Source organism: Chitinophaga sp. S165 (assembly GCF_003182155.1).
Classification (GTDB): Bacteria; Bacteroidota; Bacteroidia; order Chitinophagales; family Chitinophagaceae; genus Chitinophaga.
Genome location: NZ_QGTG01000001.1, coordinates 1420182 through 1477852 on the forward strand (window position 1 = coordinate 1420182; position 57671 = coordinate 1477852).

General features: G+C 45.5%; 51 protein-coding genes (1 of these 51 only partly in view). 20 read left to right on the forward strand and 31 right to left on the reverse strand.

Annotation, left to right across the window (positions count from 1 at the left end):
- Nucleotides 1-243 precede the first annotated feature (243 nt).
- Together C7475_RS05145 and C7475_RS05150 are read left to right on the forward strand one after the other, a co-directional pair.
- Nucleotides 244-807, forward strand: a complete 564-nt coding sequence (locus C7475_RS05145; RefSeq protein ID WP_146217474.1) for a hypothetical protein — start codon at nt 244-246, stop codon at nt 805-807.
- 60 nt (nt 808-867) lie between these two features.
- On the forward strand, nt 868-1074 hold the full coding sequence (locus tag C7475_RS05150; RefSeq protein ID WP_110051810.1) for a hypothetical protein: 207 nt from the start codon (nt 868-870) through the stop codon (nt 1072-1074).
- Between the two features lie 178 nt (nt 1075-1252).
- Here the strand turns inward: C7475_RS05150 and C7475_RS05155 are convergent, their stop codons facing one another.
- A complete protein-coding gene (locus tag C7475_RS05155; RefSeq protein WP_110051812.1) occupies nt 1253-1876 on the reverse strand; it encodes a DUF4142 domain-containing protein in 624 nt (207 codons plus the stop codon).
- A 263-nt stretch (nt 1877-2139) separates the two neighbouring features.
- Here C7475_RS05155 and C7475_RS05160 point away from each other — a divergent pair, with 263 nt between their 5' ends.
- Nucleotides 2140-3033 carry a DUF3626 domain-containing protein gene (locus C7475_RS05160; protein WP_110051815.1) on the forward strand — a complete coding sequence of 298 codons (894 nt, stop codon included), beginning with the start codon at nt 2140-2142 and terminating at the stop codon, nt 3031-3033.
- Nucleotides 3034-3081: 48 nt separating this feature from the next.
- On the opposite strand, the gene C7475_RS05165 is transcribed toward C7475_RS05160, so the two are convergent.
- The 21 genes from C7475_RS05165 to C7475_RS05265 all read right to left on the reverse strand — a co-directional run bounded on the left by C7475_RS05165 (nt 3082) and on the right by C7475_RS05265 (nt 26206).
- On the reverse strand, nt 3082-3921 hold the full coding sequence (locus tag C7475_RS05165) for an AraC family transcriptional regulator (RefSeq protein ID WP_110051817.1): 840 nt from the start codon (nt 3919-3921) through the stop codon (nt 3082-3084).
- A 93-nt stretch (nt 3922-4014) separates the two neighbouring features.
- Entirely contained in the window at nt 4015-4956 is a 942-nt protein-coding gene (locus tag C7475_RS05170; RefSeq protein WP_110051819.1) for an NADP-dependent oxidoreductase, read from the reverse strand.
- Between the two features lie 37 nt (nt 4957-4993).
- Nucleotides 4994-6133 (reverse strand): L-dopachrome tautomerase-related protein, encoded by a 1140-nt coding sequence (locus C7475_RS05175; RefSeq protein ID WP_110051821.1) that lies wholly within the window; start codon nt 6131-6133, stop codon nt 4994-4996.
- Between the two features lie 238 nt (nt 6134-6371).
- Entirely contained in the window at nt 6372-7022 is a 651-nt protein-coding gene (locus C7475_RS05180) for a YdcF family protein (RefSeq protein WP_110051823.1), read from the reverse strand.
- Nucleotides 7023-7061: 39 nt separating this feature from the next.
- Nucleotides 7062-7583, reverse strand: a complete 522-nt coding sequence (locus C7475_RS05185) for a hypothetical protein (protein ID WP_110051825.1) — start codon at nt 7581-7583, stop codon at nt 7062-7064.
- An 18-nt stretch (nt 7584-7601) separates the two neighbouring features.
- On the reverse strand, nt 7602-8777 hold the full coding sequence (locus C7475_RS05190) for a Hint domain-containing protein (protein ID WP_110051828.1): 1176 nt from the start codon (nt 8775-8777) through the stop codon (nt 7602-7604).
- Nucleotides 8778-9581 carry a hypothetical protein gene (locus C7475_RS05195; RefSeq protein ID WP_110051830.1) on the reverse strand — a complete coding sequence of 268 codons (804 nt, stop codon included), beginning with the start codon at nt 9579-9581 and terminating at the stop codon, nt 8778-8780.
- Between the two features lie 3 nt (nt 9582-9584).
- Complete coding sequence (locus tag C7475_RS05200; protein ID WP_110051832.1) at nt 9585-11384, reverse strand: type VI secretion system Vgr family protein; 1800 nt, start codon at nt 11382-11384, stop codon at nt 9585-9587.
- Between the two features lie 7 nt (nt 11385-11391).
- Nucleotides 11392-12039 (reverse strand): hypothetical protein, encoded by a 648-nt coding sequence (locus tag C7475_RS05205; RefSeq protein ID WP_146217475.1) that lies wholly within the window; start codon nt 12037-12039, stop codon nt 11392-11394.
- A 73-nt stretch (nt 12040-12112) separates the two neighbouring features.
- On the reverse strand, nt 12113-13264 hold the full coding sequence (locus C7475_RS05210) for a hypothetical protein (RefSeq protein ID WP_110051837.1): 1152 nt from the start codon (nt 13262-13264) through the stop codon (nt 12113-12115).
- 18 nt (nt 13265-13282) lie between these two features.
- Nucleotides 13283-14176, reverse strand: coding sequence for a TssN family type VI secretion system protein (locus C7475_RS05215; RefSeq protein ID WP_110051840.1), 894 nt, complete (start codon nt 14174-14176; stop codon nt 13283-13285).
- 29 nt (nt 14177-14205) lie between these two features.
- On the reverse strand, nt 14206-15147 hold the full coding sequence (locus tag C7475_RS05220; protein WP_110051843.1) for a type VI secretion system baseplate subunit TssG: 942 nt from the start codon (nt 15145-15147) through the stop codon (nt 14206-14208).
- On the reverse strand, nt 15144-17015 hold the full coding sequence (locus C7475_RS05225; protein ID WP_110051846.1) for a type VI secretion system baseplate subunit TssF: 1872 nt from the start codon (nt 17013-17015) through the stop codon (nt 15144-15146). The genes C7475_RS05220 and C7475_RS05225 overlap by 4 nt, the downstream gene beginning before the upstream one ends.
- A gap of 23 nt (nt 17016-17038) precedes the next feature.
- Nucleotides 17039-17473, reverse strand: coding sequence for a GPW/gp25 family protein (locus C7475_RS05230; protein WP_110051848.1), 435 nt, complete (start codon nt 17471-17473; stop codon nt 17039-17041).
- Nucleotides 17474-17561: 88 nt separating this feature from the next.
- Nucleotides 17562-17954, reverse strand: coding sequence for a type VI secretion system tube protein TssD (gene tssD, locus C7475_RS05235; protein WP_110051851.1), 393 nt, complete (start codon nt 17952-17954; stop codon nt 17562-17564).
- Between the two features lie 40 nt (nt 17955-17994).
- The gene (locus C7475_RS05240; protein ID WP_110051853.1) at nt 17995-19374 is read right to left on the reverse strand and encodes a DUF5458 family protein; all 1380 of its coding nucleotides are present in this window, start codon (nt 19372-19374) and stop codon (nt 17995-17997) included.
- A gap of 36 nt (nt 19375-19410) precedes the next feature.
- Nucleotides 19411-19857 (reverse strand): hypothetical protein, encoded by a 447-nt coding sequence (locus C7475_RS05245; protein WP_110051855.1) that lies wholly within the window; start codon nt 19855-19857, stop codon nt 19411-19413.
- 33 nt (nt 19858-19890) lie between these two features.
- Nucleotides 19891-22347: an ATP-dependent Clp protease ATP-binding subunit gene (locus C7475_RS05250; protein ID WP_110052819.1), complete on the reverse strand. Its 2457-nt coding sequence runs from the start codon at nt 22345-22347 to the stop codon at nt 19891-19893.
- Between the two features lie 12 nt (nt 22348-22359).
- Nucleotides 22360-24699, reverse strand: a complete 2340-nt coding sequence (gene tssR / locus C7475_RS05255) for a type VI secretion system protein TssR domain-containing protein (protein ID WP_110051857.1) — start codon at nt 24697-24699, stop codon at nt 22360-22362.
- A 7-nt stretch (nt 24700-24706) separates the two neighbouring features.
- Nucleotides 24707-25651, reverse strand: a complete 945-nt coding sequence (locus C7475_RS05260) for a PKD domain-containing protein (RefSeq protein WP_110051861.1) — start codon at nt 25649-25651, stop codon at nt 24707-24709.
- A 54-nt stretch (nt 25652-25705) separates the two neighbouring features.
- Nucleotides 25706-26206 (reverse strand): type VI secretion system transmembrane protein TssO, encoded by a 501-nt coding sequence (locus C7475_RS05265; protein WP_233259766.1) that lies wholly within the window; start codon nt 26204-26206, stop codon nt 25706-25708.
- Between the two features lie 416 nt (nt 26207-26622).
- Here C7475_RS05265 and C7475_RS05270 point away from each other — a divergent pair, with 416 nt between their 5' ends.
- The gene (locus tag C7475_RS05270; RefSeq protein WP_110051863.1) at nt 26623-27651 is read left to right on the forward strand and encodes a hypothetical protein; all 1029 of its coding nucleotides are present in this window, start codon (nt 26623-26625) and stop codon (nt 27649-27651) included.
- A gap of 515 nt (nt 27652-28166) precedes the next feature.
- Here C7475_RS05270 and C7475_RS05275 read toward each other — a convergent pair.
- Entirely contained in the window at nt 28167-30257 is a 2091-nt protein-coding gene (locus tag C7475_RS05275; RefSeq protein WP_110051866.1) for an LTA synthase family protein, read from the reverse strand.
- A gap of 125 nt (nt 30258-30382) precedes the next feature.
- On the opposite strand from C7475_RS05275, the gene C7475_RS05280 reads away from it, so the two are divergent.
- From C7475_RS05280 to C7475_RS05290, 3 genes are read left to right on the forward strand one after another with little or no spacing between them, the layout of a single operon-like run.
- Entirely contained in the window at nt 30383-31057 is a 675-nt protein-coding gene (locus tag C7475_RS05280) for a response regulator transcription factor (protein WP_110051868.1), read from the forward strand.
- Nucleotides 31054-32100 (forward strand): cell wall metabolism sensor histidine kinase WalK, encoded by a 1047-nt coding sequence (locus tag C7475_RS05285; RefSeq protein ID WP_110052821.1) that lies wholly within the window; start codon nt 31054-31056, stop codon nt 32098-32100. The genes C7475_RS05280 and C7475_RS05285 overlap by 4 nt, the downstream gene beginning before the upstream one ends.
- A gap of 51 nt (nt 32101-32151) precedes the next feature.
- Nucleotides 32152-34551, forward strand: a complete 2400-nt coding sequence (locus C7475_RS05290) for an outer membrane beta-barrel family protein (protein ID WP_110051871.1) — start codon at nt 32152-32154, stop codon at nt 34549-34551.
- Here the strand turns inward: C7475_RS05290 and C7475_RS05295 are convergent.
- Nucleotides 34548-35984, reverse strand: coding sequence for a PLP-dependent aminotransferase family protein (locus tag C7475_RS05295; RefSeq protein WP_158286426.1), 1437 nt, complete (start codon nt 35982-35984; stop codon nt 34548-34550). The genes C7475_RS05290 and C7475_RS05295 overlap by 4 nt on opposite strands.
- A 142-nt stretch (nt 35985-36126) precedes the next feature.
- Here C7475_RS05295 and C7475_RS05300 point away from each other — a divergent pair, with 142 nt between their 5' ends.
- From C7475_RS05300 to C7475_RS05310, 3 genes are all read left to right on the forward strand, one after another.
- Nucleotides 36127-36531, forward strand: coding sequence for an ester cyclase (locus tag C7475_RS05300; RefSeq protein ID WP_110052822.1), 405 nt, complete (start codon nt 36127-36129; stop codon nt 36529-36531).
- Between the two features lie 107 nt (nt 36532-36638).
- A complete protein-coding gene (locus tag C7475_RS05305; RefSeq protein WP_110051876.1) occupies nt 36639-37883 on the forward strand; it encodes an exonuclease SbcCD subunit D C-terminal domain-containing protein in 1245 nt (414 codons plus the stop codon).
- Between the two features lie 4 nt (nt 37884-37887).
- On the forward strand, nt 37888-41622 hold the full coding sequence (locus tag C7475_RS05310; RefSeq protein ID WP_110051879.1) for an AAA family ATPase: 3735 nt from the start codon (nt 37888-37890) through the stop codon (nt 41620-41622).
- On the opposite strand, the gene C7475_RS05315 is transcribed toward C7475_RS05310, so the two are convergent.
- Both C7475_RS05315 and C7475_RS05320 read right to left on the reverse strand, forming a co-directional pair.
- The gene (locus C7475_RS05315) at nt 41619-42542 is read right to left on the reverse strand and encodes a lysophospholipid acyltransferase family protein (protein WP_233259767.1); all 924 of its coding nucleotides are present in this window, start codon (nt 42540-42542) and stop codon (nt 41619-41621) included. The two genes, C7475_RS05310 and C7475_RS05315, sit on opposite strands and share 4 nt — an antisense overlap.
- Before the next feature lie 547 nt (nt 42543-43089).
- The gene (locus C7475_RS05320; RefSeq protein ID WP_110051881.1) at nt 43090-43509 is read right to left on the reverse strand and encodes a response regulator; all 420 of its coding nucleotides are present in this window, start codon (nt 43507-43509) and stop codon (nt 43090-43092) included.
- Between the two features lie 278 nt (nt 43510-43787).
- Between C7475_RS05320 and C7475_RS05325 the strand changes: the two genes are divergently transcribed.
- Nucleotides 43788-45056: an NAD(P)/FAD-dependent oxidoreductase gene (locus tag C7475_RS05325; RefSeq protein WP_110051884.1), complete on the forward strand. Its 1269-nt coding sequence runs from the start codon at nt 43788-43790 to the stop codon at nt 45054-45056.
- Nucleotides 45057-45069: 13 nt separating this feature from the next.
- Here C7475_RS05325 and C7475_RS05330 read toward each other — a convergent pair whose 3' ends face one another.
- Nucleotides 45070-46842, reverse strand: coding sequence for a hypothetical protein (locus C7475_RS05330; RefSeq protein ID WP_146217476.1), 1773 nt, complete (start codon nt 46840-46842; stop codon nt 45070-45072).
- A 32-nt stretch (nt 46843-46874) separates the two neighbouring features.
- The gene (locus C7475_RS05335) at nt 46875-47282 is read right to left on the reverse strand and encodes a hypothetical protein (RefSeq protein ID WP_110051889.1); all 408 of its coding nucleotides are present in this window, start codon (nt 47280-47282) and stop codon (nt 46875-46877) included.
- Nucleotides 47283-47390: 108 nt separating this feature from the next.
- Here C7475_RS05335 and C7475_RS05340 point away from each other — a divergent pair, with 108 nt between their 5' ends.
- Complete coding sequence (locus C7475_RS05340; protein WP_110051892.1) at nt 47391-47885, forward strand: DinB family protein; 495 nt, start codon at nt 47391-47393, stop codon at nt 47883-47885.
- On the opposite strand, the gene C7475_RS05345 is transcribed toward C7475_RS05340, so the two are convergent.
- Entirely contained in the window at nt 47860-48981 is a 1122-nt protein-coding gene (locus tag C7475_RS05345; protein WP_110051894.1) for a hypothetical protein, read from the reverse strand. The two genes, C7475_RS05340 and C7475_RS05345, sit on opposite strands and share 26 nt — an antisense overlap.
- Nucleotides 48982-49106: 125 nt before the next feature.
- Between C7475_RS05345 and C7475_RS05350 the strand changes: the two genes are divergently transcribed.
- Nucleotides 49107-50555, forward strand: coding sequence for a hypothetical protein (locus C7475_RS05350; protein ID WP_110051897.1), 1449 nt, complete (start codon nt 49107-49109; stop codon nt 50553-50555).
- A 165-nt stretch (nt 50556-50720) separates the two neighbouring features.
- Nucleotides 50721-51164 carry a hypothetical protein gene (locus C7475_RS05355; RefSeq protein ID WP_146217477.1) on the forward strand — a complete coding sequence of 148 codons (444 nt, stop codon included), beginning with the start codon at nt 50721-50723 and terminating at the stop codon, nt 51162-51164.
- A gap of 27 nt (nt 51165-51191) precedes the next feature.
- On the opposite strand, the gene C7475_RS05360 is transcribed toward C7475_RS05355, so the two are convergent.
- A complete protein-coding gene (locus C7475_RS05360) occupies nt 51192-51653 on the reverse strand; it encodes a hypothetical protein (RefSeq protein WP_110051901.1) in 462 nt (153 codons plus the stop codon).
- A gap of 216 nt (nt 51654-51869) precedes the next feature.
- On the opposite strand from C7475_RS05360, the gene C7475_RS05365 reads away from it, so the two are divergent.
- The 6 genes from C7475_RS05365 to C7475_RS05390 all read left to right on the forward strand — a co-directional run bounded on the left by C7475_RS05365 (nt 51870) and on the right by C7475_RS05390 (nt 56199).
- Nucleotides 51870-52619: an SDR family oxidoreductase gene (locus tag C7475_RS05365; RefSeq protein WP_110051904.1), complete on the forward strand. Its 750-nt coding sequence runs from the start codon at nt 51870-51872 to the stop codon at nt 52617-52619.
- Nucleotides 52620-52671: 52 nt separating this feature from the next.
- Complete coding sequence (locus C7475_RS05370) at nt 52672-53253, forward strand: TetR/AcrR family transcriptional regulator (protein WP_110051907.1); 582 nt, start codon at nt 52672-52674, stop codon at nt 53251-53253.
- Nucleotides 53254-53514: 261 nt separating this feature from the next.
- Nucleotides 53515-54069 carry a phage tail protein gene (locus tag C7475_RS05375; protein ID WP_110051909.1) on the forward strand — a complete coding sequence of 185 codons (555 nt, stop codon included), beginning with the start codon at nt 53515-53517 and terminating at the stop codon, nt 54067-54069.
- A 42-nt stretch (nt 54070-54111) separates the two neighbouring features.
- Nucleotides 54112-54663, forward strand: a complete 552-nt coding sequence (locus C7475_RS05380; RefSeq protein ID WP_110051912.1) for a phage tail protein — start codon at nt 54112-54114, stop codon at nt 54661-54663.
- Nucleotides 54664-54694: 31 nt separating this feature from the next.
- A complete protein-coding gene (locus C7475_RS05385; protein WP_110051915.1) occupies nt 54695-55276 on the forward strand; it encodes a phage tail protein in 582 nt (193 codons plus the stop codon).
- Nucleotides 55273-56199 (forward strand): methionyl-tRNA formyltransferase, encoded by a 927-nt coding sequence (locus C7475_RS05390; RefSeq protein ID WP_146217478.1) that lies wholly within the window; start codon nt 55273-55275, stop codon nt 56197-56199. The genes C7475_RS05385 and C7475_RS05390 overlap by 4 nt, the downstream gene beginning before the upstream one ends.
- A gap of 184 nt (nt 56200-56383) precedes the next feature.
- On the opposite strand, the gene C7475_RS05395 is transcribed toward C7475_RS05390, so the two are convergent.
- Nucleotides 56384-57671 carry the 3' portion of an asparagine synthase-related protein gene (locus tag C7475_RS05395; protein ID WP_110051922.1) on the reverse strand. 551 nt of this gene lie beyond the right edge of the window, so 1288 of the gene's 1839 nt are visible here — the last part of the coding sequence; its start codon lies off the right edge, out of view; its stop codon occupies nt 56384-56386.

A 57671-nucleotide genomic window follows, 5' to 3' on the forward strand; every position in this document is an offset into this window, starting at 1 on the left:
AAAATGACTCATCGAATCAGAAAGTTTATTACTTATTTTCTGGCACCATTGATTACAATGCTGCTAACAGCTATGAGGATGCCCGATTTCTGTGAAAAGTTGAAATCAATACATCCCAATTTAGGAATATGGCTCGACTATTTTGTTATTCTCGCTACCGTTTTTATATACTATTATTCATTTTGGTCGCCACTGAAATTATATGAGAGTCAGGCACGAAAAAAATGGGAATTCATCAATTTTATGGCTGCCAAAATAAATGAGGATTATGACGGGAAATTCGATTTGAATTTCAATATAATGTTAGCCGAAACCAGATTTTGTTATTACATAGAGCCTGTAAAAGAAAATTCTGCATTTTCATGGTTATCCCGCAATGGACGAAAATTTTCGCTGTACGGGAAAATACTAAAAGTTATCTGGGACCATGGCAGTTATTGCAAACCGCCCAATTTTAGAATGACCATTAACCAGGGCTTATCTGGCCTGGCCTTCCGGGAAGGAAACGAAACTAGCTGGGGAAACATTAAGGGTGGATTTTCACTTCAAGAGACAACCGAAGCAGATAGCACCGGACTAAATGATGAACAAAAAAAAGTCACTAAAGATATCGTCATTGCGGCTTCCTGTCCGTTAGTATTGACAGATAAAGATGTTAATGGAATTAAAAAAAGAGTAATAGGCGTATTGAATGTAGAAAGCAAATCAATTGCATCAGAAGAACTACTCTTAGACGCATCAAAAAAACATACGTTTTATGAGGAAGTGGTCTCTCTTTCCAGAATATATCTTAATTTACATTTATAGTATACACATCCACGTTATATAAAGAAACCAAATTCATTACCAGCCTTAAAAACAAAATTTATGACAAGACAAGAACTTATTGAATTGATAAAACAGAACATGGATGCCGAGGGAATTTATCACGTACCGGCTATCGTATCTGAACACGATCCCAATCCAGAACTCATTATGCCTAAAGGCCTGAACTGGGAACAGAAAAAGAAATGGGCTCTCGATACTTTTGACAGCGAACTTAAAAGGATAAGGAAAAAATATAAGCAATCATAAACGATCGCTTTTTCATACATAGTAAAATCAATTTAACAAGAAGGTTCTCAAAATTGAGAACCTTCCTGTTAAATTGATAAAAGCTTAGATGATACTTAGAATATCCAGGACCTACGGACCGGTACTTGCCAATAAATAACACAATAGGACAATAGGACCATATCACCTTAACAAAAACCTACTTCGGCAGCGCTGTGTTAATATCGATCTTCTTTTTCATTACCTTCTGAAGGTTCCTCGCAGAATCCAGGTGAGTATATAATAAAGCTAAACTACCGGCTGCGAAAGATTTCACCTCCGGATCTGTTGCAAATTTTGCTGCTCTTCCATAATCCCTGATGTCTTTGTTGTAATCATTCACCGTTATATCTACATAGGACCGGTCAAATTCAATTCCCTTCTTTTTCATCAGATCCTCTCTTCGCTTTTGTTCCTTATTCGATACATCAGTTGGCAGTATCACATTCTTTTTAGCTGCCAGCTCCTTTAGTTTTTCTTCACTTTCACCCAGATCCTTCACGATCATTGCACCCAGGTCTTTTACCTTTTGATTGTCTGATCTGTCAACAGCCATCTGGCCTAGTTGTTTTCCCAATATCCTGTCACTGGCCGCGTTCACAAGAAAATCAGCATCGTCTTTTGACAATGGAACAGCCATCGAGTCTCCGGGAGGAGCCTCCGTATCTATTCTTTTAGCATTTACTTCTTTTGCACTTTTGACGCTGTCAGGAGTGCTACTGTTACAGCAGAGAAGAAGGGAGAGAAGTATAAGACCCGAATACAATCTGAGAATTTTTTTCATGGTCTTTTTTATAAAAACGCTCAAACTTTATGCCACGGAAACTATTATAATACCGTCTACTATATACAATACATATATTCAAATCCAGATATCTAAAAGAATGGCTGTATATAACCGGATTAGGGGATTGTCACTCACTGAACGAAAAGCTACTTTTGAATACGACGCTTAACCATTAAGACAATGAACCATTAAATTGCCCATGCCCGTCCGTTCCCCCGCACATAACGGCATGGTCATCGGATCTGCTAAAAGAATATCATATGACATCCCAGGAAAAACAAGAAATCCTTGCGAGGCTGGCTGCTACCGAAGCTGCGTCGTTAATAGCGCGTGAGATCGGTCATAGTTCCACCAGCGATGAAGCATTGGCCTGCTTTCGTATTATGGAAACACTTAACATACCGGCACCACAGGTAACAACGGTATACAGAAGTATGGTTAATCATCTGCAGAATGCAGACCTCGCTATTAATTTCAGAATTAAAGATTTCTTCTCCAAACCGGTTGAAGGCACCAGGTTTCTCAATACCTGGGACAGAGACAAGGATTCCGACGATTACCTTGCTACCAGGAACAATGTAGAAGAAAGGCTGTTCAATTATTCGAATATTCGCCGTGGCTCTGGCGGCAATATAACGCCTCCAATTGGAACAACGACCAGGATGAGGCTCTTTGGCAGCAGAAACAATAATCCGTTCTTTAAACCCGGTATACGGCCCAAATATGGAGCGCTTAACTTCGCCAACTTGGCCGATGGCCCTGCACCGGGTTATGGGGAATCATTCTTTGTACTGAAAGACTATATAAAACATAATAGTACATTTTTCCCCGGAGACTCTTTTAAGGCCAATGAGGCGAATAATTCTGCCGATATGGTAGCTAATTATTTCGACATGCACAGAATTATATTGTACATGGAGGAAAGAATGTTACGGGCGCTTCACACCGCCGCAACCGGTGCAGCAGTAACAGGCCTGCCGCGTAAAGATTATATCGAGGCACAGCTGCATACAGATGTTGTATTCAGCAGGGATATAAAAAGGATCTGTATCTCTAACTTTGATATCTCAGTACTGGGCACTGATACGAACCATGTAAAGTCTTCACTTGAACATTTTTCAAATACACACAACATCCGGCTAATATATCATTAATATAATCAATGGTCTGCCGGATATTCAAACCAGCAGACCATTGATCTATTATGTCGTTTGTGTACTGCAACCATCTCCGGGATAATATTTCCTGATCGCCTTCGACATATGGCTGGCATCTGTAAAGCCCAGCTCATAGGCGATCTCTTTCGCACTCTGATCCGAATTCTCCAAACGGCTTTGTGCTACGTTCACCCTGGATTTAAGAATGTATTCCTTCAGGCTTTCCCCTGTCTTCTTCTTAAAATATTCGCTCACATAGGTTGTAGACAGGTGAAATTCACTGGCTATCGATTCGACCCTCAATTTGTCATTGTTGAACAGATTAAACTGGATATATTGCAGCATATCACTTACCTGCTTATCTCCCACCGGATGATCATTCCTGAAGGTCTGCTCAAAATTACGCCGCAGGATATTGAGCAGGGCAAACATATGTCCCCGGATAATAGAATCTGACTGCTCCCGCTTATTCGTATACTCATCATAAATACCTTTTATGAGGTGAACGAGCATGTTCTTGTCGGAACTACTATGTATGATATCCCCCGGCTGCCTGTTATAGCTGCTCAGTATATAGTGCAGGTTCTGGAACCATTCCGTATAGTCCATCATCTGCATGCTATCTTTTCTGAAGAACAAACCATTGAACCGGATAAAAATGAATGTGGTGGGTTCTGCGATCTCGAACGAGTGACAATCATAAGGCGGCAGTAAGTAAATATTGTCCTGCTGATAAGGGATCAGGCTATGATTGATACACTGCTTGCCCCTGCCGGACTCTATATAAACCAGCTCAAAAAAATTGTGCTTGTGCGGACGCAGCGTCCACTCCTGCAACTCTTCCCGGCTAATGAAAAATGGCTGAACCGAATTCTCTACCTGCATTGGCAATTCCTGATTATGTTAAAAACCTTCGGATACCAGATCCTGAATCAGCGATCAAATTAATACAAAAACGGCTATTACTGAACCTCTTTCTTAGGGAAGTGTCAATACAATACGTCCCCTGGTACTACCTGTCTCCTGCTGTTGGTGGGCAAGGTCCATCTGGGAAAAATCGAAATGGTTGACATATGGCCTGATAATCCCTCTTTCCAACAGGTCGGCCAGCGCTGCCATATCAGTCCCATTTGATTGTACCAGGAAGAAAAAGGCATTAACCCCGTTTTCTTTTGCTGCGTCAACAACCTCTGCCGGAACACCGGTCGGAATACTAATGATCTTACCTCCCGGTTTCACGACCTGGATAGATCGTCTCACCATATCTCCCCCCACTCCGTCAAATACCAGGTCAACATCTTTTACTACTTCTTCAAATAACTGGTTCTTGTAATCAACATGTTCGTCCGCACCCAGTTCCATCACAAAGTCCCTGTTACCGGCGGAAGATGTACCTATTACATGTGCTCCTATATGTTTTGCCAGCTGCACCACAAAATGACCTACACCTCCTGCCGCGGCATGTACCAGTACCCGCTGCCCCTTTTGCAATGCTGCCTGTTGAAATAAAGCCTGGTAGGCCGTCAATGCTGCCAATGTTGTTGCTGCCGCCTGTTGATGTGTCACGTTAGCCGGCTTTTTAGCCAGATGTGATGCAGGCGCCGCCACATACTCCGCATAAGCCTTGCCATGACCAGGAAAGTTAACCATTCCGAACACCTCATCTCCTACCGAAAACTCCTTCACATCACTACCTGTCGCCGTCACAACACCAGAGATATCCCAACCTAATATGATCGGCATTTCATTCTTAATACGCCCCGCAACGCCTTTTCCCGCTCTCGTCTTAACATCTACCGGATTAATGGCAATCGCATTCACCTTTACCAGCACTTCATTTTCCTTTATTGCCGGTTCTGGAAGCTCTGTGTATTGTAGTTTGTCTGTTCCTCCGAAATCGTTGATGATAATCGCTTTCATGTGTAATAAGTTTCAATTTATGAATGACTTAATATTTTCAGATCTTCAGTCTGTATATGTAATAAGGATATTTTGTCAGGTTCTGGTTATTGTTAAACCAGGGCATCTGCTGGATCTGAGAGGTGGATATGTACAAATAGCCATCATCCGAAATACTATAGCTATCCGGCCATACCAGCCTGTTAGTATCTGTTACCAGCGTCTGCATCTTTAGGTCTGGTGTTATTTTTACAATGCTGTAATGTTCGAGATCTCCCAGGTAAAGGTTACCGGCTTTATCGAACTCCATACCATCTGTAGTAATGAAATGCCCCAGATCCTGCACGCTGTCTGCAATTACCTTTTCAGCTGTTTTAAAATCCTGTAGCAAACGCGTACTGATACGGTACAACTTATCATCTGTCAGCGGTTTATAGTACAACCATGCCTTATCGGGTGATAATGCAATCCCATCGGAATTCACCTTTACCGCATGACCGTCAGCGCCTGCCAGTTCCTTTCCGTTCTGGGTAAAGTGATACGCAGTATCTGACAGCACAGAAGGTGTACCATGAAGCACCATACGGGAATCGCCAGTATTGATATTCACTACAACAATCCCGCCATTAGAGGAACTGGTCATATATGCATAACCAGTGGTATTGTCAATGCGGATATCATTGATATAACTATCCTCTCCTGCTACGGATTCAGGGAATCTGTAAATACGCTCGATCTTATTGGCAGCCAGTTTGATTTTCACCAGCTTGTTACTTTTACCGTAGACCTTTCCAAGACCGATACCAGCGGCATCCACTATCCATAGGAAACCTTTATCATCGGCTACAACCGCCTGCACACAGACGAACTTATTCTGCCCATCTTCTCCCTTTTTAAAGCTGTTCCATGTTTCATCAGGATAAGGAACAGGCTTGCCGTTTTTAACTTCTACAACAGAATATGAATGTTTGTCCAGCCAATAAGGATAATTGGCGAACACTCTTCCATCTGCTGTTACGGCTACCCCTGTAAGCTGGTAAGTGCTATCGGCAAATACCACCTCAAGCCCTGAAGAATCTACCCTGGAAACTTCGGCCGTTGTATCATTATTTGTAGCTTTCTCTTGCTTACTATTGTTCGCGCAGGCCGCGAAGAAAAGACCCGCAGCGATCATTATTGTAATAGTCTGTTTACGCATAATATCTTTTTTTAGAGTGGCAATGACTGATCATTCAACATACAACCGGCCATCTGGTTGTATTGACAGGTCAAAATTCCTATAAATTATTCCCGGGGAAGAGTATTTATGCGGGTAAGAAATGTAAATTTCAAGGATAGTGGTAGGTTGAGGCACTACCTAATAATCAATATACATGCAATCGCAGCATTCACGAAAGAATACCTCAAATCAGGATAGAAGAGTAAATTACTTTCGATTAGTTGATACGCTTATCAAACCCTAAAGCTATAAGCTCATTACAGGCATCCCATACATCCTCCGGAATTTCCTGGGGGATCTGAAATCCTTTGCTGCTATATGTCTTTATCCTGTATAAGTCACCCACCAGTGTACTGAGAAAGGTCTCGTAGGATATATCTACACTGGAGAAATAATCGGTCATTGATATTTGCGGAGATGTAACCGATATAGGCACTTCTTTATGATAATTCCTGAAAGTAGCAAACGTGCGCCGTTCCATATACGGCTTGTGGACCAGTATGAAACTTGACGGGGTTATATTACGTTCTTTCAGTAACTGCATGCTGAACACGACGTTTTCGCCTGTGTTGGTCGACTTATTCTCTATCAGGATGGCCGATTCCGGTACGCCTCTTTTGATAGCTATTTCCGCAAATGTTTCGGCTTCACTTACGTTCCAGAGGTCCTGCGTCAGGTACCCGAAACCGCCTGAGAAGACAATCAGGGGCGTTAGCCCTTCCAGGTAGATATCCGCAGCCCTTTCGGCCACACTCACATCATGACTGCCTAATACGAGCATACAGTCCGCCTGCTTCACCTCGTCATTCAGACAAAGGTAATTCCATATTTTCTGGGCGAGTTGAAAATTCCTGTCTTCTGATTGCATAGTGTAATAATACCAATTCTACTTTTAATATCCAACCACTTAGTGTCTGAATAAACCCAGGCTCAGCTTATCGCCTGCAGAACGGTTCACCCTTAGACAGGCATCCAGCTGCGCTTTCATGCTCTCCAGCTGAAACCGGGTGCTGAATAGGGAATCCTGTATACCTGCCATTTGCGACACATCATCTGACATCTTCTGATAAAGCTGAAAACTCGGTGTATGCAGCTGCTGTTGTTTCAGTATTTCATTTACTTTAAAAACTGCATCCTGAACATTCTGCAGCATGATCGCCTGGTTATCCATTTCTTCCGGATTGATCTGTGTAAAACGGGACAGGTCATTGAGTTTTGATATGATCAGATCGAACTGCGTATTGATATCCCTTCTTTTTGCAAGCACCTGGTCGGCCAGGTCAGCACGCTCCTGCAGCAACTGCCGCTCATATCTTTGCGTGCCGAAAAAAAACGACAGGCACATAATAGAAAAGGCTGCCAGCACAATGAAGCTCACGCCAAAAACGATATATGATCTTTTTAATTCTTTTTCGTTTACAGGTTTCATGTCAATCAGATTTAATTATCAGAAATCAGCGGTGTAGGATGCATTGTGTACCAGAATGCCATCCGTAGTAACAAAATAGTTCTCATTGTCACATACAGAGAAGTTGTAAACCACAGCACTTCGTGTGATCAGGCCGATCTCTTTTATTACTTCCCGGCCGCCGGTAATGTTCTCAAGTTCATCCCAGGGTTGCAGGTCTTTGGCTTCCACCCAATTCCCTTCTACCATAAAGCGATGGTCGGGTGTTACTTCAAATATTGTCCCGTTGTCCAGTTCAATGACCATCATGGTCAACGTGGTACGCCGGTGCAGCTCTTTGATCGGTTTCAGCTGCCGTTCTCCGCTTGCTTCATCAACCGTCCACAGTAACACGTCTTTTGTGACCGTTTCAATGGGCAATAACCCATTATTGGTATGTACAGGGGTACCAGCCGGGAAACAGGTTAGCGTGGCTCCTTTGGCCGCAAAAATAGCAAGGGTCATCTCTGTACCGCTGGCCTGCAGCCTTTCGCTGTTCTTCTTTTCAACACTGTTCCAGGTTGCATCTGCAGGACCAGAGAAGACAGATGAACCATTTACGCTGCGGCTCATCACACTCATACTACCATACAACGAGGACGGATCAAACATAACTGGCGCGCCCTTGCGGCCACTGCTCATTGTACCCAGACCACGCCCCGCCAGCATGTTGAAGGCAAAACCGGCAATATTCCCCAGGTTATTGTAACTGGTAGCAGTCATCGCCTGCCAGAAGGTTTCTTTGGCTTCGATAATAGCCGCTTCCGGCGGACAAAGCATCGTACTTTCTCCTACCACCAATGCAGGCTTACCTCCTATGAGCAGATTAGTAGACGCTCCTACCCACAACCTGGCCGCAGCACTCAGGTTACATTTCGCCAAACCTACACCACTGGCAAAAAGAAGCAGACCAGGAGATATTCCCATGCGGGGTAAACCCACTCCCGGAGAAGCCATTACCGCCACTGCTTTAGACTGTATTTCAGACACGGGAGGGGCAGTAACTGCCAGGTTGCCCATACACATAAAGGCATTGCCTATCATCGTATCGGCTGCTGTTGCTGCCAGATGCCCGCTGAAAGATACCCGTTGTTGGCTGATCACCTTCATCTGTTTGAACATAGCCCCTTTAGGACATACGAGGTAATGTTTTTCTGTCAACCACTGTTGTTCCATCTATGAAATGCTTTCAAGGTGTAAATAGAGATCTGACCGGCAATCGTTCGTTAGTTGCTCGAATACCGTCATATCCGCTGATAACAGCACGCCATTGCCATCATGCTGGAAACTGGCCCGTGTATAATGTTTAATGTCCAGTTCCTGCTGTCCGGTCACCAATGTGATCATACCTTTATCGATACGGCCGCCGCCGTCCAGTATCGCCTCCACTTGCACGCTATATCCATCCGGCTGTTGCGTGGTGCCGAAGGTTTGTACAACCGGCACGAAGAACCCTATTCCCATACGGTCCCTGACTATCTGCCGCCGCGTTGTTTCCGTTCCACCCGGCCTGATGCCCCAGTCATACAGGAACAACTGCATGAAGTGGGTATTCGCGAGATTTTCGATCACTTCTACCGGCGCGTCCAGCTCACGGTCCTTATGCCGGATGATCTCAAATGCGGCAATCGGATTTACCTGCATCAGCTCTTTTTTAACGGCATCCCATTTGCCTTTTATTTCCGGTAGATTGAGCAGGCCTTTTATCTGCCCATCTTTATTGATGCAGATGTGCTGCCTGTTATAGATCCTTGCCAGTTTATTCACGTATTCTATGAGCTGGTAAGTGTTCGGATCGAAATATTCGGTTAGCCTTACTTCCTTTTCTTCCAGTACGTATTCCTGCAATTCCGGGCGACTGGCGTTCTGTCCGTTCCACTGCAGTTCATAAATGCCGACGGTGGCAAAGCTGTCCATCATCGTCAGCATTTTTACATTCCCTTTAACGGTAAGTTGATACTTCCTTTCTTTCTGCTCCATCTCTTATGAATTTATTTTTACGGGACTTCCTTCTATGATCGTACTGCTGCCTGCTATCGAAACTGTCTTTCCGTTTAATCCTGCAGTAGTTTCACCTACGAGCGACAAGTCATTCTTAGAAGAGATCTGTAGCTTTGTTCCAAACTCCATACTGCCGTGAGTAGTGGGAGCGCCATTGCCCGTCAGCTTGAAATCGTCTGCCGCACGGATCTCTATATTCTTTGCCTGTATGATGATCTTATCCTGCTCCTTGTCCATGATGATCATAACATTGCCTGTCTGCAGCGTTATCTTATTATCCGTATTTACTGTAACAGCATTTCTGCCGTCTATGGCTATAAAGTTCAGATCAGTTTTATCTTTCAGCAGAATGCCTCCGCTATCGTCCATACTAATTGTATGACCGCTTTTAGTGGTCAGACTTTTCTGATCGTTGTTAGTGCTTCCACCAATGCCATTTTTTCCGTGGAAGACACTGCCCATGACGATAGGCCGGGCAATGTTTCCGTCTTCAAACCCAATCACTACCTGGTCTCCTTTCTCCGGTATAAAAACAAATCCCCTGTTCTTTAAAACCTTTGTACTGCTGCCTGCATCAGGAGTTACCACGCGCAGCCACTCGGTAGGATCGTTGGTCTCGCAGAGCCATTTGAATTTCACCCTTACCCTTCCCTGCCCCAGCGGATCAGCATTATCAAATACTGTTGCCAGTAACATATCAGGACCAGGGCGCCTGTAATTGCGGAAAGGGATACGCTCTGTTGTTGACACAATGCCTTCGAATCTATTCACATAAGCACCATCACTATCTATGGAATGAAACACGGAAGTAATTAAAAACTTACCCAGGCTTTTGGTAACAAAACTATTTCCCTGTTTTACACTCATGGATACGTTGATGACCTTACCAATACCAACTTCCGGATTATCGCTCGTGCCGCTTATTTTTAAAAGCTGTCCCGCGTCTGCCTTGCCTTCATTGTCGGTCAGTACCTTCAGCTCCGCACTGTTTTCCACTCTTACCAGCGAGGGTTGATTAAACACCTTGCTATAGGTAGCACCAGATGCTTTCGACGCATGCGCAAGGTCTGGCCGGCCGGAGGCACTATTACTTCCTTTGCTCTGTATCATCTCGTCGAGCTGCGGGTTGTAAGCAAACCTGTTACTGTTTACCGGCGCTACTTCAATACCATACTGCAGACTTTGAATATCCCTGCCATACACTACAGTAACTTCTGTTTGTGTGTCGGGCTTACCAAAATTGAGACGTTCCCCATCATAGAAGAACCATTCGTAATATTCGGCACTCAGGCGGTTCAGGAACTCAAAATCACTTTCCTGGTATTGCATGATATAGTCGACGGGCTTCTTACGGTCGGGCTTAATAACCATGCGCAGATCGTTCGCGGGCGTATCATTCGTAGCCAGCGTTGCAATAGCGCTAAGGGTCTTATTATAATAAGAACCCAGGTCAGGCCCCCGCTCAATCAATATTGTAGGACTATATCCGCTGGCAGTGATGACGCCATGATAACCGTGACTTTGTTCCAGGTCGATCTTCGTTACCACACCGGCAAACTTCTGGAGCTTACCATCCGGACGGCCAAATGAAGCTGTAAGTGTTTTCCCTACAAAGTCCCTGCTATCGTCGAGTGATATCAAACCCGGCGTTCCCAGTACATCATGATTGAACTTCAGTTCGAAATAATGATGGGCGTTAAATTGCTGCTGCAACTCAAACGAGATGATATATGCTATCTTTTTTCCGCTTATATTGATATCGCGGAGTAACTGGATATCCATAATTGTTTCAGCTTATTGCGTTTTCTTCTTTCCACTGTCTGATTTGCTGTTTTGTGCGCTCGTCCAGCCTATGCCGGAAACAACATAGCCGCCATGTGATCTTACGGGCTGAAAGCAGATCATTAAAGACTGTCCCGGCTGCGCCTTTGTAGTGCCCCGTCCTGCCAAGACCAATGCTTAGCGCACCGTCTTCCGGCTTAAGTTCATTGAACCTCCACCTGTTTCCCTGCAAACGTTTCGTTTCTTCGTGGATCAGTTTCACAAATTTATCTCCGTCCATTCCCACCGAAAATTCCACCAGATGCGTATTAGGACCGTTATTAGTCAGATAGCCGTCTTTACTATATGTATAGTTGGATGCAATACCTCCATAGAACTGACAATCCAGCTGATTATGCAGCTTCAGATAATTATATTCATTTGTAGGCATCGCCCTGTACCAATGTCTCGTGTTTTCATATGAAGAAGCCCCTACGGAATGAGCATATTCAAAAAAGAAAACAACATCATTCGTAAACCTTTCTGTCGTAAAAGCACGGCTATCTACCAGCTTTCTCTCATCTCTTCCAATTGAGTCCCTTATAATTCTCATATATTCACTATACCTCCGTTTATCATCAAGTCTACCTTGTGGCGTATTTCCATATTGTGCCATAGTCGCTTTTTTAGTTGTATTTCGTTTATCTGTTTACCAGCTATACGCCAGAAAGTGTTCATTCAAATATTTACTAATCCAGTAATGTCCATGTCCTTTTAGCCTGTACCTGCTGTACGATCTGCTGTTCCGCGACTACAATGTTCTCTTTCCGTTGACCGATGTATTCCAGTGTAGCCAGCTTCTTCCACAATGCGGTGATCACTTTCAGGAATTCATCGATAAGCGACATTGCAGCATAAATGTCCTGGTGATCATATATCAGTTCGATCGTACGGGCCAGCAGCTCTTCGAAGTTGCCCGGTGTAACGTCCCGCCATTCATAGAAATACTTCAGCATTTCCTCCCGTTCCTTTGCCTCTATATGTTTGATGCCTGTGAAGAATACATGCGCCAGATTTGAAAAACAGCCTGCCAGATAAATGGGCGATTGCTGATACCCCAGGTTACGGTAACTGAAGAATACCTGTGCCAGATAATCCAGCATCTTTTCCGAGATCAGACGGATATTCTTTCCCAATATGGTAATGGCCTCTTTCCCCATCGTCTTATCGATGATAGTAAAAGCTGCCAGCTGCAGATCGTTCATCTGTACACTGAATTGCTCATAATATCGTATAAGTGAAGAATGACTGATAATGCTGCTGCTTGGCGGAATATAGCTGTTATTAACAACGATCTTACCATTAGTCAGTAACAACTGTCCTATTACCAGGCTGTAGCCCTCGGTAGTCTTAGGCGCCATACCAGCTGCAGGCAACAGGAAAATGCGGTAGCCTTTTGACACATCAGGATATCGCGGCGGATTATCTTCCGGATCCAGTTGTCCTGATGGCACTCTTTCAAAAGGATTGACAGCAAGAATGATATTGTAAACAATACTTCTTCCGTCGCTGTTCTCATTGAAATAATGGCTGAAAGAAAGCTGGCTGGCATAATCGGCCGATCCGTCAATATCGATCCGGCAGCCTTCTGCTGTTATGGCGTTGCAAAGCCGCACTTTTATTTCCACATGGTTAGTAGCCTTTTCAATCACTTCTATATCATGCGATGTACGCTGTCCTGCAAAAGGAGGTAGTAATCCGTAGTTGTAATTCGTCAGTAACAAAGACCTGGCATCTCTCACAAGGTCCTGGCTATACTGGTCGGTAGCAACGAAATGAGCGCTGGACAGTTTCATGCCGTCCGTCCAGTTCACTGGTGTATATTTAAGCGGTGCGATCATTGGTAATAGTATTTACGTTTAAATAAAAATGGATTCGTCCCCTGCCGGTACCGGCTTTGTTATATTTTCAGATACTCTTTTGGCGTAGATGGTCACTTTTTCGGATATGCCGTTCTTCAGAATAGTGAGATCAGGATCAATGAAAGTATTCTTTCTGAAAAAAGAGGTCTTAATGAAAAAGATCCACTTGAAGGGTATAGTGTCTGTCGCCATATATGATACCGGGCTTTTAGGGAACTTGATGTTATAATCTTCAATGAATTTGTAGAACCAGTTACCGAACAGCATATTTGCAGGCGCCTTTACCTTTACTTTAATGGGCTCCTGGTCATTGGTATTTTTATACACTTCCAGTTCAAGTACAAGCATCCTGTTAAAATCCAGGTGTTCCATATCCAGCTCCAGGGCTACTACCGGATGTTGCCAGATCTTATATATTTCCGACGGAATGCTTAACAACGCAACATACGCCCACCAGAAGAGTAATGGAACGAGGAAGCTGAAAGAACTGGTGGCGGCCCATCCGCCTATGCGAATAGAACTGAGTGCATTAAAGATGGTTTGATATAAGTAAAAGCCCAGCAGACCGGCAATGAGCATGGCAGCCGACACAAACACTTTTCTGTTCAATAATTCGTTAGCATAGTATTTCGTTAACAGGTAAACCAACGCACTGCCTACAGATAAGAAATAGATCTGACTAATGATATATCCCCAGGGCATATAGTCAAGACCGAGGAAGCCCATTAGCCCAGGTATAGCCAATACAAGCGCCAGGACCAGTACTATGATGATCAGCCTTTTGTTACTGACGAATTTATTCTTCTTATTAACTACTGCCATCACTGTTGCCGATATCACTGCGATGACCGGCAGCAGGAGGTATCTTAGAAAAAATTGTTGTACATCCATTGATATAAATTTTAAGCAATGCCCATCTGTTATAGGTAAACCGTAAATCCGAGAACAGCGTTAGCGCTGCCTGCGCCTAATGCCCCGATCCTGTTCTCTTCGCTGGTGATCAGTTCTACCCTGACATTCGTTTCTACCGGCACCAGGTAGGCTGTAACCGTTTCAATAAGTTGTGCCTGATGACTACCAGGTAGAAAAGCCAGTAACCTATCAGCATCAGCGGGACCGATCTTTATATTGATCTCCTCCCCTTCAGTTGTAAAGCTGTTCCCAATTACAGCATCTGACCCTAATGCACCATTCCCCATTTTACAACGCATGCTTTCATCGACACAGACCTGCACAACAGCAGCAGGATTAAGTGTAACGTTCACCGGAATGTTGAAAAGAACGGAAAGCAGTTTACCCATGAAGTCTGTGTCGTTCCGTTTTTGTTGTATTACCGGCAGCAGGTGCATCCAGATGATACGCTGATCATTGTCCAGCATATCAAACTCTTTCCACTCTGCGCCAAATATCATTGACAGGTCGTTGTAGGTAGTCTTCTTATCCAGCCTGTTTTCGTACCAGGCCAGCAGTGTCCGCATATGATTCAGTTCCGCCTCAAAAGGCATAAAGAACCTTCTGGCGTCCCTTTCTTCCGTGCGTCGGAGTTGCACGTCGGCTATCATCTCCAGTTCGGATAAGCCAGCGCTTCTGGCCGGAGCACCATGAAACAATCCTTCGGGTAACATGTCATACAAACCTTCCCTGTTCACTTCAATGATCAGGCGATCTTTCAGCAGGTTTTCTGAATAGTAAGCCGAATATCCGCTGATATCTTTTGCATAGGCGCTCCGTGCAGGTCCTGCCGGAATGATAGCGACACTTTCTTTACTGATATCTCCGTTCTCCAGCAACTCTGCCACTTTAGTAGTCGCCTTGAAATCTGCATGAAGATCATTCTGTAGATTTAGTTCCGTCCCTTTCATATAACACTGTTATTTCCTGATGTCAGCAATAACCTGTAATGCAGGTTCATGATACTACGCGAGCTGAGTTTAGAATGTGCCAGTTCCAATAAAGACTGCCACTCTTCCGGTTTCAATCCATTACCCGGCGCAGGTGTCAGCATCACGTCCACTGTTCTGACAAATCCTTCTTTAGGATGCATCGAATTCATCAGCCCCTTTTTGATCTTTACATCCGTGATATTGCTACCGAACTCCCAGTAACAGAAGTTGACAATATCCATATGTGTAACTACCCTGTCGCCGGTTGTAAGTCCGTATTTATATGCCCTTACCCTGTTCACCGCATTTAGCCTGGAGCGGCCGCCTTGCGTAGAGCTAAGCAGGAACAAGCTATCCGCGGCTATGCGGGTACTTTCAAAGGGTAGCAGGCGGCTACCGGTTCTGATATTATTTCCCAGTTCTGCATTCGTAGTCCAGAACTCGAGAAACATGATATCAGCATCCTCAAGAGGTTTGAATACTATGTAGCTGAGTAGTTCCCTTATGCTATTCAGCTGCCTCGTTGTTTTCTGTGCTATCATGGAAATGTTCTGCTCCAATTCCTTCAGTGCCGTATTCAGAAAATCAGATCCATATGCTGCGAATGCGGCCTTTTCATCACGCAATAGCTCAAACAGATAATCCAGTATCTCTCTTGCATTCCGTTTATCAAAACGTTCGGCACCGCCGTAACGCACGGAGAACAAACCAGCGCTTCTATCTTCCTCATAACCCTGTGGGATCTCTGTATAATGATTACCGGCATTGTCCTTTAACGTTTGCACACACAGGAACTGGTCCTGATCTGACAGTCGCAAGGGGATGATGTCGTTCATCATTTTCAGGCGGTGTTTGAGGTCATGCCTTCTTTTATTCACAATGGGAAAAGCATTTATTACAACAGACAGTTCATTCAGGATAGATTGGGTAATAGTGACCGGCACTACTATCTTGATCCACAGTAAAGGTCCCTTCAGGCCTTCCAGGTTACTGGCAGGAAAGACTGTTTCAAATACCGGAGGATACAATTGCAGATGAGCAGCCGGAAGCAGGTTATTCGTTTGCAGGGTAAAAAGCCTGTTCCTGTAAAAGGCATATACATCACGGGTTACCAGGTTAAGTATATTATGCTCATAAAAAGGCGATACTGACTGTTGCCCTGGTACGTCGTAGACGCTATCCTGCGATACATCCAGGTGTATGTCGTCGATGGACCATTCTGCGAAAGAAAGCAGATCATACGTCTGTTTGTCAACCTTATAACTCTTCCAATCGAAATAGACGTTTAGTCCATCAAGTGAAGTGATGTCAGAAGAAATACTAAGACCAAGATAAACGGCATTCCTCTCCAGTTGCTGACTGTTTTTAGATTGAGCTACCAGTAGCTTATGCTGCTGATCATCTATCTGGAACAGGTTCCCGCCTGTCGCCATATGTGTAACAGCCGCATCGAAGATCTTTACCGGTTGTAACGGACTAAAGAAGATATCTGCTGTCGCTTCTCTACTATCTCCTTCTTTTCCGGTCAACCGTTTACCATAAAAGAACTGTTCCTTTTCATCAATTATTTCTGTTGCTTCTATAGGGCGGGCATGCAGCACCGCATGAGCAGGAACGGCGGAGATCAGCGTATCGGGAGCTAGTATACCGGATAGTTTATCTACCATACGGTTCTGCAGATTGTCCACTTCATTGGAGATATTGAACAATTCTGTACTCAGCGCCTCTATCAGCAATTTTACCAATGGGTCAAAGTCGGCGGTATTCTTTATGCCCCAGTAGTCCTGTGCATTTTTCAATACCCTGTTCCTGATCTCGTCTTTCGAAGAATAAAATATATCGTTCATGTTCTTTACTGCGGGTTACGTTCCTAACTACAAAGCGGGCTTAGAAAAAGCGACGTATTAAAAGCATAATGTTCTCCTGTAGCCTGTATAATACCAGTCACACTGATCTCTACTTTCTTTTTGATCTCCGATACATTTCTACCGAAGAACAGCTGCTCTACCTCACTCATGTTCACATCTACTTCCACCTGGTACAAACGCGGCTCATATGTGGTCACTGAACGGAGCAGCGATTGCCTGAACTTTTCTTCCCATATGCGTTCACTCACTATCAGTTCAAAATCGAGATCCCATATTTCACAACCGAAACTGCTGTTATGCCGGTGCTCTCCATACCGGGTGAAAATGATCAGTTCAATGTGCTGGGAAATAGACCTTCCGGAGCCTGTTACTTCCAGTTCTTTATCTGCCAGGATGTTCTTCAGCCTGAAAGGTTTGTTATATAACTGACCGGACATGTTCAACGATTAAAAGTTTGCAAAGAGTGCCTGCGTACCGTCTTGTGCCGCAGGCACTTTTGTTTCCATGACAAAAGGAGTGTGCTTTCTATTTAGGCCAATCGTTCTCGTGATCGGCGTTACCCATTTTTATCTGACGGGCCGAGATCTGAAAATTAACGGTCATCGGACTGTCGCTATAAGCGTTCATGCCTTCTGAAAAACTCACGATATAAGCATCTGAGAAAGTGATCTCTTTCATTTTTGCATCCTCATCCTGCTTTTTGATGGTCAGGCTTCCGTTAACCGCCTTGAACTGGTTGTTCACCATACTTTCAATGATGGAAGTGTCCTGATTGGATTCCACTTCAATATCGATCTTACCACCGTACACACCGGAAGTTGGTCTGCCTTTCATGTCCACATCGCGATACATGGAATAAGAGCATTGTAATACGTCATACTGTTTTCCTGAGAATGTTAAGGTTGCTTTGAATGCCATAACTCTATATTTTTAAATGATTGAATAAATAATTGATTAACTATTGCTGTGCGTACTCAGAGCTCCAGGTGGTTGCTTCGTCTTCGCCTTTGTAGCCGTCCAGTTTTACCACGAAGCTTTTAGCAGGGAAGTAAGGAGTAATATGAATGTCGAGGTGGATCATATCTTTCTGCACTTCATCCCTTTCAAAACGCATGATCTTGAAATGTTCGATCAGGCGGTCTGGTCCCTGTATCTTGTCGAGGAACTTCACTATCTGACCGCGCAGGTCCTTTTCTGTCTTCGTGTTCCAGTTTTCGAATGCGCGGCGGTTGAGGAAATCGAATAATACTTTGGTCACATAGTCAAACACACGCACTACTGAATAAGTCTGTAAGCCTATATTATCGCCGTTGAATAATGTCTTTGCGGAGAAGGCCATTACCTTACCATATTCGTTCACCATCGGTACAAGCCCCAGGCGTTCCAGGTGTGAGATCTCGCTCTTCTTCAGTTCGAACTTAACGCCATCTACATCGTTCATGGAACCGTGTTTCTTACCGGCGGTCACCTGCGACATAAGAGTGCTATACATCTTTCCTGCCAGCGCTGCGGAACCCGGTACGGTAAGATCGTCCTGCTCTCCCACTTCCTGTACCTTTCCACGGCCTATAAGCCAGTTGCAGGTCATGATCACGTTAGAGCGATAAGCATCACCACCGGTCAGGTTAGCTTCCGTGAACAGATCGATCACATCGTCCGGATGGTCCAGATCAGCAAAGTCTGTGATCAGCATTGCCTTATTCCTGTGGGCGATAGCAGACCATTTCTCTACTACCTTATTTGATCCCATATATCCCGGGATGACCAGCAGGGAATAGTTCTCTCGGAGGTCAAGCCTGTCGTACTTCTGTTTCAGTTCATCGGCTACATATTCAATGAACCTGGGATTGTCGAGGTCCTGGATCTGTTCAGGCGCAGCATTCAGCAGCACGACGTTCTTCAGTTTATCAGCTTCCGTATTCTGATAGAACAGGTTCACGGAACGGTAAGACTGTTCCAGCTGCCGGGTCGCTTTTAATGCGAGGCCAATGTTCTTATTCAGATTATCTTCAGCTGCAATGAGTTTAGCCGAACTCTTATCGATCATCGCAGCAACGGAGTCGGTGTCTTCCAGAATGTCCAGCCACAGCTGGATCTTCTTCTTCAGTTCTTCTCTTTCCTTCCGTTTCTCATCGCCGGTCAGGAAGATCTGTTTCCTGGCTTTTCTTTCGGGATTGAGGTTCTGTAGTCCGTCGATAGCTGTTTCCAGCAGATCAATACCACCTACACGGGCCAGCTTTCCGATACTATCCGCAAGGGAAAGCTGTTCATTCATTTCTTTTTCAGCAGGTTTAAACCCGGTAGTACCGGCCGCCTGTTCTTTTTCCTGAGTTGCCATAATGTTTAGTTTAATGATGAAGCACGCAGGTGCCGGTTATCTCTTTTCTTCCAGTTCCGCAACGAACCCTTTCAACGCATTGATAAATGCGTTCCTGGTCTCCGCATTGTCGAGTGTGGTCTTTAATGTCTTATTTGATTTTAACTGTTTGATCACACTCATTGACATGTCTCTCTCTATGCTGACATTATGCAGATACTGACTTTGAGCCGTCATGTTCTTTACAGAGAAGTCGCCCAGGTTATTGAACTGCAACGTTTCATTAATATTGGAGCCATCGTACCTTTCAAATTCCACCTCCACGTTTGGCTTGTAGTGATTAAATACTTCCTGTACTGTTTTCAGACCTTCTACTTTTTCAGGTCTCAGTGGTTCATTGTCTGTCAGCTTCTGAACGAAGAGTGTCTTATTGTGGGCAATGTCAGCGAAAGCTTCTGAGGTATCTATCTTTCTTTCGTTACCGCCTATTTCGTAGTTGAACATAGTATGCTGGTTTAGTGGTTATAAAAACTTGATTTAATCGATGACCCAGTGCAGGCGTTCCTCGTCTGCATGTTTACAGACCCATATCAGCTGTCCCTTTTTTACTTCACCGGAGATGATGTACCGGGAGATAGGTCTTCTTAATTCATTACGGATCACACCAGAAAGCTGGCGGGCGCCATACTTGGGATTGAAACCACCCAGGGCCAGCATACGTGCTGCATCTTCATGCACCTGCAAACGGATGCCCTGTTTGCTGAGTGCATCTACCAGACTTCTCAGCTGGATCTCAAATATGCGCACGACGTTCTGCTCAGTGATGGGTGCAAAAGGAATGATCTCCGACAGGCGGGCTAAGAACTCAGGCCTGAAGTGAGGGGACATAATTTCCAGCAGTTCCTGTGATGTCGGTGCTTCACCTTTGTTCACGCGTTGAGCAATATGCTCACTGCCGATGTTGGACGTGAAGAGGATCAGGCAATTGGAGAAGTCGCCTTCTTTACCTAACCTGTCGTGCATGTGCCCTTCATCGAGAATCTGGAGGAACGTATCGAATACCGAAGGGTGTGCTTTTTCGATCTCGTCAAACAGCAGAACGGAGTATGGCTGCTGCCTGATCTTGTTGACGAGCAAACCGCCTTCTTCGTAACCGACGTATCCCGGAGGAGCGCCATACAACAGAGCAGCAGAATGCTCTTCTTTAAATTCTGACATATCAAAGCGGATCATGGCCTTTTCGTCGTTGAAGAGGAATTCGGCGATGGATTTGGCCAGTTCTGTCTTCCCGGTACCCGTAGGACCGAGTAAAAAGAATGATCCCATTGGCTGTCCTTTTTTGTTTAACCCGCTCCTCGATTCCAGGATGGCATCTGCTACCACTTTTAAGGCGTGATCCTGGCCTATCACCCTCCTTTTAAGGTATTCCTCCATATGGAGCAATTTCTCCTTCTCACCGGCCTGTATTTTGCCTAAAGGGATACCTGTCTTGTAGGAGACCACCGCCGCTATCTCGTGCGTGCTCACTTCTCCTTTCTTTTCCAGTGCCAGCAGGTGTAAGTTGCCCAGCGTCCTTGCCAGATACTCCTGGAACTCTTCCGTTGTTTCAAGAGCAGTACCCTGTGTTTCATCCTGTAACTGTCCGAGCAGTACAGGACTTACTTTATCATGCAGTTGGCTGTACAGCCATTTATAATCGTCAGTGATCGTTCCGGGTTCCGCCTGTAAGGCATTGAACGCAGCACTCAGTTCGTCGAGCACCCTGGCAGAGGTATCGTTCATCAACCTGATGGCTGCAAGTGTACGGTCCAGCAGGTCGAAAGCGGAGTCGGGCAACCGACGGTCTTTCATGTATCTTTTAGCCAGCCTTACGCAATCGGTGATCACGCCCGGCTGAATGTTCAGCTGATGATGAGACTCATAGTGAGCGCTCAGGCGTTCCAGCATTTTAATAGCGGCGGCTTCTCCCGGTTCACCGATCGGTAATACTTCGAACCTTCTGCTGAAAGCCTGTTCCGGTTCTATCAGCTTACGGTATTCGTCTAGTGTCGTTGCTCCTATCACGGTGATCTCTCCTCTTGCCAATTCAGGCTTCAGCAGGTTGCCCACACCACCTCCTACAGGTCCCTTGCTATCAATAAGCGTATGGATCTCATCGATAAACAGGATGGCCTTACCGTATTGTTTTATTTCCCGGAGGATGTTCTTCAGCCGGTCTTCTATCTCACCTTTGTACGAGGCTCCTGCAATCAGTGCGCCCAGGTCCAGTTCGAATAACTGCGTTCCTTTCAGCAGTTCGGGTACGTTACCGGACAGGATATCCTGCGCAAAACCATCTACAAGAGCGGTCTTACCTACTCCGGCCTCGCCGGTGATGATCACATTGGGCTTGGTCCTTCTGCAAAGGATCTCCATCATCATCCTGCTTTCCCTGTCACGGCCAATGATAGGATCTGTTTTTCCGTCGCGGGCCAGTGCAATCCTGTCCGTGCAATATTTGAAGAGCGCTGCGCCAGTACCGGGCGTTTGTGCATCCGCCGATGCTACCACTTTCTGAACATCCCGGTCACTGACATACAGCGTTAATATTTCCTCTTCCTTCAGCGGAAATGATCTTAGCTGCTCTGCACTGAAAGCCGTTCCCGGCCTGGAAAGTACTGCCAGTACACATACCGGCATAATCAGATCAAGTCCCAGTTTTATTCTGATGTTATCAGCTTCTTCAAACACACGGACCACTGCGCGGTCACCTTTGATCTCTTCGCTGATAGCTCCCTGCTTTTCCAGTTCTTCTATCCTTACTTCCGCCCATTCTGCAATGTATTCTGCATCTTTATTGATAGCTGCAAGGAAACCAGCTACGCCTGTTTCTTTATGCATCAATCCTTTTAAAAGATGTGCAGGTCCAAACTCCGCATTGTGGTATTCTCTTGCCAGCGACTGAGCGATCCTGACAGCCAGTTTTACCGGTTCACTGATATTTGAAACGTTCATATCCATCCCATTTTATTTTTCATTGTCAGCACTGAAGTTGTCTTTCGTGATATAGTAATAAATTTTACCGTTAGATATGAACTGTTGTCCTACCTGGGTAGCCGCCTTGATATTGTCGCCGGAACTGATCAGGAACCTGATATAATTTTCGAATGCAGTTTCAGGCATACGGCTGTTCTTCTTCAGATCTCCTACTGTATAGCGGCCGAACGCTCCCTGTTGCAGCGGAAAGCCTGTTACAGTTTTGAAGTAATCGGTCAGCGTCATCGACCTGATACTACTTTTAGACATGCGGAGGTCTAACAGTTGTCGCGGAATATTCACGTAGTTGGTCACCAGTTTCCTTCTGAATGAAGATTGATCAGGCGCCAGGTTCTGTCCCGCCATGAACGCGATGATATCGTTCATCTGTTTGTACTCTGCGCTGTTCAGCACAAGGGTATATTGCAACAGGCTGTCGCGTCCTGCCATCACATCGGCAGGTACCGTTGACGTCATGAAGTATTTAAAACCGTTATGCGGCATTCTGTCTGCTACTTCTTCACTTACAGGAGCAGGCAGCTGCGCCTTCACTGTTGCGGACAGATTAGCGTTTGCAATACCACGCAAGCGGAAAGCACTGTCCAGGGAAGTGATCTGATTGTTTATATCAAGATCTGTTTCTCTCAGGAAACGACGTGCCGCCCCGGTGATATACTTGTTGGAGTTCACCGCTCCTTTGGTCGGGAACACCACGCCTCCCTGTATCAGGCTGTTTTCCGGGTAATCGAGGAAGAAGGAAACAGAATCGAGCTGACTGGTATTGTAAGCCTGCCTGTTGTCTAAGCCTTCGCCATTAATGAGTTGTCCTTTTTTGATCTCCGAAGAATAAACAGCGGATTCAGATACCAGCTTCTTTGCATTCAGCACGAAGTTGTTATACCACTCGTTATAATCGCTGTACATCTGGATAGTGAGCAGTCTGGCATTGGCGCGTCCGAATTGTTCGCTCAGTCCCCGGAAATGTTCTGTAGAATCTCCTACACTACCGATCAGTACCACCAGGTTCGTTTCATTATGATGTGTACTGAACATGTTCAGCGCGGTACGAACGCCATCATATAAAGGAGCCGCTGCTACATTATCATTACACTGTACTGTTTTTGTCGCCTCATCGCCGAGGAAACTCATCAACTTCCGGTAATCAGGATAAATACCGTCCGTACTATCAATACCTTTTGCAACACAATTCTGGTTATCGCGGTACACCACGGCGCCATAGCTCAGTGTGTGTTTCTTATCGTATTCCCTGAATACATTTTCGAGCGACTGTATCGTATTGGTCAATCCCGGGAAATACTTCTTCATAGCGCTACCGGCATCGATCACAAAAACTATGTTCACATTATGTATATGTTTTCTGATATCCAGGTAATCGGTGTACTTCAATGTAGAACCGTTGATCGTAATGAGCGTATTCCGGGATTTATCATAGACATCTACTGCGTTGCCCACCACATAACCGGAAGCAGTACTACCCTTTAATATGGGAGCGCTCCGGAGTATAACATCGTTCTCTGTCAGCAAAGGATCGGCATGTGATTGATCTAATATCGCGGATACTGAATCTGCCAGGGCGCCATCGCCGGGTACAGCCGGAGAGATATACAGGCGGCTTCCCCAGTTATGCATGGCATCAGCAGCTATCCATCCGCATATCGCTTTCCCTGCACTATCGGCTACCAGCTGGTCTTCATTACCAATGAGGAATTTCCTTCCGTCTTCAGATCTTTTATAGATGTAGCTGATCTGATGCAGTCTTACTTTACCTACGATCCTTTTCAATTCGGGAGAACTGTATACATATGCGGAATCGGTGTTATCGTAATAGAACTGTGATACCGTCATGGGCAGTTTACCATTGATAATGGAGATCGCCTTTTCAGGATACCCGGTTTGCTGATCGGTATAAGAACGGTTCCACATCAGCAGTTTCCAGCGGGAGATCCAGCCCAGGCTTTCTGCGCCCTTCTTGTTATTGAGCTTCCTGCCTGTTAGTAATCCCTTGTTATAGCGAATCAATTTCACGTATCCATTCTTTTCGGCACTCACATAAAACGGCTCCATGAAGTTGAGCTTCTTCATAAAGAGGCTACCGCCCGGAGTGGTGGTCGTGTAGTTGTCGTCACGATCGGAGAACACCACCCAGGGAGCGGCCGTTTTGGGCCGCAGGTCATTCACATTCGTTTTTTCTGATGGTCTTACAAATGTTTCCGGCATGGACTTAACTTTTTGCTGAAAGGGTAAAGTCAATTGCGCACATACCCAGCCCGCCTGTATCAGCAGGATAAAACTTGATAATAATTTCTTCATTCGGAGTCTATTTGTTCACTATCCTGGCGGAGTGTTGTTTAATGTTCAATAATGTAGCACAGGAGGCATTCGGACTAATTGTAAGCTGTGCCTGATCAACTGATATTTCACCACCGAAAGTAAGTCCCATGCAATACGTGTAAAAGTCGTTCGTCTTTTTCACACTGTCCTGTTCAACTGCCACAGTTACCTTTTCATTGTTGCAGAGATACTTGCTGGTGAGGTAATAATAATTTGAGTTAAAGTCATCGCCATCAGCGATAGCCTGCAGGCGTGCACGTATATCATCTATGATCTTACGCTCGCCTTCTCCGGGCACGACCAGTACTGTGTCCAGACTTGGATCAGTGATATACATAATGTGTGTAACCGGATGGCTTTTGTCGCTGGTAAGCCGTACAAGATATTTACCCGGAGAGCGGAAGGTGTATAAAGCCGTCCTGCCGTTAACATCCACACGGCCTGTTTCACCGAAAGACCACTGGAACTGTGCACCTTTGCCTTCAGCTTCGAGCCGCACTTCTTCATTTACGACGCCGGACGTTGGTCCGTTAATAGTTAATGCCGTATCGGTATCCTGTACGGTTACGGTGTCTTTGACAGTTACAGGAAACTGTACACGCAGCTCACCGTCTATGGTCAGTCTTATAATATAAGAACCAGCTTTTGCATAGTGATAGGTACCGCTTTGCAGGCTGGATCCGGCTCCATCACCGAATTCCCAGGCCCAGCGCTTTGCACCTGTGGTATTGTCGATAAAAACAAGATCTTCATTCAGGTACAGTTCATTTTTCAGTATCCCGGCATCGCTGGTACGTTTATCAGCGAATACGTCTTTGAAGAAAAAAATTAAAACAGAGAGGGCCAGGATTGCAATAAAGATGTAGATGAATATTGAACGCTGTGAACTATTGCGCACTGATCTCTCATTCTCGATGATCGGGTCGAACATGACAATATTAATTGTATGGTTATGGTTTAGTATGTAGTGGTTACTGCTGTGTCTTTAGCGGCTATTCTGACTCCCAATGCTTTCCTTAAGTTGGCGGGTAGACAATTTACAGTCTTCGAGCGACTTCTTTAAATTCTCCATATCGCTGATATTTCCCCTGAGCTCACGTCTGTTAAAAAACAGCGTGTTGTATAACAGAGATATCTGCAGAAAAGATTTATACCGCGGGTCGAACGCCTTTCTGTCATAGTTGGACTTAATAGAACCTATCGAATAACGAATGTCATTTTCAAGAAACACTGCTTTAACTGCAGGATCAAAATTGCTGATTTGTTTATAGGCAGTATCAATAGTTGCACGTTGTACCTCCACTACATTTTCAAACGCCGCATCTTGTGATAGTTTGTCTGTCAGGTCAGCCTTTGAAACCTCTTTACGGCTACCGGAAGGATCATAAAAAAGACCAAAACCCAGCAGGCAAACTGTAAGTAAGAATAATGCCAACAGGAATAAGAACTGTTCTCTTCTTTCTTTTACGCTAAGCTTTATCATCATAATTGCACTTTCTGTTTCTCATTATCTGATGAGGCAAAATTGAGTATAAAATAAGTTTTGGCATATCCCCACATGTGGGAGTATGCGTCCCCTATAACAGTGTAAATCATATATTTAATTAATATGTTAAGGATTTGAAAAGATGAGTACTTATGAAGATTTTATGCGACGGTAGAGATGATCTTCTATCTGTTTTATGCCAGCTAACGACACCGGAAACAGTGTTGAATAATTTAATAATAGTTTATAAGGTTATTCAAACATTAAGGCCCTTACAGGTGTTATGAGATATATTAAGTGCCGTGGACCGGGTCATATACCAGCTACTACTTTTGTGTGATGATGGAGTCATCAGTTGTCGGGACAGTATTATTAGCCACGGGTAGACGCAGCTAACTTTAGAAAAATAACGCTCTATGCTATCACTGTTCTACAGGTTTGCAGTAGTTATGTTTATTTCCTGTTTAACATATACCTGTACTCCGGCCACCCGGGAGGATGATCGTGCGCCATTGGGGGATAGTTTGCCCCTGATGTCGGCCGAGTCGTCAACCGTCTTTGCAGCCGACGTGAAAGATGGCTCACGCTATCAACGGTTGCTTCTTCATCTCGTGCATAACAACCCTTCGGAAAAATGGCCTGTATATGGAGCAGTCCCACTGGAGGGGGCACTGCTTCCATATAACAGGATCGTCGCCTATTATGGCACCCTCTATACGCCTGAAACAGGTATACTGGGCATCCCTGAAAAGGAAATGATGGCAAAGCTGCGGGAAGAAGCCGGCAGATGGCAACAGGCAGACACGACGATCCCCGTAAGGCCTGCCATTCATTTTGTTGCTGTTACTGCACAGCAAGAGCCCGGGCCTTCCGGAAAATACCGCCTCCGCATGCCGACCGAAGAACTTGACAAAGCTGTTACACTTGCCTACCTGCACAAAACACTGTTATTCCTGGATGTACAGGTAGGATTAAGCACCCTCCAGGACGAACTGCCACCGTTAGAGAAATACCTGCGCTTACCGGAAGCGCATCTTGGAATAGATCCTGAATATCCAACGAAACATCTGCAGATCCCCAGTTCCCGCATCGGCACTTTTGACGCTGCAGATATCAACTATGCGATCAATTTCCTGGCGGGGATCGTGAAAAAGTATAACCTCCCCCCTAAAGTATTAGTGGTTCACCGCTTTACACAGACGATGCTGACCAATTACCAAAACATTAAAAAGGTACCAGAGGTGCAGGTAGTGATCAATATGGACGATTCCGGCTCTCCCGCCAAAAAGATGGATATGTATGAGGGATTCATTGCCGGGGAGCCTGTTCAGTATACCGGCTTCAAACTATTTTATCAGGCAGACCCGAAAGCGGGTAAACGGATGATGAAACCGGAGGAAGTGCTGGCACTGTATCCAAGCCCCGTATATATTCAATATCAATAATTCAAATCGTTAGCTTTGCACAGCTGACCTCTCTTCGTATAAACAAGTCTCAGCCTCTTCACTTATCATTGTTCTGATATTATATCAGCATCCGATAGCTCCGGTATATAGTTCCCATTTTACCTGCATTATACAAGGTTCATACAAGGATTAACTTACGTTCATCCTACGTCTTTGAACGTAAGATGAACGTAAGTTAATCCTTGTATGAACCTTGTATAATGGGAACTAAATCCCGGAAAAAAGCCTGATCGGTCACATTAGCGACGAATACGCCTAAAACACTGTTATTCTGCTTGTTATACCACTTTTTAACGAGTAAAAATCAGTATTTCCCGCATCTCTTTTCTGCTTAAATTTGTGATGTGATCAGAAAGTTAAATGGTAAGCAATCTTACTCCCTTTGAATTTCATTCACTTCTCTTTGAATAATCCGCGTTGACAACGCGTCCTAATAAAATAAACCTGAAGTCACCGACAGCCGCATGCCTGAACAAGAAAATGTAGATGAACTGTCAGTTATCCTGCTGCCGCCGGTGCTTTAGCAACCAGCTGATCCCCTGATAATAGGCGATCGCTTCTTTGGCCAGTCTGCCTTCCACCTGAACAGTAGCGGCATTACCATTTCTGAAATCAGGCAGGTATTCATGGATGTTCTTTACCGGCGATTGTACCACCAGTTTGCCATCGCGCAGATAACCCAGTCCCTGGTAAGTACTGATAAAGGCACGTTGCTTATCAGCTGGCGTATTCAACACGTCCTGTCCGAAGAATTTGGAATGGTAGTGCAGGCGTAATAAGCCAAGTACTGTAGGCGCCACATCGATCTGTGCTGTCAACGTGTTTACTTCCCGCGGTTGCAAGACCTTTGGTGCATAGATCAGCATGGGAATGTGATATCCCGTAACAGGCAGTTCAACACTACCGGCGCTGCCCGCACAATGGTCTGCAACGATCACGAAGATGGTACTATCAAACCAGGGCTTGGTACTGGCATCCGTCAGGAATTTATTGATTGCGTAGTCAGTGTACTTGACAGCCCCTTCTCTTATCTGCAGTGACGCAGGAATATCTATCCTTCCGTCAGGATAAGTATACGGCCGGTGGTTGCTGACCGTCATAATATGGGCGAAGAACGGTTTCCCGGCTTTGTTGTCGTTGTCGAGGACACGCATAGACAAAGAAAAAAGATCTTCATCGGCCACGCCCCAGATATTCTGATAATGTACCTGCGCTGCTGGTATGGCCGAACGGTCAATCACTTCATAACCGTTGTTGCTAAAGAATTCCTTCATGTTATCGAAGTAGCTGTAGCCACCATAGATGTACTGCGTTCTATAGCCATGCCCGCGTAATACACTGCCTAAGGAAAACATATGTGCATTATCGGGTCGCTTGACAATACTCTGACCGGGCGTTGGCGGGATGGAAAGGGACAGTGCCTCCAGGCCACGTACCGTACGGGTACCGGACGAATAGAGATTGGTAAATAACAGGCTATGACGTGCCAGGGAATCGAGGTAAGGGGTGATATTTTCGTTGCCGCCAAAGGCCTTCATAAAACCGGCACTCAGGCTCTCCACACTGATGAGCACAACGTTCAGCTTTCTCTCCGGCTCCGCATAGGTAACATCTCTTTCTATGTTATAAGGATCGGTGCTTACAAAACGGCTGTTAGGTGTTTCCAGTTGTTTTCTTAACAGTGTGAACGCTGTTGAATCGGGGATAGTCTGATAGAATTTATAGAAGTCAAGCTCATTCTGAGTAAAGGCGGCGGCAAACTCATACAGCCCGTTTCCTGCCAGCGAATTGGCATATTCATTCCTGCTGAAATGCCGCCATTTTTCCTGTACGGAATAATATACCAATAATGGCATCAGCAAAAGTATGATCGCTATTGCAGATCGTTTCAGGAACGGAAATGATGATCTGACACCGGACCGGACCACCCTTCGTAACAGGACCACAATGACGATAGCCAGTATCGCTACTATGGTTATTATCGGCACCAGTGGATATGATTCGGTGATATTTCCGAGCACTTCTGTAGTATATACCAGGTAATCCACCGCAATAAAATTATATCGCGTAGAAAACTCCTGCCAGAAGAACCATTCGCTTACTGCGTTAAACAACAACAGGAAAACGATCAATACACTGCTTATATACAGGATCCCGGTCCGCCATCGTAAGCGGAAGGAATAAGGCATAAAAAACAGGAAGATATAAATAGCAAAACGGATCGTGACATAGTATATAAGCGCGTTGAAGAGCCCGCGGTTATAGTCTTTAGGCACAAGGTCCGTGAACAGCAGCAATACGAGGATCCCTGCAAAGAACAGGCAGACGAAAGGCAGTACGCTCTTCCGGTATATGAAATCATTCTGCAGCCACAAGTGCAGCACAAATGGTATGATAACAAAAGACGCTACCGACAGGTCATATAATAATCCAATGAACAATGAACCGGCGAACTGTGTTATGGAAACTCCCGATGAGTGCGTGCCTGCGAGCAACATTATACGGGTTAAGGCAGACAATGCTAAAAGTAATGCAACGATCAATATTATAAGTGAGAACCTTCCGTTCCTTTCGTCCCTGGCCATACGCGCTGTTTTAATCTGCCGCAAACTTAATCGCCAATTCTGTCGTAACTTGAAAGGAATTCTGTCGCAAATTGGAAGAGGTCTTCTCTTCAGAATCTATTCAGAATGCATCAATACCTTCACAGATGAAAATTTTAATAATAGAAGATGAAACGGCGCTGGCGAAGAGTATAGGTACCTACCTGTCGGATGAGAACTATCTCTGCGAATATGCCACTACCTTTTCGCAGGCTGTGGATAAGATCGACGTTCACGACTATGATTGCATCTTACTGGACCTCATGCTGCCTGGTGGCGATGGATTGAAGATCCTGGAAGAGATTAAGGAACAGAACAAACAGGATGGCGTTATTATCATCTCTGCAAAAAACTCACTGGAAGATAAAATTAAAGGATTGCAGATCGGTGCGGACGACTATCTGACCAAACCTTTCCACCTACCGGAGCTCGCGGCACGCATCTATTCTATCATCCGCCGCAAGCATTTCGGCAATGTCAATGTCATTGAACAAAATGAACTCAGGATCAACCTGCTTGCCAAGACAGTTACCGTCAATGAGAAGAACGTTACATTAACCAGGAAAGAATTTGACCTGTTGCTTTACTTCATCAGCAATAAAAATAAAGTAATTTCCAAAAGCGCTTTGGCGGAACATCTTTCCGGCGATGTAGCCGACATGTTCGACAACTATGACTTTATTTATGTACATATCAAAAATCTGAAGAAGAAGTTAACTGAAGCAGGTTGTGACAACTACCTGAAAACATTGTACGGCACAGGTTATAAATGGGAAATATGAGCAAACTGCTGAACCTCTCTTTAAAAAGATTCATGATCTATGCCGGTCTGGTACTGGTATTCAGTATACCCGTCTATTACATCATCATCAATTTGTTATGGCGTCATGAGTTGAATGAACATCATATTGAACTGACCGCAGCGGCAGGTCGTGAGGACCGTTACCTGATCATCGGGATAGTGACTACACTCACCATGATGTTCTTCCTGCTGCTCATCATAGGCTTTGTGCTCATCAACCGCAGGATCTCCAAACGTTTGTGGCAGCCTTTCTATAACAGTCTGGCAAAGATCAAAAGTTTCAACCTGGACAAACAGCAAACTGTTGTTTTTGATGATACGGATATTGATGAATTTTCAGAACTGAATCAAAGTCTGAATAAACTCATTGCGGGTAATATTGCTGTATATGCCCAGCAGAAAGAATTTGCGGACAATGCCTCCCACGAATTACAGACGCCGTTGGCCATTATACAGTCTAAACTTGATTTATTGCTGCAAAGCAAACTGTTGACAGATGAACAATATGAACTGATCGAAGATGCTAATAAGGCCTTGTCAAGGGTGGCCCGAATTAACAAAAACCTGCTGCTGCTCACTAAAATAGAGAACAGTCAGTTTATGGACAGGGAAGTGATAGACCTTTCCGGGTTGCTGGAAAGTACCCTCAATATCTTCTCCAATTTTTCGGATAGTAAAAACCTTACATTAGAAACGGGGATCCCTTACGGTATCACAATAGAAGGCAATAAGATCCTTATCGAGATCCTGCTCAATAACCTTATCACGAACGCTATCAGGTACACTCCCAACAACGGCACAATAACCATCACACTTTCAGAAAAACATTTGTCCGTTGCTAATTCAGGTACAATAGCTTTGCAACACGATCAGTTGTTCAAGCGCTTTGGTACTACAACGTCTTCCATTACACGGGGTACAGGACTTGGCTTATCGCTGGTGAAACAGATCTGTAGCAGGTATGGATGGAAGGTCAGCTACGACTTTTATAATATGCATCATATCTTCTCTTTACATTTCTGACTTTAGATTTCCTTTCGATTCACGTAGTAACTATGCGGAAACAAAACCTACATGAAAGGAAAACTGTTCATTCATTTTTTTCTATTGTTCATAATAGCTGTAGCAAAAGGGCAATCTCCTAAAGTAAACGTAACAGGAGTTGTAAAAGATGCTACAGATAAAAATCCACTGTCGTTCGTCAGCGTTACGCTTAAAACGCCGGACAGTAATTTTGTAGCAGGTACAATTACAGGTGACGACGGCCGTTTTTCCTTACCGGACATCAGGAGTGGCAATTACCTGCTTATCTTCTCCTACGTAGGTTATAAACCTGATATACAGCCCTTCAATGTGGGACAATTAAGTGCTTTCCTCGATCTTGGAAATATTCTGCTAACGCAGAACGCCAGATCGCTTAACGCCGTTACGGTAAGCGGCAAGCAGGAAGATATCAGGATGGACAAAAAGACCTTTAATGTAGCTGATAATATCAGTCAGGCGGGAGGATCGGTACTGGAGGCAATGAAAAACCTGCCAGGTGTAACAACAACAGATGGGAAGATCCAACTGAGGGGTAGTGACAAGGTGATGGTGCTGATAGATGGAAGACAAACAGCACTGACAGGTTTCGGAAGTCAGACAAGCCTGGATAATATTCCTGCTTCCGCAATTGAAAGGATAGAGATCATTAATAACCCTTCTTCAAAATATGATGCCAATGGCAATGCCGGCATTATCAATATCATCTATAAAAAAGAAAAACACGATGGCTTTAATGGTAAGATCGGCTTCAGCGGCGGACTAGGCGCCTTATGGATAAAGCGGGAGAACTATCCTGCCATCCGGCCTCAATATCATGCCACGCCGAAGATCAATCCATCCTTGTCGCTGAATTACCGGAAGAACAGGGTTAACCTCTTTTTGCAGGCAGATGATCTGTATACAAAAACACTGAATAAGAATGAATTTGTGGACAGGTTTTATGACAACGGCGACACCGTGAAACAGCAAACCAAGAGGAACAGGACCACCAATTTTTCGACTGTGAAAGCAGGTATGGACTGGTCTGTAAGCAACAGCGACATCATTACTGTATCAGGCCTGTTTGGCACAGAAAAGATCCTGGACCGGGGAGATGAACCGTTCTTCAATGGCAGTCTTTCGGAAAGACAGCGGTTATGGCAGTTCCTGGAAGATGAGTTGAAAACAACTGCTACCTTTTCTGCCAGCTGGCAACATCGCTTCAGTCAACCGGGAAGGACACTGAATGTTGGTTTGAACGCTACCTTCCACCGGGAAAATGAAAAATACTTTTTCACGAACATTATGCCGGAATACACTGGTCTGGACTCCTTTAAAGTACTTTCAGATGAGCATGTGACCGACCTGACCGTCGACTATGTACATCCTTTAAAACATGGACGTTTTGAAGGTGGGATGAAATTCCGGTACCGGTATATACCTGTGAACATGGATTTCAAACCGGGTATTCATTCCGTGCTGGATGCCAGCGCAGGTGGTTGGGCAAAGTATAAAGAAATCATCCCGGCTCTTTATGGCAACTATGTGTATGAAAGCAACAAGGTTGAAATAGAGGCCGGTCTGCGGATAGAATACGTAAACCTCGTATATGATGTCAACCCCACTCACCCTACTTACAAAAGCGACGGTTACAATTATACACAACCATTTCCTAACCTGCGACTGGCCTACAAGCTGTCGGCCAACAACAAATTATCTGTTTACTACAATCGCCGGGTAGACAGGCCTAATGAAGGTGATATCCGCATATTCCCGAAGTATGATGATGCGGAGATCATTAAGGTAGGAAATCCGGCGCTTCGTCCGCAATACACCAATACTTTCGAATTGGGCGACAAGACCAGCTGGAATAACGGGTCCCTGTTCTCTTCCCTTTATCACAAACGCATGGATGCAACGATTACAAGGATTGCCAGTAGCATTCCGGGCAGTACGCTGATCTATAATGTATTTCAGAATGCCGGAAAGAGTTACAATACCGGTATTGAACTGATCATCTCACAGAAGGTGTCAGAAATGGCGACATTCAACCTTAACCTGAATGGCTATCAGAATATTGTTGATTCTTTCAGTGTGGTAAATAAATATCCCGTTGAGAATGTGTTCAGCGCCGCCAGGGAAGATCTCTTTTCGGGCAATATTAAACTGAATGGGCAGTTCCATTTCCCTCGGCAGATTGAAGCACAGCTGACCGCTATTTACCAGGCGCCAGACCTGGTACCGCAGGGAAAGACCTTTTCCCGTTTTTCAGTGGATGCCGGCATTAAAAAAGCCATTCAACATGGCAAAGGAGAAGTGTTCGTGAATGCCGCAGATATAGCTAATACATTGCGGATAAAGAAGGAGGTCAACGGAAACGGGTTCAGGTACACCAGTACTGATTATAATGAGACACAGGTGATCCGGTTGGGATATAGTTATAAGTTTTAGCTGATAGTTTTCATTTGTAATGTCTGGGAGATCATGCTGCCTGCTTTCTTCAGCGCCTTATCGATCCTGGCACTCCAGGGAGCACCGTAATTGATCCGGACATAATTGTTGTATATCTGCGAAGCAGCGAAAATATGTCCCGGACAGATGCCGATGCCCTGTTCCAGTACTTTCCGTTGCAGCTGCAGCGTGTCGACGTCTGCAGGAAGTCCGATCCATAAGCTAAGGCCGCCCGCAGGCATATGGATCCTCACAGGCTGGGGGAAGTAGCGATTGACAGCGGAAAGGTATCTGGAAACATTTTCCTGCAGGTCGAGACGCAGCTTGTTCAAATGTGCAGGATACCGCCCACTTTCCAGAAAGCGTCCCAGGGCTTCCTGTAAGATGCCGGTGGTAGAAATATTAGAAGCCCATTTCAGCTTTTGAGCAGCGGCCTGGTATTTTCCTGCTGATAGCCAGCCTATCCTGAAGCCGGGCGCCAAAGTCTTTGAGAATGAGGAACAGTACAGGACATTATCGTACCCGTCATAAGCTTTGGCCGGTAATGACCTGTTCTTTTCAAAGTGCAGTTCACCCAGTGCATCGTCTTCTATCAGCGGGATATTCCGCTCACCGAGCATCCTCACCAGCTGTTTTTTGTTCTCTTCCGGCATAGAACATCCAAGCGGATGGTGACAGGAAGGCATAAAGATACAAGCGGTGATCTTATAGGTAGCTAATACGACAGACAGGTCGTCCAGACGTAATCCTGTAGTATTATCCACTCTTATTTCAACTGCCTTCAGACCTCTTATTTCCAGGCTTTCAAGAATACCGTGATAGGTGGGGCTTTCAACGGCAATGATATCGCCTGGTTTGGCTAGTATATCGAGGCATAAGTTAACAGCTTCCATACAGCCATTCGTAATGAGGATCTTATCTACCGGAAGTCCGTTAGGCCATTCCAGGGTATGACGGGCTATCTGTTTCAACAGGCAGGGATGTCCTGTTACCATCGGGTATTGGTAGTTATCCACTCCCATACCTGCCAGAGCGGTATTGAGCGCTTTATTCAAACGGCTGACAGGCAATAGTTCGTTGGCGGGAGCCAGCATTGAGAAATTGATCACTCCTTTTACTCTTGCATTCTTCATCATAGTGGTAGCCATCGTATTTAGCTCCACCACTGCCGGCAAAGGAATGATCGCATTATCCTGACTCATGGTAGTGCCTGTGGAAACGGTATCGATGAAATATCCGGATCGTGGACGGGAAACGATCAATCCTTTAGCTTCGAGTAAAGCATAGGCTTGCAACACTGTCTTATGGCTTACTTTTAGTTCTTCACTCACCTTACGTACGGAGGGCAGTTTATCACCCGGCTTTAAAGCAAGTCCGTTAATGACCTCCTCTACCCTTTTCATCACCTCTTCATAGCGGAATATTTTACTCATGGTTATCAATATCTGGCCTAAAGGTAAGTTATTAGGGAAAAGGCGGAGCCTGCAGATACACTGGTGTACATTTTTAGCTAAGATCTGTATTCCTTTTGGTAGTAGGTTTCTCCCGAACTTTGTATCATAATAACGATGAACAATGAAAACAGGAAAAGAACTCGTATTACATTTCTGGAATAACGTATGGAGCCATCCATACGATCTGGACCTGATAGATGAACTAATGACGGAAGATTTTATCATCACCAATGCAGGTCAGCACGTACATGGCAGGAAGCAGTTCAAGGAATGGGTAAAAGGATTTCAGCAAAAGATGAAGCAGGGCCACCTGGAAAATGTTGAGATCTTCGAAAGTGCAGATGGCACAAGGGTGGTGTCCCGTTGGATCTACCGGGGATATAATCATGGCATATTTGATCTGCCTGCCGACGGCAAACATGTTGCCTTCACAGGTACAGCCGTATGGGAGATCAGGGATAACAAGTTGGCTCATAACTGGGTTGAGCGGAGCGCTTATGAACTAAGTAAATCTCATCCCAGGTAAAAAGCCTTTATAAAGTACGATTGCCTATTTTTGTAAGGATGACAGCGGCCTGCCTGTGCGCAGGCCATTTAATTTTTGTCATGTTTTATCTTTGCAAAAAATATCTGATGAAAATATTGCATACTGCGGACTGGCATATCGGGCAAACCTTTTATCAGTATGACAGAACGTATGAGCACCAGCAATTTCTGAACTGGCTGGTGGATACCATTAAGGAAAAAGACATTGAGTTGTTGATTATCAGCGGTGACGTATTTGACGTCGCAAATCCCGCTGCAAGCTCCATTAAGCTATTTTATTCTTTTCTCAATAACGCCATCAAGGCGCAACCTGACCTGCAGATCATTGTAACGGCAGGCAACCATGACTCCGCTGCCCGTCTTGAGGCGCCGAAACCACTGCTTGAATCGTCCAGCATTCACATTATTGGTATGATAGAGCGCAAGGAAGACGGTAGCATCGACTATGAAAAAATGATTGTTCCTGTTAAAGACAGACAGGGTAACACCGCACTGTGGTGCCTCGCTATTCCGTTCCTGCGTATGGGCGACTATCCATCGGTAGCCGAGAGCGCTCAACTGTATGCGGATGGGGTGTCGGCCTTGTACAAGGAGGCGTATGAATATGCGCTGACTAAAAAACAGGAAGGCCAGGGCATCATTGCAATGGCGCACTTGCATACGCTGGACGCAGAACTGTCGGACCACGATAAAACAGAACGGGTGATCATGGGTGGGATAGAATTCGTACCTGCAAAAGCATTTCATGAAGACATCCTGTATACCGCATTAGGGCACATCCATAAAGCCCAGAAGATCGGCGGAAAGGAAAATGTCCGCTATAGCGGCAGTCCGCTACCGATGTCCTTTTCCGAAATGAACTACAAACACCAGGTGGTTACTTTCGATATTACGGAAGGCAAGATCAGTGAGATAGGCTTGTGTGAAATACCTGTGACGACGGAACTACTGCGTGTACCAGCCAAGCCCTTACCATTGGCGGAAGTGCAGGAGCAGCTGTTACAATTGCCGGAGGCAGGAGAAGATCTCAGTACGGCCCCTTACCTGGAGGTGCGGGTACTGTTGGAAGGACCGGAACCAGCACTGCGTCATAAGGTAGAGACGGCACTGGCAGGCAAACATGTACGGCTGGCGAAGATAGATGTGCGGTACCCTTCCGGAGAGACGGAAGAGAACGGAGAGACGACCGTGAGCGCCGGCCAGTTACAGGAGCTCAACCCACTGGATATTTTCAAACAGATATACAGGGCGGATTATAACAGCGACACCCCGGAAGAACTGGTTGCCCTATTCAACCAGGTATTACAGGAAATCAATACAAAAGAGCAGTAAGCGCATGAGAATATTAGCCATTCGTTTTAAGAACCTGGCATCGTTGGAAGATACCAACGAGATAGATTTCACGAAAGAACCGCTTAGTCAGGCGGGTATTTTTGCCATTACAGGACCTACCGGTGCAGGTAAATCCACACTGCTGGATGCCCTTTGCCTGGCCTTATATGCTAAAACCCCACGTTACCAGCAGGCAAAAGAAACCGGTATTGAGATCCAGGACCTGGCTGGCAATAAACTCAACCAGGGCGATATCAGGGGGATCCTACGCGACGGTACTGCCGATGGTTTTGCAGAAGTGGAATTTGCCGGTACTGATGGCAACAACTATAAAGCTACCTGGTCTGTTAAACGTGCCCGTAATAAGATTGACGGGAATCTGCAGACAGATACAGTCGAATTATTTAACCTCTCCGCCAATATCGCTGTACCCGGTAAAAAGACCGAAACGCTGAAAGAAATAGAACGTCTCGTAGGGTTGAACTTCGAACAGTTCACGCGTTCCGTTTTGCTGGCACAGGGAGACTTCACTGCTTTCCTGAAGGCCGACAAAGATGCGAAAGCATCGTTACTGGAGAAACTTACCGGTACCGATATTTACTCTGACATATCAAGAACGGTATTTGAAAAATATAAACTGGCAGACCAGGACCTGAAGAACCTGAAAGCGCAGGTGGCGGGTATTGTAAGTCTGACAGAAGAACAGCACGAAAGGCTGACCGCCCAAAAAGAGGAACTGCTGAAGAAGACAGAGGAACAGGAAAAGGCCCTCACCGGCCTGACTGCTGAAGTCAACTGGCATCACTCACTGGCGGGGCTTAATGCCAGTATGGAGCAGGCGGCACAGCATCACCAGCAGGCGCTGACGGAAATGGAAAGTGCCGGTGAGCGGATCCGCACGTTTACATTGGTAGAAAATGTGCAACCGGCAAGAGGATTGATAGACGCGAAAAGAACAACGGAGGCGCAGCTGGCAGATAAATCATCCACATTGCAGGACTTGTCATCCCGTATACAACATACAACAGAAAGTCACCAGGCGGCGGTTAAACAACTGGATACAGCCAGCCAGGAAGTATCGTTGAAGCAGCAGGATATTACCCGCTATCAGCCCGACATAGACAGGGCCAAAGCATTGGACACGCTGATCGTTGAAAAGACCACGCAGGTAAAAACGGCGGAAGCAGAATCCACCATTGCGCAGCAGAAACATAATGCGCACATGGATGCGCTGGTCGAGAAAGAAAAAGAGATCGGTCATATAAACACCGGCATCACCAAACTGGAAGACTGGCAGAGAGAGCATCTCAGCAGGAAGGATATTGCCGAAAACATCATTGAGATCACCACACAGTTGGGACATGCTTCCAAGTGGCTGCCATTACAGCAAAAGCTCACGAACAACAGGCAGGACACGCTGGCATTCATTGCCGATACGGAGAAGAATGTTACAGCCCTGCAAACACAGGTAACACAATATCAGCAACAGCGATCAGCCTTAAATACAACGTATGAACAGCTGAACAACGCTCTGACTGCTATACCTGTCAATGAGATAAAGGTCAAAGAAAGCTATCTGGCTGCCAGTATCAGGGAAGCTGATACCGCGAAGGCTCATTGGGCATTACTGTTCTCTAACCTGAAGGAGAAGGAAAACACCACTCGTCAGTATGATACCTGCCGGCAAGAACTTACTGCCAGAACAGGAACGTTGCAGGAGAAACAGCAGCAACTGAAAGAAGCGCAAACGAAAAAGGAACTGGCAGACAAACTACTGCATCAGGCGAGGCTGCAGGTAGCTGAAAATGTAGAATCATTACGGGCGCAATTAATACCTGACGAACCTTGTCCGGTTTGCGGCAGCAAGGAACATCCATTCTCTGAAGAAAATCCGCTTGCACATGCATTGCTGAAAGGACTGGAGGATGAGAGCCTGGCAGCTAACCGTGTCTATAACACCCTGTCCGGAGAGATCAGCAGTCTGACGCAACTTACCGGCAGGTTGCAACAGGAAATAACAGCACATGAAAATGCACTGGCAGAAAGGAATAAACAGATAGCGTCCCTCGAAAAACAATGGCAATCATTCCAACTGGCCGATAGCAGTGTTACGGTAAGTGTAGAAGAGCGGGCTACATGGCTGGAGAATCATCTGCAACAGCTATTAGGATCCCAACAGGAGAACAACGCGCAGATCGCGCTTTATGAAGATAAAAAGCGCGAGGCGGATAAGCTGAAAGGACAACTGGAAGCGCTTGATAACAATCTGTTTACCACCAACGAACAATTAAAAGATAAACAACGGGAAAAGACCAGCAAACAGGAAACTGTGGTGCAGCTGGATGAACAGCTGGAAAACATTATAAACGATCTGCAGGTAATGACCGACCAGCTCGCGCCTTACTTCAATAATCCAAACTGGATCGACAACTGGAAGAAAGAGCCGCAGGTATTCGATGAGCGCATCCGTTCGTTTGCAAAACAGTGGAAAGAGAATGTACAACAGATAGCAGATAATACGCAGCAGCTGAAAGTTCTCAGTTCCGCCTTAGAGCAAATGCGCAGGCAGGCGCCATCTATAGCGGCGGACGTAGATAGTAAAGTGAATACCTTGAATGGGCTTAAAGGCCAGCTACAGGCATTGAACAATGAAAGAAAGGCACTGCTGAACGGTGAGGACGTCATTATCTTCGAAACCAGGCTGAAACAAGCATACGATGCCGCCATGACCGTAAAGCAAACCGCTCATGACGCGGTAACTGGTCTTAAGGAAGAATTACTTACTTATAACACCCGCAAGACACAGACAGAAAAAGATACCACCGCTCTTAAAAACAATATCGAAAAACAACATCTGGAAATTGCGACATGGATAACTGCGTATAGTGGTGAACATGGTATGCAGCTTTCCGAAGAAGAACTGATACAACTGCTCTCCTACTCCACCTCCTGGATAGATAAAGAGAGAAGGGCCATCCAGGTTATCAAACAGGCGGTTACTACCAGCGAGGCTACCCTGAAGGAAAGGACATTACAGGTAAGCAATCATACCGCTAAACGTATTACGGACCGCACCCTGGAAGAGGTGACCGCATTACTGGACGATACACGTAAAACATTAAGGGACATTACCAACGAAAGGACCAATATTGAATACCAGCTGCGGCAGGACGCTGAGAACAAATCGAAGATCGGTAACCTCCAGGCAGAGATCACGGCTAAAACTGCTATCCATGAGAACTGGAGTAAACTGAACGAGCTGATAGGATCAGCAGACGGCAAGAAGTTCAGGCAGATAGCACAGGAATATACGCTGGACATCCTGCTGGGATATGCCAATATGCATCTTCAGATGCTGACCAGCCGTTATAAGTTATTAAGGATCCCGGGCAATCTTGGTCTACAGGTACTGGATAAAGATATGGGGAATGAACTGAGGACCGTCTTCTCTCTCTCGGGTGGAGAATCTTTCCTCGTATCGCTTGCACTGGCTTTAGGATTGGCCTCTTTATCATCCAGCAAGATGAAAGTAGAATCCCTCTTTATTGATGAAGGTTTCGGCGCGCTGGACCCCGATACGCTGAACGTAGCAGTAGACGCATTGGAACGCCTGCACAACCAGGGACGTAAAGTAGGTGTGATCTCTCACGTGCAGGAAATGACAGAGCGTATACCGACGCAAATAAAGGTGATAAGACTAGCCAATGGCAAGAGCAAGGTGGAAGTGGTGGGCGGTTAACGTTCTCTCCGCTCCCACTGCTTATGCGTCCATAACCAGTATTGAGGCGATTGCATGATATCATGTTCCAGGTACCAGGCGAAGGTCTTCGTGATCTCATAAGACTCTACATCTACCGGTTCTTCTGTGAGCAGGGAAAAGTAAACGTTCCAGCCCTCGCCTATCGTCCGTTTATTTACAGAAGCGTAGATAACAACAGCATCCAGCGACTTGGCCAGTTGCTCTGCTCCGGTAAATAATCCTGTAGGCTGATGGAGGAAATCTGTCTTATATTTTGCCCTTACTGAAGGTGACTGATCGGCAATGAAGATATAAGTGTTCGGATGGTCCCGGTGCGATAGCATGAAGCGAGCCGTTTCATTGATAGCCAGCAATTTAATACCGAACCTTGTCCGTATGCGGTATAACAGCTTGTTGATGAACTGACTGGGTTCCGGTTTGTATACTGCGTAGACATCGCCCGATACATACCTGGGTAAGATATTCAGGCATTCCCAGTTGCCATAGTGTCCCAGTACCACGATCACATTCCTTCCTTCCCGATGACAATGGTCCAGGATCTCCGGGTTGTGGATCTGTATATACCTGCGGTGCTGATCTTCGGACATAGACCCTAACTTCAACGTTTCTACTGCCAGCCCGCTTAAGTGCCTGTAAAAGAGCCTTGTGATGGCCTGTATCTGTTTGTAACTCCGCTGCGGGAAAGAGCGGGAAAGGTTCTGTACAACAACATCATAACGGTACCTGACCACCTTATACAGCGACCAATAAAGTAATTTCTGTAACACCTTTAAAATACCTGCGGGCAGCAGGCTAACCAAATACACCAAAACAAACAACAGCTCATGGAGCAGGTTGCGGCGCCTCAACACAGTGGCTTCTTTTATATCGTGGCGGGCATATCCTGCGGGTCTCCTCATAGAATTAGCAGCATCATACATAGGCATTTACTTTGACCTTTAGGGCTATTTACGGGCATTCTTCCTCAATGCAAAATCCTGAATTTATCCCTATACCCGATAGTGTTTTAACGCAAATTTAGAACCGATTTATATGAAATATTAAATCTTAACTTTTCTTTGCAGGAAGGATGTTTATGCTAAATTGTTATCGTATTGAACATCAGCAACAAGGAGAATAAATACACAAGTTTACTATGTTTAAAATGAGTAAAGAGGGATGCTGATGATGTACACAGTTTGTATACTCATAAAAGTATCACGTCAGGCTGTTTCTTAAAGCTGATAGCAGTCGTGCATTTCATCTGCCGATTGATTAATTTGCACAAAATCCTATACTAAAATCCTGATACTATATGAGCGTATGGCGGCGAAAAGCTATTGAATGCATGCCGGCTGCTATGCCTCGATGGGTAAAAAGATCAAGATACTATCACATAAGGAGATTGTTACAGGAACGGCTTACAGCCGACCAAATGCTGGAGCCTGACAAGTTGTATAAATGATATTAGGAATTCGGATGTTTACATTCCTTCCAGTAATCCAGTATCTGTTTGATCTGTTTTTCGATATCACTTAAAAGATACTGTTTCACAAAGTATCCCTGTGCCGTCATTTCATATACTTCCTCTACCACTTCTTTTGATTCAATCGTGGTCAGAAATATAAAAGGAATACTCTTCTTTTTCAGGAAGGGATCCGCATCGATTATCCGTCGTAACTCGATACCGCTCATTCGGGGCAGGTTTATATCAGAGAAGATAATAAACGGTTGTTCTAAAGTTACCTGTAAGTAACGGAGCAAGTCATCTCCTCCTTCAAAGAATCTGACCTCATTTTTAACTCCAAGTGAAGCGAAGATCTTCTCATATATTTCCCGGTCGTCGTGATCGTCTTCAAGAATAAGAATCGGTCCGGTCTTAGCCATAAGATGCAGGTTTTAGCGTGATGAAATACTGAGACTCAAATACCTGCATTAGTCATGCCAGTTTTGCATAACTGAATAACGTCATTCCACATGATAAAAGGCGATATTTAGTGGCGCCCGAATGAACCATCCGCTTAAAATAGTTGTTTATCAAATACTTATAACCCGGCACAACGATTGTTTACCGGAACTGAAAAACCGGACCGTGTGCGCCAACTTCAGGTACCCGGTCATTTGCCATTTACAGACGGACAAGCCAGACATTTAACGCAATACATATGATTTCTAATGAAACCGGAAAAAAAGTTATTGTTATCGGTGGAGGATTTGCAGGACTTAATTTCGTCCAGCGTTTCTACAACAGCAAACACTACCAGGTTACGCTGGTAGACAAGAATAACTACAATTATTTCACGCCGCTGTTGTACCAGGTAGCGACCAGTTTTCTGGAGCCTTCCAGTATCAGTTATCCGTTCAGAAAATTATTCCGGGACAGGGACATCGCCTTTCGTATGGCCGGGATCTTAAGAGTAGACCCCGACGCCCAAAAAGTTTATTTAAGTGATGAGAGTATCTTGCCTTATGACTACCTGGTATTTGCGGCAGGATCGCAAACAAATTTCTATGGCATTGAAAGCATTAAAAAGAACGCCATCTCATTGAAGGGTGTTGATGATGCGCTGATCATGCGGAATACGATGCTCAAGACAATGGAGCGGGCTGCTGCGACAACCGATCCGGAGGAACGTACAAGACTACTGACCATCGTAATAGCTGGCGGCGGTCCTACTGGTGTAGAAGTTGCTGGTATGCTGGCTGAGATGCGCAAGTTCATCCTGACGAAGGATTACCCGGAACTGAAGCATGCCAAAGGCGCCATTCATATAGTGGATGGTGGAGCTAACCTGTTGGCCCCTATGAGTGAGAAGACACACAAAGGAACGTATAAAGCACTGACAGAGCTGGGTGTAAAGGTGAAGTTACACGCACATGTGACGGACTATTCAGATCAGAAGGTCAGCTTCAATGACGGAGAAATAATTGAAGCAGGAACATTGATATGGGCGGCCGGTGTGATCGCGAATACATTTGAGGGGATCCCTGCCTCCAGTCTTGGCCCTGGCAAGAGAATGAAGACGGACCACTTTAATAAGGTGGAAGGCGTGGAGAATATCTTTGCTATCGGGGATATAAGTATTCAGTTCACTGACCCGGTTTATCCGAAAGGACATCCGCAGGTAGCACAGGTAGCAATACAACAAGGCACGACGTTGGCGAAGAACTTCCTGTTACTGACAAAAGGCAAGCCTTCCAAACCGTTTAAATATTTTGACCGCGGAGACATGGCCATTGTTGGCAGACATAATGCGGTGGTAGATCTTTTTAAGCACAAAGTACATCTCAACGGCTTTATGGCATTAATCGCCTGGTTGTTCATTCACGTCATATCGCTCGTGAATTACAATAACAAGGTACGAACGCTCTACAGCTGGATCTATGCCTATCTTACGAGAGATCAGGTATTGAGAATGATCTTCCGAACATAATATTCCAGCCTGCTTATTTTATAGCCCCATTGTTGTTACCGCCCAGGTTCATGGTCGGTATTGGCAGTCTGAAGCCGATAAATACATAATTGGCGCCCTGAAAGAGATTGTAGGCCCAACCAACCTGCAGGTAATCTTTCAGGGTAGACGCCACAACGCCTATTCCCAGTTCCGGCACATCATCTTTATCAAAATCGGGCGACGATACATGCAGCCCGAAGTTCATGTCCAGCAGGTTGTTAGGTAAAGCGGAATTCCGTTTCCATTTCTGACTCATGCCTAGAATGCCTTTGAACAGTACGTTATAATAAGGCGCCATCTGCACGTCCTTCTCTATCCTGGTAGCCGTTAACGGATGTGCAAAAATAACCCCAACTGTAGCTTCCAGGTGAGGCAGGATGCGATATAAGGTCACACTGTGCGTTTCTTCCAACAGATTCTTCCTGGCATTGGTATTGGTCACCACCATCTTGATCACTACCCTGTCGCCCGACTGACGGTAGCCTGCATATAACAGGTCGGTCGTTGCTTCGGCAGGTATATCTCCCAGCGCCAATGAGTAAACTTTATCGGAAAAGCTAAGCGCCAGTTGTGCAAGGCGCTTTTCCTGCTGACCGAAATGCAGCAGATCATCCGGGATGAGCATACCGGCCAGTTCTGATATTTTGCCACTGGCAATAGCGAGGAGATTAGCGCATTGTGCCTTCACTTCGGCACTTGCTGAAGGGACATGAGACTGGAAATCGGTCAGCAGTCCTTTCATTTTATTGAACTCTTTGTTGATCGTTGTTACGTCGGACTGCAGCCTTGATATAACAGCAGTAGCATCGGCCGGTGTGTTATTTACCATAGCCTGGTAATATTGCACCCTGTCTGTCAGCAGCGCCTTTACCCGCTCGCCCTGAGCAAGGATCTGTTTTACATCTGTAACGATCTGCTGGTCTTGTAAAGTAGCCAGTACTTTCTCTCCTTCTTTCTTAAAGTCTTCAAAGTCGGTCTTCAGCTTCTGTTGCAGTATGTCTGTAAACTGACGCACGTATTCGCCGCGTAATATTTCACTGACGTTCAGTTCCCGCTGCTGGCTGCTTTTCACCCATTGCTGAATGTCTTCCAGCTGTGATAACTGTGCGTCAGTCAGTGTGAACTTCCATCGCTCCACTTCATAATATTCGCCCAGCGGATTAGCATCAAGACCGTTAAAATGCAGTGGAGACGGCAGGTTGTTATGCATCAGCCATCCTCCGATCTGGATGCGGACATCGCTATATGCGGGACTGTTAGACAATTGTTCTTCAAGATCTGCGATCCTTTTATTCAGGGCGTACAGGATACCGCCCCATATGTCGGTCACGTCTTCATAAGATTCGAAATAATCCCGCGTTTGCTGATCGCGGTCGAAGACCATAACGATTTCCTGTGCGATGGACGAGGTACGTTCAATGAAGGTGGTCAGGCTGGCTTTATCACCTCTTACGTAGTTCCTGATGGCAGCTTCCATTCCTTTTGACCATCCTTCTACTTTTTGGGTCCCCTCGTACAAGACGTTCAGCAGGTTTACAGCGTCTTGCGGCAATGGCGTACCAATACCGGCAGTATTTACCTTCCTGATAAAAGCAGAACGATCAAAGCGCACCATCAGCTGACTGTTGATATCGGCATTGTTCTTATTATCGTATGGCTTGTTATTCTGGTCTATTTCCCGGACGGTTATGACAGATTGAGAGAACGCGTGATGCGCGCTGCATAAGAAGAACAGGATAGCACATGGCAATATAAAAAGTCGCATATAATATTCTCATTAAGGTAAAACAGGGAGGATCATCCGTTCGCGTAGGCAGTCATGACAGCAGTGTTCATACTGCCCCGGCCTTTCATAAAACGGGCTCTGGTCACTCCTTCTGAAATAATATTCCTGAAAGGGGAAATTGAAAGGAGCACGAAGTCATTATAGTCAGCCAGGTTTACACGTTCATGGCTTTTCAGTTTGTTGAGCAGCGGGAGGATAGTCATTGGGGCAGTTACTTTTACAAATACAACCATTTCGTACATACTGATGCCGTTCTTTCCGATGCGTGAACGTATAAAATTGGCCGTATCTGTGGCTTCATCTGCTACATCATCGTCTCCCAGTATGAGTAAAAGCAGCTGGTCCGGTTGATCCAGCAGATCCTGGAGCGCCTTTTGTGCCTCAGCTTCTTCTGTTGGAAGTGCTACGAAGTTTTGCATTTGCAATAATTAAAGTGTGTCAGAAGTAGGCAGAAAAAGCATGAAAATACTCAATAAAAACTGAAATCCAATATTATAACTTAATTTTATTAATATATAATACTTAATATGAGCAAAGTGTACAGACAGGGCGCAAAGGGCGCACTGCTCGATGAATACGAGAAAGTTATCACCGAGTTACAGGCTGTCATTTCGGACATTCCGGATAAGGACCTTGTCACTGTTGTGGACAATGAGACGGCCGATGAAAATTGCCGTTCGGTGCAGACGGTACTCTCACACGTTGTTAATTCCGCCTACAGCTATGCCATATATATTATGCACTATTATGGTTACCAGCTGGTGCGGCCGGAGAAGACCTATCATACTTCGGCAAAGGAATATATCAGGGACCTGACGGAGGCATTTCAGTTTACGGAAACGGTGTTCCGGGATATTAAGGACAGTGAACTGGAGGAGTTTGAGGAAACAAAAAAAATTGCCGCCCGATGGGGACAGGTGTATGACATAGAGCAGATGATGGAGCATGCAATTGTACACATCCTGCGCCACAGGCGGCAGATAGAGAAGTTTAAGATCAATAACTATCTAAGCGCGCGATGATACCCCAGCCGAAGAAGCTGTTGGCAACACCTATAAGCAGTTCGTTATCGCCTTGTTGTAAGGGAACATTGAAGCTCGTATTCTCAATGGAGCAACGGCCATCAGGAAACTTTGACAGCGGCATACCATAAAGGTTCTTATCTACATAGAGATATTTTCCATTGATAAAGACCCATACTTCGTCACTGAAGCCCAGATTTAGTTTACGGGATTCGTTGCCGGCAGCATGAATGTTCGTTTTCAGCCATACGATACGGCGTTCTTTACTCGGACCGAACTTCCTTGTCAAGTTCACGAGCCCTCTCCTTTCAGCCCACATAGGCTCCCAGGCAGCTTCTTTAGCAGGCATGAACGAGTTGCTGAAATCAACGTCTTTAGTAGCCAGCGGTGCGCTCACTTTCCAGTCCCTGATATAACGGGGATCATTATCCGTAGGGTCAGGACCTTCCAGTGGAGAAAGGTTTTCCGTCTGCCCTGGTTTAATAACGAGGTTAGAGATAAATGCCTGTCCTTCGAAAGCGATGCTGCCATGTGTTGTGCTACCTTCCAGCCGTGGTATTTTCAGGGCAGGACGGGAAGTATCGTTCACATACACCCACATTTGTTTACCTGAGATGACCAGTTTGATATGGTTCCATTTGTCGCGCTGGAAGCTGGCATTCCCCTGGTAATGAGGCATCATATCCCACATATTGACGCCGCCAAGATAAGGGGTATACTGAATAGCGTCTATGGCTTCGCTATTGCCGGCTACATAGGTACGGAAGTAAAAGCATTCCCTTTCATCGAGGGAGCCCTGTCTGAAAAAGGCCATGACCATGGCATTATTAAGGGGTTCCATATCATACTCTATGGTTCCGTCTGAGAAGTCGACGTCTTTCAATATTGCAGTACCCCTCATTACCTTCATGGCTGATACGGAACGGTGGTTAAGGAATTCGACTGAATCCCGCTGGGTGATCCAGTTATCAGCTTTCAGGGCTACCGATATACGGCTTGAGGAGGATGAGGACCTACCGGGACGTTTTCCATCCTTCTGCGCCATGATATGTGTAGAAAGCAGGAGCAGGAAAAAGAAGCTGAATGTCTTGTACATGGTCTGTTGTTTTAAGTTTTCAAATGATAATGGGGCAAAGCTGAATAATAAGTAACTTGATGCCAATTCAGCAAGGATACAAGTTTGTGCGAGTCTGTTCAAGTAGATAACAAATTAATTATCAGATGGAAAACAATTTAGAAACAGATTACATACAGCGATGCCTGGCGCTGGCAGAAATACGATTTGACAGGGGTGATAACAGTGACTGGAACAGCTACGACTTCGAAAAGCTGAGTGAGTCCATCCAGGAGGCGACCGGTGTCATATTAAGTATTACGACCCTGAAGAGACTTTGGGGAAAATTATCCTATACCAATTCTCCAGCGATCACCACCTTAAATACATTGGCACAATACGCGGGGTATCCTGACTGGGGAACATTTAAACGAAAGACCCTGACCGGCAATGCACAGCAACAGGTAGGGAAACAAAAAGCCACCGTTCCCGATAGCAGCATCGATAGCATTTCCGGGCAGCTGGCTACCGATTCACCGGCTGAAGCTATAATAGCGCTTAACCGGTCAGAAACGGACAATGGGATATCAGCTGGAACACCTGGAGCCGTTACCGGACCATCTACCGGTAACAGTGGACCTACCAAAGTATCGGGAGGTGTTCATCAACGTACCCGTAGGTGGCCTTACTGGGCATTAGGCTTACTTTCAGTGGCAATCATCCTTTACGTGGCGTTGTTGTCCAATGGCAGGTCAAAGCCGGCCGCAGACCCAACGGCTTATAAATTCAGCAGTAACAAGACAGTGCTGACAGGCGTGCCCAATTCTGTCATCTTTAGATATGACGCCAGCGCTGCCAAAGACGGTGATACGGTGTTTATATCTCAATCGTGGGACGTACGCAGGAAATTTGCTGTTCCGAAAGATAAAAGGGAGTACTCCTCTATCTATTACCGGCCCGGGTACTTTAGGGCTAAACTGATGGTAGGTAAACAGATCATGAAGGAACATGACCTGATGATCAGTTCTAACGGCTGGCTGGCTATGGTTGATCCTGAGAAGGATGTACCGGTATATTTTAACAGGAAGGAGTTCCTGAAGGGCAATATCATTGAAGTAGATAAAAGTACACTGGAAGCTTATAATATTACATTGCAACCTGATAATCCACCGCTGCGTTTTTATAATGTACAGGACATGGGCGGCCTGCGGACAGATGATTTCAGTTTTGAGACTACGGTAAAAAGCAACTTTAGCGAGGGTTCTGCTGTTTGCCAGCGGATAGGGATATTGATCCTCTGTAAAAACGATATGTTCCATATTCCGCTATGTGCGAAGGGTTGTGTAGGAAATATCGGCCTCTACGCGGGCGGCAAATCACTGCAAAGCATGGACACGGACCTCTCAAAATTTGGCCGGGACCTGAACCAGTGGGTACAGTTAAAAGTAGAAGCGAAAGATAAGCATATCCGGATACTGGTGGATGGTGAAGTAGCCTGTTCTTACCCTGCCCAATATGAAGCGACCGATATCGTGGGAGTACAATACCGCTTTGAGGGGCCGGGAGCTATAAAAGATACCCGGTTCATAAAAGGAGATAAAGTTATCCAATTATAGTTTCTGGAACACTTTATGCAGTCTCTTCTGCGAGAGCAAACTTCACACATCTATGAAGGCTACTTTCAGCGAGTTGTACTATATTTAAATAATTTCTTTTCAGTAATACAGGCTACCCCAAAATATCAGGGCCTGATGTATTCACGTTTAAACCCTTGACATTCCATGATGACGACTGATGAGATTATCGACGCACTTTCCTCTTTTGCGCCGGCGCAGCGCTCCGATGATGACAACATCTCCTATTTCTACGATCTGATGGAAGGACTGAAACATAATGCTGACAGGGAAAGGGCGATAGAACCTATTTTCCGGCTTATTGAAAAGCATCCTCATTTAGATTATGGCTCACCCGGACCGCTGGCTCATACACTGGAGTCCTTTCATGATATTTACCAGCCTTACCTGTTTGCCTCGCTGGATAGGAAGCCTACGCCGCTAACAGTCTGGATGCTGAACCGCCTGACCAATGCAGATCAGAATTACCTTGAGCATAAGGCATTGACGGAGAAGATGCATGCCTTGCTGAATCATCCTGAACTGGATGAAGAGACCAGGAGTGCAGTAGAGGACTTTATAGACTTCCAGGACCATCCGGGAGAGGAATAAAGTAACAAGGCAGCAGATCAGGAGTATCTATAAGGAAACTGGTCTCTTTTCCGTTTTAACGCCTAACCTCGTCAGATGGAGAATAAATTCATCGACCTCCTCCGGTATAAAAGCATTTTTCACGTTCTTACCATTGATCTTAAAGATCATATTTACTCTGTTGTTTCTATGGGTAAACGCAAACACGACCTCATCTAAGTTCGCAAGGAGGAAAACCTCGTCTGTTTTCGAAGTGAAGCCAAGCGGATACTTAATAACTATCCTATCCTGGTACAGGTCAATATTGCGATACGAAAATGGTATCATCAAAACAAAAATCAGAGAAATAACTATCATCACGATCCTCAATGTAGTTCCTTCATTTTTAAGGAAAGCGTCTATTGTTCCATTTATCATGACACCAGCCGCTATGATGCTGACGACCGGTTGCCACAACGGATCTTTTGCATGGCAGCGTGGTAAATTGGCAACGTTGCTCTGCCCTGGCATGTTATGTAAAGGGTTGGACATAGGTATAATCTTAATTGGCATTAAAAGTAATCAAAATATCTATGCCGCAAGGCAGCATATGACGGTTCCACCGAGGGCCTTAACCAGTTCTTCAAACTTTATTTGGAACATTCGTTCCACATACTTACCTTTGCATTGGAATGAACGTTCCAAACACACACAAACACTATTAACGAAAACAGTAAATTACATTTTATGAACAGGTTAGAAAACAAGGTAGCAGTCATTACAGGTGGTAATAGCGGTATTGGATTTGCCACTGCAAAGTTATTCATAGAAGAAGGCGCTAAAGTAATCATTACAGGACGCAGGCAGGAATCGGTTGACAAAGCAGTAGAAGAACTGGGAGATCAGGCAATGGGGATTGTATCGGACACTGGTAATATGAAAGACATTAATAACCTGCGGGCGCAGGTGGCTGCCGTACATCCTTCTATTGATATTCTGTTTCTGAATGCAGGTATTGCAAAGTTTACGTCCATTGAATCGGCAGATGAAACATTCTTTGACGAGCAGTTCGACATCAATGTAAAAGGGTCTTACTTCACAATACAGCAGTTATTACCGTTGCTGAAAGATGGTTCTTCCATTGTGTTGAATACTTCCATCAACGCCCATATCGGCATGGCCAATGCGGCTATTTATGCGGCGAGTAAGGCCGCACAGCTGACCCTAATCCGTAACCTCTCTGCTGAATTCCTTAACAGGAAGATCAGGGTGAATGCCGTAAGTCCCGGACCAATTAGCACTCCGCTTTATAATAAATTAGGATTATCAGAAGAACACCTTTCTGCTACTGCAAGCGGTATTCTGTCACAAATACCTGTTGGCCGCTTTGGTACTCCGGAAGAAATAGCAAAGGTAGTACTGTTCCTGGCGTCAGAAGATTCCTCCTTCCTGCTGGGTGCAGAACTGGTAGCTGACGGTGGTATGAGTACGTTATAATTTTTTTACCTATATTTGGAACGATTATTCCAAACAATAAAACTCAGATCCGATGCCAAAAGAAGTATTATTCGACGAAGAAACGGTATTAAAAAAAGCTACTGCATTGTTCCTTAACAAAGGGTATAACGGTACTTCTATGGATGATCTTACAAAGGCAACGGGGCTGAGCCGTTCCAGTCTGTACAACTCCTTTGGAGATAAGCATAGCCTGTTTATGCGTTGTCTTACGTACTACCAGGCAGGTGAGCATGGCGCACTAAGTGACGCGGTCAGCAACATTGCATCTCCGGTGAAGAGAATAAAAGCCGCTTTTCGTTACCTGGTAGATGTTATTCTGAAGAGCGGCACGGGGAATGGGTGCCTGATCGTAAACACTACAGCGGAACTGGCAACTGTTGACAAGGAGGTATGCGAGTTCGTATTCCGGAACACGGATATTATCGAGCACCTCTTTACGCAATGGGTGAAAGAGGCGCAACAGCAGGGAGAGATCAGTAAGACCTTCACGCCGACGGCTATTGCCAGGCATCTTTTCAATACGTACGTCGGTTTACGCATCAGTGAGCAGTCGAATCCGGATAAGAAGTTCCTGGATGATATAGTGAAAGTTGCTTTATCCGTACTGGTATAATAGTTATTGATACCTATTTACTATATATTACCGAATTTAAGGGACAATAAAAAGACATTTATTTTCCCTTAAATTTTTATTTTCCCCTAACGCTTCCTACATTTAGGAATAGAGTCATGCAGTACATATCCACTTGCTGAATAAACAGAATGTTCCCCTTAAAATAACGCCAGATTCATGAAAGACTATTTATACCACTCCTCTTTCTTTTTTTACATTTTCATTTTACAATCCTAATTATTTCACCCAAAACTCACATTTATGGCAGATGGTTATATCGGCGAAATCAGAGCCTTTGGTTTCAATTTTACCCCACGTGGATGGCTACCCTGTAATGGGAACCTGTATCCCATCCAGAGTAATTCCGCTTTATTTGCTATCGTGGGCGTCCAGTATGGCGGCAACGGTACGACTAACTTTGCAGTGCCTGACCTTCGGGGCGTAGCGGCAATGGGCGTCAATCTTACACAGCCGGGCTTCAATACGCCTGGTATTACCGGTGGTTCGGAAACAGTCACGTTGACGACCAACACGATGCCCGCTCACATTCACAACATAGAGGCGGTAGTCCGTACCAGTCAGCCGCAGACAGCTGCTGCTATTTCAACACCCGGCGTTAATGCATACCTGACAAACGGCTATTCTGTTACGGCCAATAAGGGTATTGTCGTCTATTCCAACGCCAAGTCAGGAAACGTGTTAAATCCGCAGACGATAGGGATTGCCGGAGGCACTACGCCCCATCCTAACATGGACCCTTACCTGGCAATGACCTATTGCATTTGCGCAGAAGGCGTCTTCCCTCAAAGGCCCTGATCAGTAACCTCATTTTTTCACCTTATCTTATCAAAAATCGTTATGGAAAATTATCTCGGAGAGATCCGGTTATTCCCTTATACGCAGATACCCAGGGGATGGGTGATCTGCAGCGGGCAAACATTGCCTATAGCCCAGAACCAGGCGTTGTTCGCCCTCTTAGGCGTCTATTATGGAGGTAATGGTACGACCACTTTCATGCTGCCTAATCTGAACGGCAGAACGATCGTTGGTACGGGCACCAGCAAAAGCGGTACCAGCTACATGATCGGTGAGGCTGCAGGTACAGAGACCGTTACATTAGTGCAATCCAATCTACCGGCGCATACACACCTTGTAAGCGCCAATACATCATATGATACCGGTAGTCCGAATACCAACTTCTTTGCGAATCCGAATACGCCTACCAGTCCTTCACAACCGGGGCAAAACACGGGTACAGTGAACCTCTTTGCCCCGGCGGGAGGACCGTTGGTGAGTATGGCGCCTTCCATTACTCCTACTGGCGGCAATCAGCCTCACACGAACAGGATGCCGTACATAGCAATGAATTACTGTATTGCTACACAAGGTATCTTCCCATCAAGGTCATAAACATCATTCGAAAACATCTAACTGATTTTATATGGATAATTACTTAGGCGAGATCAGGCTATTTGCCGGCAATTTCGCCCCTGTAGGATGGGCGCTCTGCAATGGCGCACTCCTGCCGATCAGCCAGTATGAGGCTTTGTTCACACTACTTGGTACGCAATACGGCGGCGACGGGCAAACCACATTTGCATTGCCCGACCTGCGGCAGCGGATCGCAGTAAGTACAGGGTTGATATCTCCTTCGGGAGGCAGCCAGACCTATACACTGGGACAGATGGCCGGCACTCCGAATGTAACGCTGCTGCAATCCAACATCCCGTCGCACACACATGCGCTTGTGGCTACTAACACAACCGCTACCACCGGTGATCCGACGAACAACCTGCTGGCTGTTACCAACGGTAATAACAATACCGGGCCTACGGCTTATCCTGACGTCAACCTTTACACTACGCTGCCTTTACCATCGGGCGGTACGTCCACACCAAATGCGTTGCTGGACCCAGCCTCCATGAACCCGACCGGGCAAACGCAGCCACACGATAACTCGATGCCATATGTAGTGATGTACTATATCATTGCCACTGAAGGCATCTATCCTTCTTCTTTTTGAGTAAACAAACTATGCGCATAGGTATTATCTCCAACTGCGATCTGTTTATTCCGATGGCATACACACTTGCAAACCAGGGTTTGCAGGTGTGTATCTTTTATGCTCCGTCGGAAGACCCGATCGTTCATCAGAAAGTGAACGGCTTTATACAAGCGTCCAAACTGCCTTCCAGGTATGAAACAAACCCGGCGGACGATGTATATGACTGGCTGAAAGATACACAGCCGGAAACGGTGTTTGTGTGTGGCTACCGGCACCTGCTGGATGTAACACGCTTCAGCGGTGTGCCAGCCTATAATATACATCCCGGTCCGCTTCCCTCCTTCCGCGGTCCGTCGCCTGCATTCTGGCAACTGAAAACAGGACAGCCTACGCTGGGGTTTACCATTCATGAACTGTCTTCCCGTTTTGATGCGGGCAAGGTGGTATGGACAAGGAGCATTGCTAATTTGCCGCAATACCATTATGGCATGGTACAACAGTTATGCAGCCAGTTATGTGTGGAGGGTGTGGCTATTATTTTAAATGCGTTACGGCAGCTGGCGCCATTTCCCGAAATAGCAGCAACAGAGGGGACGACAGGCGCTTATCATAAACGGCCGCAATTGAAAGATGTATTGATTGACTGGGGCAAGATGGATGCATTAGAGATCTGCAACCTTATCAGGGCTTGTAATCCCTGGAACAAAGGGGCGCTAACTGTCTTTCAGGGACAGGAAGTCAAACTCATGGATGGCATGGTAACTGAATTGCAGACAGCCCATCCACCAGGCACCATAATGGTCCGGGGAGATGGGTTGTACATTGCTTGTGCCGGTGGCAAGAGTATTAAGTCCAATATGCTTTATATGCATGATGGTTATTTGCCTTCATATCATACAAGCATATACGGACTTAATCATGGTGTGAGATTAGGTTCCTGATCAAGGAGCACTTATCTCAGAACCGAAGTCTGTACCAGCAGCGCCGCCGCCGAGTGTAATTTCATTAACAGCAAGAATTGTCATACCTGGAGTCTCCCATTGGGGCTTGTTTTGCATTTGCTCGTTTTTCATATTTGGATATTTGAGTTACTAAAAAAAATATGGGTATCTGAGTTACAGCAAGTTAAGAAAATTTATCATCAAAAACATATCCCTTTTTTTGCAGAGCGGCCACGACCATACTACTGATAACGCCCTGCGTTATTCTGATCATAGCCAATTCATCTTTGCTGGCGCAGGTTTGCAGGCTATCTCTTGACAGATAATATCTGAACCCTGCGTGATCGTTGTCCGATTCGAGGATACGTGTTATGTTATGTTTACTGCTTGTTATACGTGTAAAGAAATCGGGCGAATACATCCCCTTATCTGTTCTCCATTGTATTTCAGGAGGCAGGACACCCTGCATGGCGTGCCGCAACAGGCTTCGTTTATAGCCTCCATATATGAACAGTTCCGGGGGAACGTCCATCATAAATTCCATTACATTTTTACTTAGTAAAGGAACTGCGGAACGCATGCCATATGTTTCATTCCTGTTAGCGAGCATGGCCGGGAATAAGCCTGTACGGCCGCTACTGATGTTTTCCAGCATCGCTTCCCTGATATTTCGTATGGAGCCGAATGTAAGCGTGTCACGATAACTGTTATAAAAATTGTCCTGCAGACCAAGTCCGATATGACTGACTTTCGGCTTGTTCATTTTCTTGTACCAAGATGTGTGCCGGATATATTCTCTTTTCACAATTGGCCAGAGCGGCTTCCTTTCTGTTCTTGAAAATGTTTTCAAGAGCTTCCAGGCACTACCGAACGCGCCTCTGTTAATCATATTATAAATGACGGGATTGCCTTTCCAGGACACCCAATGATCGCCGCCGTAGCCGGTGAAGAGCACGCCAATTCCATTATTCTGCGCTGCTTCCAGGATAGCATGGTCCATATAGTAAAAGACGTTGGGGAACACTTCGTCTTTTTCAAATGCATGTAATGTATCCTGAAAAGGGCCGGTACCTTCTGCGTGTACGTAATGCTGTATGATATTAGGGCAAGCGCGTCCGACGATATCAATATACTTCCGCTCGTCTTCTCCTTCTGATCCTTCATGCAGTACGGATGAGAAAGCGTACAGTGGCCTGTTCATCTCTGCCAGCATCGGCGCCAGGATACACGCTACGGAAGATGAGTCCAGTCCTCCGCTCAAGGTGATACCGACAGGCTTATCTCCGCAGATCCTGTTCCTTACGGCCGTCTTCAACAGGTCCTGCAAACACGCTGTCCATTCATTGAATTTCTTAAAATGGTATTTACCCGGAGCAGGCGTCCAATATTTTTTTATGCGGACCGTATTGTCCTGCAGTGTAAGCATATTTCCTGCGCACAGTGCATAAACATCTTTTGTATAAGTACCGGCG

Excerpts from the sequence above, each read along its gene's own strand:
- C7475_RS05145 (WP_146217474.1), top strand. The coding sequence starts at position 244 with ATGGCTGCCAAAATAAATGAGGATTATGACGGGAAATTCGATTTGAAT.
- C7475_RS05150 (WP_110051810.1), top strand. The coding sequence starts at position 868 with ATGACAAGACAAGAACTTATTGAATTGATAAAACAGAACATGGATGCC.
- C7475_RS05155 (WP_110051812.1), bottom strand. The coding sequence starts at position 1,876 with ATGAAAAAAATTCTCAGATTGTATTCGGGTCTTATACTTCTCTCCCTT.
- C7475_RS05160 (WP_110051815.1), top strand. The coding sequence starts at position 2,140 with ATGACATCCCAGGAAAAACAAGAAATCCTTGCGAGGCTGGCTGCTACC.
- C7475_RS05165 (WP_110051817.1), bottom strand. The coding sequence starts at position 3,921 with ATGCAGGTAGAGAATTCGGTTCAGCCATTTTTCATTAGCCGGGAAGAG.
- C7475_RS05170 (WP_110051819.1), bottom strand. The coding sequence starts at position 4,956 with ATGAAAGCGATTATCATCAACGATTTCGGAGGAACAGACAAACTACAA.
- C7475_RS05175 (WP_110051821.1), bottom strand. The coding sequence starts at position 6,133 with ATGCGTAAACAGACTATTACAATAATGATCGCTGCGGGTCTTTTCTTC.
- C7475_RS05180 (WP_110051823.1), bottom strand. The coding sequence starts at position 7,022 with ATGCAATCAGAAGACAGGAATTTTCAACTCGCCCAGAAAATATGGAAT.
- C7475_RS05185 (WP_110051825.1), bottom strand. The coding sequence starts at position 7,583 with ATGAAACCTGTAAACGAAAAAGAATTAAAAAGATCATATATCGTTTTT.
- C7475_RS05190 (WP_110051828.1), bottom strand. The coding sequence starts at position 8,777 with ATGGAACAACAGTGGTTGACAGAAAAACATTACCTCGTATGTCCTAAA.
- C7475_RS05195 (WP_110051830.1), bottom strand. The coding sequence starts at position 9,581 with ATGGAGCAGAAAGAAAGGAAGTATCAACTTACCGTTAAAGGGAATGTA.
- C7475_RS05200 (WP_110051832.1), bottom strand. The coding sequence starts at position 11,384 with ATGGATATCCAGTTACTCCGCGATATCAATATAAGCGGAAAAAAGATA.
- C7475_RS05205 (WP_146217475.1), bottom strand. The coding sequence starts at position 12,039 with ATGGCACAATATGGAAATACGCCACAAGGTAGACTTGATGATAAACGG.
- C7475_RS05210 (WP_110051837.1), bottom strand. The coding sequence starts at position 13,264 with ATGATCGCACCGCTTAAATATACACCAGTGAACTGGACGGACGGCATG.
- C7475_RS05215 (WP_110051840.1), bottom strand. The coding sequence starts at position 14,176 with ATGGATGTACAACAATTTTTTCTAAGATACCTCCTGCTGCCGGTCATC.
- C7475_RS05220 (WP_110051843.1), bottom strand. The coding sequence starts at position 15,147 with ATGAAAGGGACGGAACTAAATCTACAGAATGATCTTCATGCAGATTTC.
- C7475_RS05225 (WP_110051846.1), bottom strand. The coding sequence starts at position 17,015 with ATGAACGATATATTTTATTCTTCGAAAGACGAGATCAGGAACAGGGTA.
- C7475_RS05230 (WP_110051848.1), bottom strand. The coding sequence starts at position 17,473 with ATGTCCGGTCAGTTATATAACAAACCTTTCAGGCTGAAGAACATCCTG.
- tssD (WP_110051851.1), bottom strand. The coding sequence starts at position 17,954 with ATGGCATTCAAAGCAACCTTAACATTCTCAGGAAAACAGTATGACGTA.
- C7475_RS05240 (WP_110051853.1), bottom strand. The coding sequence starts at position 19,374 with ATGGCAACTCAGGAAAAAGAACAGGCGGCCGGTACTACCGGGTTTAAA.
- C7475_RS05245 (WP_110051855.1), bottom strand. The coding sequence starts at position 19,857 with ATGTTCAACTACGAAATAGGCGGTAACGAAAGAAAGATAGATACCTCA.
- C7475_RS05250 (WP_110052819.1), bottom strand. The coding sequence starts at position 22,347 with ATGAACGTTTCAAATATCAGTGAACCGGTAAAACTGGCTGTCAGGATC.
- tssR (WP_110051857.1), bottom strand. The coding sequence starts at position 24,699 with ATGAAGAAATTATTATCAAGTTTTATCCTGCTGATACAGGCGGGCTGG.
- C7475_RS05260 (WP_110051861.1), bottom strand. The coding sequence starts at position 25,651 with ATGTTCGACCCGATCATCGAGAATGAGAGATCAGTGCGCAATAGTTCA.
- C7475_RS05265 (WP_233259766.1), bottom strand. The coding sequence starts at position 26,206 with ATGATGATAAAGCTTAGCGTAAAAGAAAGAAGAGAACAGTTCTTATTC.
- C7475_RS05270 (WP_110051863.1), top strand. The coding sequence starts at position 26,623 with ATGCTATCACTGTTCTACAGGTTTGCAGTAGTTATGTTTATTTCCTGT.
- C7475_RS05275 (WP_110051866.1), bottom strand. The coding sequence starts at position 30,257 with ATGGCCAGGGACGAAAGGAACGGAAGGTTCTCACTTATAATATTGATC.
- C7475_RS05280 (WP_110051868.1), top strand. The coding sequence starts at position 30,383 with ATGAAAATTTTAATAATAGAAGATGAAACGGCGCTGGCGAAGAGTATA.
- C7475_RS05285 (WP_110052821.1), top strand. The coding sequence starts at position 31,054 with ATGAGCAAACTGCTGAACCTCTCTTTAAAAAGATTCATGATCTATGCC.
- C7475_RS05290 (WP_110051871.1), top strand. The coding sequence starts at position 32,152 with ATGAAAGGAAAACTGTTCATTCATTTTTTTCTATTGTTCATAATAGCT.
- C7475_RS05295 (WP_158286426.1), bottom strand. The coding sequence starts at position 35,984 with ATGAGTAAAATATTCCGCTATGAAGAGGTGATGAAAAGGGTAGAGGAG.
- C7475_RS05300 (WP_110052822.1), top strand. The coding sequence starts at position 36,127 with ATGAAAACAGGAAAAGAACTCGTATTACATTTCTGGAATAACGTATGG.
- C7475_RS05305 (WP_110051876.1), top strand. The coding sequence starts at position 36,639 with ATGAAAATATTGCATACTGCGGACTGGCATATCGGGCAAACCTTTTAT.
- C7475_RS05310 (WP_110051879.1), top strand. The coding sequence starts at position 37,888 with ATGAGAATATTAGCCATTCGTTTTAAGAACCTGGCATCGTTGGAAGAT.
- C7475_RS05315 (WP_233259767.1), bottom strand. The coding sequence starts at position 42,542 with ATGAGGAGACCCGCAGGATATGCCCGCCACGATATAAAAGAAGCCACT.
- C7475_RS05320 (WP_110051881.1), bottom strand. The coding sequence starts at position 43,509 with ATGGCTAAGACCGGACCGATTCTTATTCTTGAAGACGATCACGACGAC.
- C7475_RS05325 (WP_110051884.1), top strand. The coding sequence starts at position 43,788 with ATGATTTCTAATGAAACCGGAAAAAAAGTTATTGTTATCGGTGGAGGA.
- C7475_RS05330 (WP_146217476.1), bottom strand. The coding sequence starts at position 46,842 with ATGCGACTTTTTATATTGCCATGTGCTATCCTGTTCTTCTTATGCAGC.
- C7475_RS05335 (WP_110051889.1), bottom strand. The coding sequence starts at position 47,282 with ATGCAAAACTTCGTAGCACTTCCAACAGAAGAAGCTGAGGCACAAAAG.
- C7475_RS05340 (WP_110051892.1), top strand. The coding sequence starts at position 47,391 with ATGAGCAAAGTGTACAGACAGGGCGCAAAGGGCGCACTGCTCGATGAA.
- C7475_RS05345 (WP_110051894.1), bottom strand. The coding sequence starts at position 48,981 with ATGTACAAGACATTCAGCTTCTTTTTCCTGCTCCTGCTTTCTACACAT.
- C7475_RS05350 (WP_110051897.1), top strand. The coding sequence starts at position 49,107 with ATGGAAAACAATTTAGAAACAGATTACATACAGCGATGCCTGGCGCTG.
- C7475_RS05355 (WP_146217477.1), top strand. The coding sequence starts at position 50,721 with ATGATGACGACTGATGAGATTATCGACGCACTTTCCTCTTTTGCGCCG.
- C7475_RS05360 (WP_110051901.1), bottom strand. The coding sequence starts at position 51,653 with ATGCCAGGGCAGAGCAACGTTGCCAATTTACCACGCTGCCATGCAAAA.
- C7475_RS05365 (WP_110051904.1), top strand. The coding sequence starts at position 51,870 with ATGAACAGGTTAGAAAACAAGGTAGCAGTCATTACAGGTGGTAATAGC.
- C7475_RS05370 (WP_110051907.1), top strand. The coding sequence starts at position 52,672 with ATGCCAAAAGAAGTATTATTCGACGAAGAAACGGTATTAAAAAAAGCT.
- C7475_RS05375 (WP_110051909.1), top strand. The coding sequence starts at position 53,515 with ATGGCAGATGGTTATATCGGCGAAATCAGAGCCTTTGGTTTCAATTTT.
- C7475_RS05380 (WP_110051912.1), top strand. The coding sequence starts at position 54,112 with ATGGAAAATTATCTCGGAGAGATCCGGTTATTCCCTTATACGCAGATA.
- C7475_RS05385 (WP_110051915.1), top strand. The coding sequence starts at position 54,695 with ATGGATAATTACTTAGGCGAGATCAGGCTATTTGCCGGCAATTTCGCC.